Genomic DNA, 52,996 nt, shown 5'->3' on the forward strand with positions numbered 1-52,996 from the left:
GTGCGGGGATCGCCCGGGATTATTTAGCCTCTCCGGCGTTTGAGGAGCGGGGTCCGAGGCGGAGCCCCGGTGGGGGGGCTAGGGGGCGGAGCCCCATAGTTTCGGGGAGGGGCGGGGTGGGGGATCCCGCCGGAGGCGCCCCCCACGGTCCGCCCGTGGCATCTAGCCCCGCCCCGTGGCACAAGCCCCCGCAGAGCCGCCCCCACGCGCCCTCAGATGTTGTGGAGGGCCCCGCCATCCACCGGAAGCATCAGCCCGGTCAGATACGACGCCGCAGGCGAGAGCAGGAACGCCGCGGCCTTGCCGAATTCCTCGGGCGTCCCGTACCGCCGCAGCGGAATCGCCGCCGCGTTCCGTTCCCGCGCGGCCTCCGCGTCGCCGGAGAGGGAGTCGAGCTCGCGGACGCGGTCCGTATCGATGCGGGCCGGGAGGAGGCCGACGACGCGGATGCCGCGGGGCCCGACCTCGACGGAGAGGGACTTGGCGAAGCCCGCCAGGCCGGGGCGCAGGCCGTTGGAGACGGTGAGGCCGGGGATCGGCTCGCGGACGGAGCCGGAGAGGACGAAGCCGATCACACCCCCGGCGGGGAGTTCCCCGGCGGCGGTGCGGGCGAAGCGGACGGCGCCGAGGAAGACCGAGTCGAAGGCGGCCTGCCACTGGGCGTCGGTGATGTCGGCCGTCAGCCCGGCCGGCGGGCCGCCGACGCTGATGAGGACGCCGTCGAAGCCGCCGAAGCGCTCCCGGGCGGTGGCGATGAGGCGGGCCGCCGCCTCGGGGTCGGCGTTGTCCGCGGCGACCCCGACCGCGTTCGGCCCGAGCTCGGCGGCGACGGCGGCAGCCGTATCGGCGTCGCGGCCGGTGATGACGGCCTTCGCACCGTCGGCGATCAGCTCACGCGCGGCCGCGCGCCCCAGCCCGCGGGTGGCCCCGGTGACGACGTACACCCGGTCTTTGAGTCCAAGATCCATGGGGTCAGTCTGCCCTGGGCCGCTCAGCGAGGGTGAGGGCGGTCCCCACGAGCCCGATGTGGCTGAACGCCTGCGGGAAGTTGCCGAGCTGTCGGCCGGTCGCCGGGTCGTACTCCTCGGCGAGCAGCCCGACGTCGTTGCGGAGTTCGAGAAGGCGCTCGAAGAGGGCCCGGGCGTCCTTGTGGCGACCGGCCAGCCCGAGGGCGTCGGCGAGCCAGAAGGAGCAGGCGAGGAAGGTGGCCTCGGAGCCGGGAAGGCCGTCGACACCGCCGTCCAGGCCGCCATCCCCACCGCGGTCCCCACCGGGGTCCCCGCCGCGGTCCCCGCCGCCGTCCCCACCGCGGTCCCCGCCGCCGTCCCCGCCATCGGCGGTATAGCGGCGGATCAGCCCGTCCTCGCTGAGCTCGCGCCGCACCGCGTCGATGGTGCCGAGGACACGGGGGTCGGTGGCGGGGAGAAAGCCCACGCGCGGTATGAGCAGGGTCGCGGCGTCCAGCTCGGCCGAGCCGTAGGACTGGGTGAAGGTGGAGCGCTCGGGGTCGTAACCCTTCTCGCAGACCTCGCGGTGTACGGCGTCACGCATCGCGCGCCAGCGGTTCGCGTCCCCGCTCAGCCGCGGTTCCGCCTCCATCGCGCGGACCGCGCGGTCCGCGGCCACCCAGGCCATGACCTTGGAGTGGACGAAGTGACGGCGGGGCCCGCGGACCTCCCACAGCCCCTCGTCGGGGTCGCGCCAGGCCGACTCCAGGAAGTCCATCAGCGCGGTCTGGATCTTCCAGGTGTGCGGTTCGGCGGGCAGCCCGGAGGCGCTGGCGAAGTGGAGGGTGTCGAGCACCTCGCCGTAGACGTCGAGCTGGCGCTGGTCGACCGCGTCGTTGCCGACCCGGACCGGGGTCGAGCGCTCGTACCCCTCCAGCCAGGTCAGCTCCTGCTCATGGACCCGGCGCTCGCCCGCCAGGCCGTACATGATCTGCAGCTCGGCCGGGTCGCCCGCGATCGCCCGCAGCAGCCAGTCGCGCCAGGCGACGGCCTCCTCGTGGTACCCGGCGCGCAGCAGGGCGTTGAGCGTGAGGGTGGAGTCGCGCAGCCAGCAGTAGCGGTAGTCCCAGTTGCGTACCCCGCCCAGCCGCTCGGGCAGCGAGGTGGTGGGGGCGGCGACGATCCCGCCGCTCGGGGCGTAGGTGAGCGCCTTGAGGGTGATCAGGGAGCGCATGACGGCGTCCCGGTACGGGCCCTCGTAGCGGCACCGGGCGGCCCAGTCCCGCCAGTCCTCCAGGCTGGTACGGAGGGAGTGGTACGGGTCGATGAGCCGGGGGCGGGGCTCGTGGGAGGGGTGCCAGGTGAGCACGAAGGCCACCCGGTCCCCGGCCGAGACGGTGAACTCGGAGCGGGTGCTGAAGTCCTCGCCGTAGGTGCGGACCTCGGGCTCCGAGCGCAGCCATACGGAGTCCGGCCCGGCGATCGCGATCCGGTGGCCGTCGGTGCGGCGCACCCAGGGGACGACCCGCCCGTAGTCGAAGCGGAGCCGCAGGACGCCGAGCATCTCGACGCTCCCGGAGACGCCTTCGACGATGCGCACCAGGTCGGGGGCGCGGTCGCGCTGCGGCATGAAGTCGATGACCTTGACCGTGCCGGTCCCGGTCTCCCAGACCGACTCCAGGACGAGCGAGTCGTCGAGGTAGCGGCGGCGGGTGCAGGCGCCCGCGCCCTTGGGTGCGAGCCGCCAGTGGCCGTTGTCGCGGTCTCCGAGGAGCGCGGCGAAGCAGGCGGGGGAGTCGAAGCGGGGCAGGCACAGCCAGTCGATCGAGCCATGGCGGCTGATCAGTGCCGCCGTCTGGTGGTCACCGATGAGGGCGTAGTCGTCGATGCGCTGGGCCATGTCCGGGCGTCTTCCCGGGGAAGCGCACCCTAGGCCCAGCGCCCGGGCCCTCCGACCGAGATCCGGGGATCCTGGTGCTGGTGCTGGTGCTGGTGCTGGTGCTGGTGCTGGTGCTGGTGCCCGGACCTCGGCCTCGGCCCGGGCCAAGATCCGCTGGATGATGGCCTGCGGGGTGCTTGCCGGGTGGCAGGGGCTTCGCCTCCGGACCCCGGCGTCCAGAGGCGGACCCGCGCCGTCGCGAACGCCCGCACGGGCGCGTCGTCGAGGCGGATGACCGGGCGGGCGCCCGTACCCCGGCGCCTGGCACGGGGCCTGGGGCGGAGCCCCAGTTTCGGGAAGGGGCGGGGCGGGGAGCAGCCCGCCGCGGGCGTCACCACCCGCTCCCGCCGCAGGCGTCACGACACACCTGGACGAGGACCTAGTCCACGGACGCCGCCGCGGGCACCTTCTCCGGCGTGGCCGCCGCCTTCGCGGCCTCGGCGGCGCGGTCCCGGCGCTCCCGGCGGGCCAGTATGAACCAGCCGATGGGCACACCGGCGGAGAACAGCCACCACTGGACGGCGTACGCCATGTGCGGGCCGATGTCGCTGTGGTTGGGCGCGGCGACCGGCTGGGGCTGCTTGCCGCCCTTGGGGGTGGACGAGGTGAGCTCGATATAGCCGCCGAGGACGGGCCGGGACAGCGCCTTCGCCCGCTGCTCGCTGTTGATCAGCGAGACCTGGCGGGGCGGCAGCCCCCGCTTGTCCTTGATGCCGCTGTTGCCGGTGGTCTCGTCGGCCTTCAGCCGGCCGGTGACGGTGACCTTGCCGGAGGGGGCGGCGGGGACCTCGGGGAACTTGGTGAGGTCCGTACCCGCCGGGATCCAGCCCCGGTTGACCAGCACCGCGCGGTCGTCCGGCAGCAGCAGGGGGGTGAGCACGAAGTAGCCGATGGACTGCTCGTCGGAGCCGGTGCGCTGGCGGACGACGACCTCATGGGCGGTGTCATAGGTGCCGGTGGCGGTCACCGTGCGCCAGGTGTCGTCGCGGGGGACCGTACGGCCGGGGGCGGTGTACTTCTCGACGGCCGCGGCCGGGGCGTCGAGGTTGTCCCCGATCAGCTGGTTCTGCGCGACCCGGTGCTCATGGCGGTGCAGCTGCCAGAAACCCAGCCTGATCATCGTCGGGATCAGGGCCAGGGCCACGAGTGTGAGGATCACCCACTGCCGGGTCAACAGGAAGCGGTACACATCGTTGACCCTACTCGGCGTGGATTGTCCCTCGGCCGCTGGGGGCGTCCCAGGACAATCCACGCAGGTGGCCCGGTTCACACATGGTCGACGATGCCCACCTTCCCTTCCGCCCGCGCACAGTGCGCACAGCAGTAGAACTGGCCGTCGGCCTCTACGCCCTGCCCGATGATCTGGGCCCGGCAGTGCTCGCAAATGGGCGCCATGCGGTGGATGGCGCACTGGAAGCAGTCGAAGACGTGCACCTTGCCCTGTGCGTGTACTTCGAATGTCATCCGGTAGTCGTTTCCGCAGACCTCACAACGTGCCATGCGCCTCAGCGTGCGGGCCCGCGCGGTGGCGGGCGAGCGGCGGACGGGCGCGTCGCGCCGACTTCACCTGTTTGTCGGCGGCGCTGGGGTGACGTCCTGGAGGAGCTGCATAAAGGCCGCCTCGTCGATGACGGGCGTGCCGAAGGAGCGGGCCTTGGTGGTCTTGGAGGTGGGCGACTCGGGGTCGTTGGTGACCAGCACGCTGGTGAGCCGGGAGACGCTGGTGGCCACGTGCAGCCCGGCCTCGACGGCCCGGTCCTCCAGCAGCTCGCGGTCCACGGAGGTGTCCCCGGAGAACGCCACCCGCATGCCCTGGACCAGCTGCCCGCCCGGCTCGTAGCGCCCGGGGTTGGGGTACGGGCAGGCGGGGCGCTTGCGGCTGGGGCGCCAGGTCTGGCGGTACGACCGCTGGCGGCCGATGGCCGGTCCTTCGGACCACTCGGTCAGCGGCTGGCAGGCCAGCAGCGGCAGCCGCAGCCCGGTCTCGGCGGCCCGGTGGAGGCTGGGCCGGAAGGTCTCGGCGAGCACCCGCGCGTCGTCCAGGGCGTGGTGGGCGCGGCGCTGGACGACCCCGTAGTGCGCGGCGAGGGTCTCCAGCTTGTGGTTGGGCAGCGGCAGGCCCAGCTCCTTGGAGAGGGCGATGGTGCACAGCCGCTGCCGAACGGGCGCGGCGCCGCGGGTGCGGGCGTACTCCCGGGCGAGCATCGACCAGTCGAAGGCGGCGTTGTGCGCCACCAGGACGCGGTCGGCCAGCCGCTCGGAGAGCTCCGCGGCGATCTCGGGGAAGCGCGGGGCGCCCGCGAGCATCTTCTCGGTCAGGCCGTGGATCCACACCGGGCCCGGATCGCGCTGCGGATTGACCAGCGTGTACCAGTGGTCCTGCACCGCGCCCCGGGCGTCGAGCTGGTAGACCGCCGCGGAGACGATCCGGTCATCGCGGGCGAGGCCCGTGGTCTCCACGTCGACGACCGCGTACCCCTGCGGATAGCTGGCCGGCCAGGCGGACGGCGGGGCGAGGTGCGGGGCGGCTGCCGTGGGGTCTTCGAGCATGGTCCATGAGGATACGGGCCGTCACCGACAACCCTGACCGGCGGGCCGGTCGGGGCGTCCGCCGCCCGGGGGTTGACGGGGCGTCGGGCCGACATGGCGATGCGGAGCTCGGGGGGCGGGTCAGAGCTTGGCCAGGGCCAGCTGCAGATCGATGTCGCTGACGAGGAGCCGCCCGGCGCGCTTGTCGCCCGGGCGGTCGGGCACCGTCACCTTCACCCCGGGCGAATCCCCGGTGAGAACCGTCACCTTGGCGCCGTCGTAGCGCGGGGCCCGCTGGCGGATGACGGACTTCAGGCGGTCGGCGGCCCGTTCGGCGGTCCGTTTGCCATCGGTGAGGGCACAGATGACCCCGGATGTCTGCTGCGCGGACTTCGCCAGCTGTCCGGTGGCCGAGAGGCGCACCGGGTCCCCGGGCTTCTTCTCCACGCCGAAGTCGACGCGGTAGACATCGCCCAGACAGTCGCCCAGCGCCCGGTAATCCGGGTCGTCCGCCAGGGACTTGCCCTTGGCCGGGCGCACCGACGACAGGTCCTTACCGGCGTAGCCGAAGGAGATCTTGTCCTTGGAGACCTGGAGGGTGATCCCGTCCTTCGTCCAGACCGTCTCGCCGCGCCAGGTGCGCCGGGCGAATTCACCCGCCTTGAGCTTGGCGGTGATGCGGTCCGCGTCGAAGGAACCCTGCCAGTGCCCGGCGTATCCATTGGTCACATCGACGTCGATCATGGCCGGATCGAGGCCATAGGCGCGGGCGTTGAAGCGGTAGCCCGTCAACAGCGGACTGCCCGCCCGACCGACGGTGCGGAACCGCTGGGAGTCGCCCTTCCCGCCCCGGGAGTCCCCCTTCTCGCCCTTCTCGTCGTTTTCCAGGGAACGCACCCGGGCGGCGTCGAGATAGGAGACCTGGGCCCCCTTCGCCTCCGCGGCCGAGATGTGCCCCACCGCGTCCAGCAGGGCTGAGGGGGAATAATCGCCGCCCGACCCGGAGGAGCACCCCGTGGTGAGCGCCGACAGCAGGCAGACGAGGGCCATGCCGCCGATCCGGAACCGTTCTCTGGCTCTGCGCACAGGCGGGGAGCTTAATCGGCCATGCCGTCCGAGGCGAGACCTGTTGTTGACGCCAGATCTAATTGTTGACGCCGCATCTACCATACTTGTTGGTAACTACCCCTAGCGGCGGCCTTACGGGCGGTTCTATGTTGCGGACATGCCGCACCTGCCCAATGCCGTGATGTGGTCGATACCGGCCTTTGTCCTGCTCGCCGTCGTGGAGATGGTGAGCTACCGCTTCCACCCCGACGAGGACACCGAGGGCTACGCGGCGAAGGACGCCGCGACCAGCGTCACCATGGGGCTCGGCAGCCTGGTCTTCGATCTGCTGTGGAAGATCCCGATCGTGGCGATCTACGCCGCCATCTACGAACTCACCCCGCTGCGGGTCCCGGTGGTGTGGTGGACGCTGCCGCTGATGCTGCTCGCCCAGGACTTCTTCTACTACTGGTCGCACCGCGGGCACCATGTCATCCGCGTCCTGTGGGCGTGCCACGTGGTGCACCACTCCAGCCGCAAGTTCAACCTCACCACGGCCCTGCGGCAGCCGTGGACCACCTGGACCGTCTGGCCGTTCTACGTGCCGATGATCGCGCTCGGGGTGCATCCGGCGGCGGTGGCGTTCTGCTCGTCGGTGAACCTCGTCTACCAGTTCTGGATCCACACCGAGCGGATCGGCACCCTGCCGCGCCCCGTCGAGTTCGTCTTCAACACCCCCTCCCACCACCGCGTTCACCACGCCTCCCAAGGCGGCTACCTGGACCGCAACTTCGGGGGCATCCTCATCGTCTGGGACCGGCTCTTCGGGTCCTTCGTCCCCGAGACCGAGCGGCCCGTCTACGGCCTGACGAAGAACATCGACACCTACAACCCGCTGCGCGTGGCCACGCACGAGTACGCGGCCATCGCCCGCGACGTCGCGGCGGCGCGGGATTGGCGCGAGCGGGCGGGCCGGGTCTTCCGGGGCCCGGGCTGGCAGCCCGCGACGCTCCCGGAGGCTGGACTCCCGGGGACCGCCGCTTCTCCGGAGGCCGGTTCCCCCGTGGCCGGTGCCCCCACAACCGGTCCGGAGCCCGGACCGGGGGCCGGGCGGGCGGAGCCGGTCGGCGAGAGCGCGCGGTGACGGCCGCCACCGCGCGCGCGGCGGCGGTCCTCCAGGCTCTCTTCGCGCTGTTGGCCGCCGTTCACCTGGGCGCGCTGCTCATGGACGCCACCACCGTCGTCCACCTCACCAAGCCCGCCCTGATGCCCGTGCTCGCCGTATGGGCCCTGGCGCGCGGCGGGCCGTGGCCGCTTCCGGCCGCGCTGCTGTGCGGCTGTGGGGGCGATGTGCTGCTGCAGATCGGCGGCGAGACCGCGTTCCTGGCCGGAATGGGCTGCTTCGCGGCCGGGCACCTCTGCTATGTGGCGCTGTTCGCCCGCGCCGGGCGGCGCCGTACGCGGCCCTGGGTGGCCGCCGGGTACGGGGTCGCGTGGCTGGGCACGGTGGCGCTGCTGTGGTCCGGCCTCGCATCGCAGCTGCGGCTTCCGGTCGCGGGCTACAGCCTGCTGCTGACGGTCATGGCGCTGGCCGCGCTCGGGGCGGGCCCGTGGACCGGAATCGGCGGGGCGCTGTTCATGCTCTCCGACACCCTGATCGCGGCGGGGCTCGCGGACTGGCCACGGCCGCCGGTGCCCCAGTTCTGGATCATGGCCACCTATATAGCCGCGCAGTGGCTGCTTGCGGCCGGGGCGACACGGACGGGCTCCCCGCGTCCCGCGCCGGAACGGGCGCTCGTCACCCCGTGACCCCCATAAGGCCGTGACGCATGCGGCGGCGCCCGTAAGGCCGTGACGCCCGTAAGGCCGTCGCGCCCCGCCCCCGTGACCCTCCTCAGTCCGTGACCGGCAGCCGCCTGAGCCTGACCACGCGCAGCGGGTCCGAGGGGCGGTCATGGCTCAGCTCCCAGCCCCGGGCCCGCGCCGCCTCGACCACATGGCCAGCGCCCACCCCGCGGTACGCACGCACGGGGATGTCGTGCGGGCCCGGCGGCGGGGCCTTCTCCGCCTTCTGGGCGGCCAGTTCCTTCGCGGTCCAGGAGTCGATGCGCTTGTCGACCCGCGCCCGGTAGAACGCCGCGTCGCCCTCGTGCCGCAGCTCCGGGAGCGTCACACACCAGGCGGGCCACGCCTTCACGCCGCCCCCGAACTTGTCGACCAGGCCGGCGAACCCCTTCTCGAACCCGGGGATCACCGTAAAGATCTCGGCCACGATGACGACGGGGATGAAGCAGAGGAAGAGCACCACGATCAGCGCCCACCACAGCGGCAGCAGCAGTACGGTCAGCACGAACCGGGTCAGGAGCGAGAAGGTCGACCGAGGGGGCAGCGGCCCCCAGGAGTCGTCGTGATGCACGGGAACGGGGTCCTCTGGCGGCTTCATGGGGAACTCGCGGCTTCCTGGGGGAACACATACGGGCCGCCGGGCGGACTGCCCGCCCCGGCGGCCCGTGCATTGTGTCAGCCGGTCACTTCTCGACGGCGTCCAGGGCGTCCGCGAGCCCGGCGCCGTAGAAGCCGTTGTACCGCTTGCCGCCCTCGCACACCGCGTCGACCGTGCCGTCGCCGTCGATGTCGTACGGCGTCGGGCAGGCCAGGTCATCGGCCTCGGCCTTGAGCAGCGCCTTCACCTGCCAGGGGGAGGCGTGCGGATGGGTGCTCTTGATGAGCGCCGCGACACCGGCCACATGCGGCGAGGCCATGGACGTGCCCGCCATGTAGCCGTACTGCCCGCCAGGGAGCGTGTTGTAGATCAGGCCGCTGGTGGCCGGGGGCTCGGGCTTCTGGTAGGTGGTGCTGTCGCCGCCGGGGGCCGCGATGTCGATGATCCCCAGGCCGTAGTTGGAGAACGAGGACTTGAGCCCCTTGGCGCCGGTGGAGGCGACCGTGACGACGCCCGGCAGCTGGGTCGGGATGTCCAGGCAGACGCTCGGGTCCACCTCCCGGTCACCGGGGGTGGTGTCGTTGGGGCTGGAGGGGTCGGTGATGGTGTCCGAGGTCAGGTCGTAGTTCTCGTTGCCGGCCGCGGCCACATTGACCACGCCCCGGCCCTCGGCGTACGACGAGGCCCGGCGCACCGCCTCCACCAGGGCCTTCTGGTCCGGGTCCGTGGTGCAGTTGAAGTACCACGGGTCGGTGTAATAGCTGTTGTTGGTGACGTCCACACCGTGCTCGGCGGCCCAGACGAAGCCGCAGACGACCGCCTCGGTGTAGAAGAACCCGTCCGTCGTGGACACCTTGATCCCGGAGACCTTGACGCCCGGGGCCACGCCGGTCACACCGACGCCGTTCTTGGCGGCGGCGATCTCGCCCGCCACATGGGTGCCGTGCGGGGACTCCTCGGCGCTCGGCCGCCACGCGCCGTCGGCGGTGTCCGGCTTGCCCGTCACACAGTTGACGGACGCCTTACGGTCGAAGTTCGGCGCCAGATCCGGGTGGGTGTCGTCCACACCGGTGTCGATGACCCCGACGGTGACCTTACGGCTGCCCAGGCTCTTCTCATGCGCCTTGTCCGCCTTGATCGCCGGCAGATCCCACTGCAGTGGCTCCAGCGGGTCCTGTCCGGCCTTCGCCTTCGCCGCCACCGCCTGCCGCTGCTTCTCGCTCAGCAGCTTCGGCGTGTCGATGTCGTCGGTGGACTGGGCGGGCAGCGGGGCGGTCCGGGTGTTCCCGGCGGAGGTGACGCCGCGCACCTTACGGACGGTCTTGGCGAAGTCCGGGTTGGCGGAGTGGACGACGATGACGCCGATCCGGTCGTAGGACACCACGACCGTGCCGCCGGCCTGGGCGATGGCCTTGCGGATGCGGGACGGGTCCTGCCCCGGGCGGGTGTTGACGACATAGCTCAGGGACGGACCGTCGGCCGTGGTGGCCGCGGCGGCGTGGCCGTCCCGTCCGAGCGCGGTGGCGGTGGTGGGCAGGAAGGCCAGCGCGGTGGTGAGCGCCATGGCGGCGGGTATCGCGGCGGTGCGCAGCGGCAGGGAGGTGCGGCGCGGCGTCATGGGTACTCCGGTTCTCTCGACGGTTCTCTCGAGGTCGATGAGCTCGAGGCGGTTGAGCTCGAAGTGGCTGAGCTCCGGGTGGCTGAGCCCGAGGTGGCTGAGCAGGCTCCGGGCGGGCGGACCGGGCTGGATGGTCAGCGTTCCGGACCGGGGGCGCGGACGCGCGCTCAGCGCGCCACTCGGGGGACGCGGAGCCCCCGGGCGCGGGCGGCGGACCGGCGGGCCGCGTCAGCGGCGGCGGACCGGGCGGTCGCGTCAACGGCGCCGCCCCGGCCGGGGTCATCCGCACAAGCGAATGCGCGCGCCCTCGTGGCGCGGATCCCGCGCGCCGCCTCGATGCCCCGGGACGCCGCGGAAACGGGGCAGGGGCGGCGGGGAGTGGTGAGGGGGTGGTGCGGAGCGTGGTGCGGGGCCGACGGGCCGTCAGAAGCCCGCCGTCCGGGTCTTGGAGGAGCCGATCTCAGATGAGCCATGGGGTCTCCACATCATCCGTACGGGCCGCCCGAACGCCGTGCGCGGCTGGGCGGGTACATGACGAAGGAAGCTATCGCTGATCAAGGTCGGACATCAATGCATTCCGGAAGAAAACCCGCCACAGTACCCGGCGCCGATCCGTCCCCCGAATTCTTATCCGTCTCTCAATCAACCGGACCCTGTCGTACAGGTCCGCGCCGTCCTACCATGCGTGATCTGGATCACTAGCCACTGTTACGCATTCCCTTAGGACCCACTCACCAGGAGAGACCGTGGATACCGCACCGGCCAACGATCGCCCCGACGATCCGCGGCAATTTGACCGTTCTGCCTACGCTGAGGTGCAAGCGAGCCCGGAGTTCGGCGAACTGCGCGGTGCCCACCGCTCGTTCGCCTTCCCGCTCACCATCGCGTTCGTCAGCTGGTACCTGCTCTACGTCCTGCTGTCCAACTACGCGGGCGGCTTCATGGGCACCAAGATCGTCGGCCATATCAATGTGGCCCTGGTGTTCGGGCTGGCGCAGTTCCTGACCACCTTTCTCATCGCCTGGTGGTACTCCCGGCACGCCGCCACCAAGCTGGACCCCCGCGCCCAGGCCATCAAGTCCCGTCTGGAGGAGCGCTCATGAGCCCCTACCTGCTCGCCGCCGAGAGCGCCTCGGACAACCGGCCGCTGATCGTCACGCTCTTCGCGGTCTTCGTCCTGGCGACCCTGGGCATCACCGTCTGGGCGGGCCGCCAGACCAAGGACGCCACCGACTTCTACGCGGGTGGCCGCCAGTTCAGCGGCTTCCAGAACGGCCTGGCGATCTCCGGCGACTACATGTCCGCCGCGTCCTTCCTCGGCATCGCCGGCGCCATCGCGCTCTCCGGTTACGACGGCTTCCTGTACTCGATCGGCTTCCTCGTCGCCTGGCTGGTGGCCCTGCTGCTGGTCGCCGAGCCGCTGCGGAACTCCGGCCGCTACACGATGGGCGACGTGCTCGCCTACCGGATGCGCCAGCGCCCGGTGCGCACCGCCGCGGGCGTCTCCACCATCGTCGTCTCGATCTTCTACCTGCTGGCGCAGATGGCGGGCGCGGGGGTGCTGGTCTCCCTGCTGCTGGGCATCACCAGCGAGGCCGGGAAGATCCTCATCGTCGTCCTCGTCGGCGTCGTGATGATCCTCTACGTCACCATCGGCGGCATGAAGGGCACCACCTGGGTGCAGATGGTCAAGGCCGTGCTGCTGATCGCGGGCACGCTGCTGATCACCTTCCTGGTGCTGCTGAAGTTCCACTTCAACATCTCCGACCTGCTGGGCGAGGCGGCCAAGAACAGCGGCATCGGAGAGTCGTTCCTGGAACCCGGGCTGAAGTACGGGCTCAACGCCACCACCAAGCTGGACTTCATCTCGCTCGGTATCGCCCTGGTCCTGGGCACCGCGGGCCTGCCGCACATCCTCATCCGGTTCTACACCGTGCCCACCGCCCGGGCCGCCCGTAACTCGGTCAACTGGGCCATCGGCATCATCGGCCTCTTCTACCTGATGACCATCGCGCTGGGCTTCGGCGCCGCCGCGCTGCTCAAGCACGACGACATCATCGCCTCCAACAAGTCGGGCAACACCGCGGCGCCACTGCTCGCCGAGGAGATCGGCGGCGGACCGGACTCCACGGGCGGCGCCATCCTGCTCGCGGTGATCTCCGCGGTGGCCTTCGCCACGATCCTCGCCGTGGTCGCCGGGCTCACCCTCGCCTCCTCGTCGTCCTTCGCCCACGACCTGTACGCCAATGTGATCCGCAAGGGCGAGGCGACCCAGAAGGAGGAGATCTCGGCGGCGCGCTGGGCCACCGTCGGCATCGGCACCGTCGCCGTCGTGCTCGGCGTCTTCGCACGAGATCTCAACGTGGCCGGACTCGTGGCACTGGCCTTCGCGGTCGCCGCCTCCGCCAATCTGCCGACCATCCTGTACAGCCTGTTCTGGAAGCGCTTCACCACCCAGGGCGCGCTGTGGTCCATCTACGGCGGACTGATCTCCTCGGTCCTCCTGGTGCTCTTCTCGCCCGTCGTCTCGGGCAAGGAGACCTCGATGTTCCCGGACGTGGACTTCCACTGGTTCCCGCTGGAGAACCCCGGGCTGATCTCCATCCCGCTGGGCTTCCTGCTCGGCTGGCTGGGCACCATCGTCTCCAAGGAGCAGCCCGACAAGGACAAGTACGCCGAGCTGGAGGTGCGCTCGCTCACCGGACACGGCGCCCACTGACCGGCGCCGCCCACCCGTGCGGCCCCTCCATGTCACACCCGTCGCGTACGCTGCGAGACAATTGAGCAGTGCACGCACGCCAACCGTGGAGGGGCCGCCACCATGTTGATCGACACCTATGGTCGCGTAGCCACCGACCTGCGTGTCTCCCTGACCGACCGCTGCAATCTGCGCTGCACCTACTGCATGCCGGAAGAGGGCCTGCAGTGGCTCGCAAAGCCGGATCTGCTCACCGACGACGAGATAGTCCGGCTGATCGGGATCGCCGTCACCGAGCTCGGGGTCACCGAGGTCCGCTTCACCGGCGGTGAGCCACTGTTGCGCCCCGGTCTGGTCGGCATCGTGGAGCGCTGCGCGGACCTCGGCCCGCGCCCCCGGATGTCGCTCACCACCAACGGCATCGGTCTGCAGCGCACCGCCCAGGCCCTGCATGACGCGGGCCTGGACCGGGTCAATGTCTCGCTCGACACCCTGCGTCCCGAGGTCTTCCAGGCCATCACCCGGCGCAAGCGCCATGACGATGTGCTGCGCGGCCTCGACGCGGCGCGCACCGCCGGGCTGACCCCGGTGAAGGTCAATGCCGTGCTGATGCCCGGGCTCAACGACGACGAGGCGCCAGAGCTGCTTGCCTGGGCCCTGGAAAGCGGCTATGAGCTGCGCTTCATCGAGCAGATGCCGCTCGATCCGCAACACGGCTGGAAGCGCGACGGCATGATCACCGCCGGGGACATCCTGGCCAGTCTGCGCACCCGTTTCACCCTCACCCCCGAGGAGGAGGACGAGCGTGGCTCCGCGCCCGCCGAGCGCTGGCTGGTCGACGGCGGCCCGGCCCGGGTCGGCGTCATCGCCTCGGTCACCCGCCCGTTCTGCCGCGCCTGCGACCGCACCCGGCTGACCGCCGACGGACAGGTGCGCACCTGCCTCTTCGCCCGAGAGGAGTCCGATCTGCGCGGGGCGCTGCGCTCCGGCGCCCCGGACGAGGAGATCGCGAGGCTGTGGCGGCTGGCGATGTGGGGCAAGAAGGCCGGATCCGGGCTCGATGACCCGTCGTTCCTCCAGCCGGACCGGCCGATGTCGGCGATCGGGGGCTGAGCGCGGGTTTTCGGCGGGCCTCGGGGGCCAATCACGGGTTTTCGACGGCCTCGGGGGCCTCGGCGGCCGGTCACTGGTTTTCGGCGGCCGACCATTCCTCCAGCGTCACCACGTCCTTGAGGAAGCCCCGCACTCCAAGGAACTCCGAGAGATATTCGCGGTGTTCCTCGCAGGCGAGCCAGGTCTTGCGCCGCTCCGGGGTATGGATCTTGGGGTTGTTCCAGGCCAGCACCCATACGGCGGGGGCGTGGCAGCCCTTGGCGGAGCAGATCACGGTGTCGGTCTCGGCGGCGGTCTCGCGGGTGTTCACACCGCAGACTCTACGAAAGCCACGCCGGACATGACGACGCCGGGCAGCCACGGGGGGAGCCGCCCGGCGTCGGTCCGTCGCTCCGACGGGGGATGCGGAGCGCGTACGCAGTATGTCACGAGGGATGGGGCCCGGTGCACCGGTACTGCACTATTGATCTGAGGTTTTCTTGAGCTTACGGAAACGTGCCAGGTCAGCCACGCTCACCGGGTCCAGGCTCGCTGATATGTCCGACGTCCTCCGGGACGGATTCCGCCCCATGGGGATCGCTCGGTCCCTCTCCGCGCCCGGCGAGCAGCATCGGACGGGGCGGAGTCGGGACGAAGGTGGTGGGCAGCGAAGTGGCGTTCTCCCGGCCCGCGTTGGCTATCACGACCGCGACGTAGGGCAGCACCGCGCCGAGTACCAGGGCCACGACGGCCACATGGCGCTCCACGTTCCACAACACCGCCGCCAGCACGACCGCGAGGGTACGGACCGACATCGAGATCACATAGCGACGCTGCCGACCGCGCACATCGTCGGCCAGCCCCTGCCGCGCTCCGGTGATCCGGAACACTTCCGCATCGCCGTGCTTCCGCATCACGTTCCACCACCTGATCACCGAGCGGGCTGCCCCCGCTCTGGGACGTACTCAACGTTACGCCGCGCCTGCTGTCGGTTCGAGACCGGGGCACCCTGATGGGTGCCCCCACCGGCCACGTCGGAGGGGGGTACCGGCTCTCCGGCGTGCGCCGTACGCGAAGTGGCCGAACACTGGAAGGGATCTGCATCCCCTCGCCGCGTGTCAGGGAGGCGACATGAACTGGCTATGGGCGATCGTTCTTGGCCTGATCCTCGGTGTGATCGCCAGGGCGATCCTGCCTGGTAAACAGGCCATTCCACTCTGGCTGACCTGCGTCTACGGCATCCTCGGCAGCATTCTGGGCAATGCCGTGGCCGGATGGATCGGGGTCAGGCATACCGGGGGCTTCGACTGGATCCGGCATCTGCTCCAGCTGGCGGGAGCCGTGCTGATCGTTGCCCTGGGCACTCCGCTATGGCACTCGATCCGCGGTGGCGGACGCAAACGCAGTACGACCTGAGGGCCGCGACGGCGTGTGATCCGGTGCGTAACGGACCCGGTGCGTAACGGGCCGGAGGCGTAACGGACCCGGTGCGCGACGGCGACGGCCGGTGCGCGTGGTGGACGCGCACCGGCCGCCGCTCGGGTTGGTCCCTCGCGGGCCGGGCGGACTACACCCCGCCCACCTGGGCGATCTTCCGCCCGGCCTTGAGGTAGACCGCGCCGGAGGCTCCCGTGAGCCCGGCGGACGCCAGCGTCTCCGCGACCACCTCGGCCAGCGGGCGCACCGCCTGGGCCTCGGGCAGCACCACCGACTCCTGGCCGCCCTCGGTCTCGATCACCAGCCGCAGACCGTTCTGCTTGGCGACCCTGCGGGCGGCCGAGGCGCTGGGCTGGAACTCCAACACCTTGCTCAGCACCGTCGCGATGGACTCGGCGCCGTGCTCACCGGCGTCGACCACCGGCGTCTCGACGTCGGTGAAGCTCTTCTTGGAGAACTGGGCGACGAAGCCCGCACGGGCCGCCATCGCCTTCTCCAGGCCGTACAGCGCCGCCACCACCTCGCCCGCCAGGACCTTCTTCAGATCCATCGGGTGCAGCGACCGCTCCTCGACCCGGGCGGTCGCGGCGGCGATCTCCGCGTCCGTCCACTCGGTCCACGCCTCCAGGTACGGCTTCATCAGCCGATCCGGAATCGACATGATCTTGCCGAAGACATCGTCGGCGGTCGCGGAGAGCGCCACGTAGTTGCCCTTGGACTTGGACATCTTGGCGCCGGTGCCGTCCGTGCCCTCGATCAGCGGCATCGTGACCACCAGCTGCGGCCGCTGCCCGCGCAGCTCCATCAGCTTGCGGCCCATCTGCAGATTGAGCAGCTGATCCGCGCCGCCAAGCTCCACATCGCACTCCAGGGCCACCGAGTCCAGGGCCTGGGCGATCGGGTAGAGCAGCTCGGACATGGTCAGCCCGGAGCCCGCCGCCAGCCGGTTGCGGAAGTCCTCGCGCTGCAGCAGTTGGGAGACCGGCACCTGGGAGAGCAGCCCCAACAGCTCCGGGAAGGTGTACGGCGCCAGCCACTCGCTGTTCTGCCGGAAGCTGACCTTCTCGAAGTCGAAGAACGGCCGGACCTGGTCCTGGTAGCCCGCGAGGTTCCGTGCGATGTCCTCGTCGGTCAGCGGCGGGCGCTCCGCCGTACGGCCCGACGGGTCGCCGATCTTGGCCGTGAAGTCGCCGATCAGCAGCGTGACGTCGTGTCCCATGCGCTGGAAGCGGTTGAGGATGATCATCGGCACCACATGGCCGAGGTGCACATCCGCGGCCGTCGGGTCGATGCCCAGCTTGATGGCCAGGCCCTGGCCCGCGCCGCGGCGCTCCTCGATCCGCTTGGCCAGCTCCGCCACGCCGGGCAGGATCTCGACCGTACGGGACGCGATCAGCTCGGCCTGCTCCAGCGGCGAGAGGTCCGTCAGATCGATATAGCGCCGCGAGCCCGTCTCCTCGAGCAGCCGCTCGACGGTCTTGTCGGAGGAGAGGTCCTGGCTGAGGAGCTCGCTGGCGCGGGCGACGGATTCGCCGAGGCGTGTCATGGCGTTCCTGGGGATAGACGAAACGGATACGGATGGATACGGACGGGCGTGGACCAGTCTATTCGGCTCCTCACACCCCCTTGCTGACCGAGCTCATATTGAAGTCCGGGATGCGCAGCGGCGGCATCGCGGTGCGGCTGAAGTCGTCGCTCCACTCCCGCGGCAGCGTCCGCTCGGTGCGGCCCGCCTCGGTGGCTCGGGAGAGCAGGTCCACCGGTGACTCGTTGAACCGGAAGTTGTTGACCTCGCCGACCACCTCGCCGTTCTCCACGAGATAGACGCCGTCCCTGGTCAGCCCGGTGAGCAGCAGGGTGGCCGGGTCGACCTCGCGGATGTACCACAGACAGGTCAGCAGCAGTCCCCGTTCGGTCGAGGCGACCATCTCCTCCAGCGAGCGGGTGCCGCCCGCGTCCACGATGAGGTTGTCGACGGCGGGGGCGAGCGGCAGCCCGGTGAGCGCGGCAGTGTGCCGGGTGGTGACCAGCTGCTGGAGCACCCCGTCACGGACCCAGTCGGTGGCGGACAGCGGCAGACCGTTGTCGAAGACCGACGCGTCGTCCCCGGACGAGTGGGCGATCACGAACGGCGCCGCCTCAAGACCCGGCGCGGCCGGGTCGCTGCGCAGCGTGAAGGGCAGCTCGGACAGCTTCTCGCCGACCCGGGTGCCACCGCCCGGCCTGCTGAAGACCGTACGGCCCTCGGCCGCGTCCCGGGCCGAGGACGACCACAGCTGGTCGAGCAGCAGATCGGCCACCGCGCTCGGCGGCAGCAGCGTCTCGTAACGGCCCGCCGGGAGCTCCACCTTCCGCTCGGCCCAGGCGAGCCGCCGGGCGAGCTCGGCGTCGATCGCGGCCGGGTCCACATCGGTGAAGTCGCGGGTGGCCCGCCCGGCCCAGGCCGAACGCGTACGGTCCGGTGACTTGGCGTTGACCTCGAGCGTGCCGGTGGGCTGGTCATGGCGCAGCCGCAGCCCGGTGGAGCTGCCCAGATAGCTGGAGACCAGCTCGTGGTGGGCGAATCCGTACAGCTCCCGGCCGCCCGCGCGGGCCCGGGCGAAGGACTCGCCGAGGGCGGGGGCGAAGGCGCCGAACACCTCCGAGGTGGTCACGGCGGGGGAGTCGGTGAAGCCGGAGGAGACCGCCGCGCCCGGATCCCGCTCCACCAGCGGCTGGGCGTCCTCGGCCGGCTCCGCCTCCCGGGCCGCCGCCTCGGCGGCCCGGACCAGCGGCTCCAGCTCCTCGGCGGTGACCGCGGACCGGGACACCACACCCGAGGCGGTGCCCTGCCCGCCGTCCACGGTGGCCACGACGGTCAGGGTGCGGCCGCGGGTGACGCCGTTGGTCGTCAGGGCATTGCCCGCCCAGCGCAGATTGGCTGTCGAGGTCTCGTTGGCGATCACCACACAGCCGTCCGCGCGGGACAGCTCCAGGGCGCGCTCGACGATCTCATGGGGCTGCGCGCTCATCGTCCGGCCTCCTGGGTGGTGTTGAGGATGTTGACGCCGCGGAAAAGCGCCGACGGGCAGCCGTGCGAGACCGCCGCGATCTGCCCCGGCTGGGCCTTGCCGCAGTTGAAGGCGCCGCCAAGGACATATGTCCCCGGGCCGCCCACGGCCGTCATCGAGCCCCAGAAGTCGGTGGTGGTGGCTTGGTAGGCGAAGTCGCGCACCTGCCCGGCGAGAGCGCCGTCTCTGATGCGATACGCCCTCTGCGCCGTGAACTGGAAGTTGTACCGCTGCATATCGATCGACCAGGAGCGGTCGCCGACCAGATACAGACCGTTCTCGACGTCCCCGATCAGCTCCTCCGTCGAGGGGCCGCCGGGGGCGGGCTGGAGCGATACGTTCGCCATCCGCTGCACCGGCACATGGCCCGGTGAATCGGCGAAGGCGCAGCCGTTGGACCGCTCGAAGCCGGTCAGCCGGGCGATCCGGCGGTCCAGCTGATAGCCGACGAGGGTGCCGCCCTTCACCAGGTCCCAGGACTGGGCGGCCACGCCCTCGTCGTCGTAGCCGATGGTGGCCAGCCCGTGCTCGGCGGTGCGGTCGCCGGTCACATTCATGACCTCGGAGCCGTACTTGAGCCTTCCCAGCTGGTCGAACGTGGCGAAGGAGGTACCCGCGTACGCCGCCTCGTAGCCGAGCGCGCGGTCCAGCTCGGTGGCGTGGCCGATCGACTCATGGATGGTCAGCCACAGATTGGACGGGTCCACCACCAGGTCGTACGAACCGGCCTCGACGGAAGGCGCGCGCATCTTCTCGGCCAGCAGCTCCGGGATCTCCGCCAGCTCGGCGTCCCAGTCCCAGCCGCCCGCGCCGGGTCCGCCGGGTCCGCCGGTCAGATACTCCCAGCCGCGCCCGACCGGCGGGGCCAGGGTGCGCATCGAGTCGAACTCCCCGCTCGCCGGATCCACGGCCACCGCCGTGAGCTGCGGATGCAGCCGCACCCGCTGCTGGGTGGTCACGGTGCCCGCCGTATCCGCGTAGAACTTGTTCTCCTGCACGGTCAGCAGCAACGCGTCCGCGTGCGCGACCCCATCGGCCCGCAACAGCCGCCCGCTCCACTCGGCGAGCAGCGAGGTCTTGTCGGAGTCGGCCACGTCGAAGGGGTTGACCTCGTACGACGAGACCCAGGTCCGGTCGGCGTGCACCGGCTCGTCCGCCAACTCCACGCGCTCGTCGGACCCCGCCGCCTCGATGACCTTGGCCGACAGCTTCGCCATCGCCACCGCCTGCGAGGCGACTCGCGCGGCGGCGTCCATGCTCAGGTCCACCCCCGAGGCGAAACCCCAGGCCCCGCCGTGCACGACCCGCACCGCATACCCCAGATCGGTGATGTCGGACGCCCCCGCGGGCTTGGCGTCCCGCAACCGCCACGCGGAGCTCCGCACCCGCTCCAACCGAAAGTCCGCATGCCCGGCCCCCAGCGCCCGCGCCCGCGCGAGCGCCGCGTCCGCGAGCGCCCTGAGCGGCAGCGCGAGGAAGGACGGATCAATCTCGTGCCCCACGGGCGGCTCCTCTTCGTCGTGGTCTGCGTTCAGCGTTCCGTCGGCAGTGAACCATGCCGGTGCGGGGTGGGGCGCGGTAATTGCCGCCGGGTCGAACAACGGCCACCCCGGTCGTCCAGGGCGGCCGAACGGGCGGTTACGCGCCGAACTCTTCAGCCGTGAGACGACCGATGAACGCGTCCCACTCGCGTATGGAGAAGGCGAGCTGTGCTCCGTGGTGGTTCTTGGAGTCCCGCACGTGGACGGTGTCGGCGGTGGCGGCCACCTCGACGCACATGCCGCCCTCACCGCTGCTGTAGCTGCTCTTAAACCACGACAGTTCGATGTCGTTGTTGTTCACGTTTCTCCCCGCGGTTTCTCGATGAAAGCCAGCGACTCCCGTGGCGTGAGAGCCTCGGCTCTGATGATCCCGTAGCGCTGTTCCGGCGTGCGGACCGCTTTGCGGTCCGTCAGCAACCTGCTGATGTCCTGGACCTCTGCGTAGGCCATCATCTGGCGCCCCTTGGGCTCCAGCAAGGCAAATGGGCCGCCCGCTCCGGCATGTTCATCCACCCTCGTCGGCATGACCTGAAGGTCTACGTTCCGCGTCTGGCCGAGGTGCAGCAGGTGTTCCAACTGCGCGCGCATCACCGATGTTCCGCCGCAGGGTCGGCGCAACACGGCCTCCTCGGTCACGAAGCTCATGATGGGCGGGGGTTGCCGAGTGATGAGTTCCTGCCGGGCCAACCGGGCGGTCACCCGCTGTTCGATGGTCTCCTCGCTCAGCATCGGGCGTTGCATCGTGAAGATGGCGCGGGCGTAATCGCCGGTCTGGAGCAACCCGTTGATCACCTGGTTCTCGTACGCGTGGAACTCGACTGCCTGCGCCTCCAGCCGTGCCGCGCCCCGGAAGAACGCCGGGAGCTGTGCGTTGGCGACTTCCTCCCTGGCCGCCCGCAGCACCCCGAATGCCTCCAGTGCCTCGTCCGCCGCGTCCAGGAAGTCCGGCTGTGGCACCCGGCGTCCCCGCTTGCCCTCGCCGTCACGGCAGTCCTCCGGTACGGGCACCGACCGTGCCCGTACCGCAACCCTGTGTACCCGCCGCTCGTCTGGTCAGGCTAGGCGCGCTTCGCCACGCTCGGTGACGTGAATGGCGAAAATCCCCCTAGCAGTACGTTCGAGATGTTCTTCACCTTTTCCCGGCGCGGTGCCCGGCTCGCCCGGCGCCTTGTCGTTCACAGACTGGAGGAGTGGGGCATTACCCGGGACAGCGACGCCTCGCAAGGCCTCGCGCTGATCGCGGGCGAACTCACGGCGAACGCCGTGAGCCACGGGCATGTGCCCGGTCGGCACTTTCATCTGCGGCTCAGTGTTCAGCCGCCGCCCGGTCCCGATGGCCGTCGGGCCGCCGCCTCGGCCCGTATCGAGGTGTCCGACGCCCGTGACGGGCGGTGCCCTGTGCTCCGTGACCAAGGAGACGAGGCCGAGGGCGGACGTGGGCTGCTGCTTGTGGACGCGCTGGCGTCGAAGTGGGGGGGCGGAGCGGAACGTCGGAAAGACGGTGTGGTGCGAATACGCTCTCGCGTCCGAGGAGTGCCGGTCGCAGCAGGTCACGGGAGACACTGGAGCCGACGATGCGCGATGATGGAGACACAGACGAGCAGGTCCACCGTGGTGAAGGAGCGTCGGCCGTGGAGTACGGGCGTCTACGGGAAATCGCGGAGCGGCTCGCCGAGCACGCGCCGGATCCGTTCCGGGGCTATGAGATCAGTGGTGACGAGATCGTCATGATGATGTCGCCCTCACGTCCGCACGAGTTCATCGCTCTGCGTATCCGCCAGCAGCTTGACCGGCAGATCCCGTCGTTTCTGGTCGCTCACACAGGCGGTGAGGTGGAAGATGCCTCTCTTGGGAAACTTCGGCGCCCTGATCTGATCGTAGTTCCGGACGCGGTGTTTGCAGAGAACACGATGGCGCCGTTCCATCCTCGCGATGTCGCTTTGGTCGCCGAGGTCGTTTCGCCGTCGAATCACTCCACCGACTATGTCGAGAAGATGCACGACTACCCGGCGATGGGCATCCCTCTCTATCTTCTCGTCGATCCACGGAAGGGCACCATCGCGGCCCTGTCCGATCCGGGTCCCGGGCTCGGCGGTGAGGGCCCCCGTTACCGCACCCGCAGCGATTACGCCTTTGGCGACGAGGTGACCATCGGTGACTGGACCCTTGCCACCACGGACCTGCGGACCTATCCCGAGGACCGCTGACCCGCTGACCGCTGTTGGCGGCAAGTGGTCCGGTCTTATCGGAGTCGGCCACACCGAGCGGGTTGACCACATTCGTGATGTCGGAGGCCCCGGGGGCTTGGCGTCCCGCAACCGTCACGTGGCACTCCTTACCCGCTCCAACCGAAAGTCCGCATGGCCGAAATGAGGGCACCATCAGTGCTGGTCTTTGGGTCCCGGCAAGCCATGGAGAGCGTAGATTGCCTGACGCTGCTCCTCCAGGGTGCCAACCTCTGAGCAGGGTGCTGGATCGAGAATGTAAACCTCTGTTTGGTTCACGGTGCGATTCCTGGGGTCGAACGTGTAGGCGTACAGCCCGTCCGACATCTGTGCTTGCATGCCGCTCAGCGTGATATCCAGCCGTGCGCCTTGGCAGCAGAGCAGAAGTCCTTCCTTCTCCAACTCTTCCCTGAAGAGTGCGAGGCACCGAAAGTAATTCCCTGCCTCGAATTCTGACCTGATGCCGCTCTCTCTCGTGCAGGCGATTCTGTGCGGGTGTGTCCCGAGTAGTTCTACCTGAACAGACTCCGTCGCGCCGGACCTGTTTTGTGCGACGAGCGTACTTACCGTTGTCACTCTGGTCCTTTGTAGTGAGGGTTTGGAATCCAGTTGTGAAACCTATCCCAAGCTCCAACGATATCAGAGGAGTGGATTTTCCTCGGGAAGGCGATCTCCTTTTCGTGGGCGCTGGGGTTTCCGGGTAGTGCTTTATTCACGTCGATGCCATCGTCGGCGGTGTCGACTATATAGACGTGGCCATCGCTGCTTGATCCAAAGCGACTGAATGCGTGAGATTTTGATAGGGAGGTGGCCACATACCCGGATTCTGCTGTATGTACCCCCGAGATTCCGTAAACGTGCTCCTCCAGGCTCATATTGTCCCCCTTCGGGGAGAAGCCGTTTTCGAATATCTCATCCACTCCTCTCGAATCTCTCCGGTACCGATGGTTCTTGTTTTCTTGCGGGCAATCCGGTGCGAGCCCCAACGGGTCAGTCTGTCCACCTGGATTGTGAACGTAAGTTCTCGGATTAGGGGCGGGCTGCAAGCCCAGGGGGTCGGGGGAGGCGTAGCGGGCTGTTTCGGGGTCGTAGTGGCGGAAAAAGTTGTAGTGGAGGCCGGTTTCCGGGTCGGCGTATTGGCCGGGGAAGCGGAGGGGGCAGTCGGCCGCGCCAGGTGGGGTGGGGAGCGCTGTGCCCCAGAGGGCGGTGCGGTGTTGCCAGGCCAATTCCCCGTCAGGCGTGACCAGTTCCGTGGGGGTGCCGACCAGGTCCGTGACGATCGCGTGGAAGCGGGTCCCGGATTCTTGGTGCTCGGTTTGGGTCAGGGGGCGGTGGGTGTCTGGGGCGTAGTCCCAGGTCAGCGTTGTGCCGTCGGTCGCCGTCTGTTCGGCCAGGCGGGTGCCGTCCCAGGTGAACTCGAGGCGGTCGGTGGCCGTGCCGTCCTTCGCGAGGCGTTGTTTTGCGGTGCGGCGGCCCAGCGGGTCGTAGGTGTAGTGCCAGCGGGCGCCGTCCGGGGTGGTCGCGTCGGTGAGGCGGTCTTCCGCGTTCCAGGTGTAGGTCCAGGTGCGGGTCTGGCCGTTCAGGAGGCGGCGGGTGCGGTGGGTCAGGCGGCCCTGGGCGTCGTGTTCGTACGTGGTGCGGCCCGCGTGGTGGATCACCGTGCCGGTGAACTCGCGGTCGCCGGGCGCCTCATGCCCCGGAGCCGTGGCATGGGTCAGGTTGCCCGCCGCGTCGTAGGCGTAGGTCTCGGTCCAGCCGTGGGCGTGGACCGCCGTCACCCGGCCGACCGGGTCGAGGTCGAAGCGGCGGGTGCCGGAGGTCAGTTCGCGGATCTCGGTGAGGTGGTCGTCCGGGCGGTAGGCGTACGCCCGGTGCTGGATGAGGGCGTTGGCCGGGCCGGTGACGGTCTGGCCCGTCATGCGGTCCAGGGCGTCCCACGCCTGGGTCAGGGTCACATCGTCGCCGAAGGTGCGTACCACCTCCCGGCCCGCAGCGTCATGGGTGAAGTTCAGCACGTTGTCCGCCGTGGTGAGCGTCGTCGGGCGGCCCGCCGCGTCGTACGTCCAGGTCGAGCGCAGGCCGCTCGGGGTGGTCCGCTCCGTGCGGTTGCCCGCCGCGTCGTACGCGTACGACGTCGTACGGCCGCCCACCGTCTCCGTCAGAATCCGGCCCCGCGCGTCATACGTGCGGCTCAGCTCCGTGTCCGGGTTCGCCGCCCGCGCCAGACGGCTCGCCGCGTCGTACGCGAACGCCGTCTCCGTGCCGTCCGCCGTACGCGTGGCGACCGTGCGGCCCAGCGCGTCACGCGCGTAGGCCAGCGCCTCGCCCGCGCCGTTCGTCCGGGATGTCAGGCGGCCCGCCGCATCGTGCTCGTACGACAGCGTACGGCCGTTGAAGTCGGTTTCTGAGGTGAGCCGCCCGGCCCCGTCGTAGGCATAGGTCCAGCTCAGGCCCTGCGGATTGGTCACCGCCGTCAGCCGCAGCTCGGTGTCGTAGGTGAAGGCGTACGTCGCCCCGTCCGGGTCCGTCCGGGTCGCCGGGAGGTCGAAGTGGGTGTGGGTGTGGCGGGTGGTGTGACCCGCGGGGTCGGTGTGTTCGGCGAGGTTGCCCTCGGCGTCCCAGGTCCAGGTCTCGCGGCTGCCGTCCGGCCGGATGCGCCAGGCGGGCTTGCCCTCGATGGTCCAGCCCTGGCGGGTGACCTGGCCCAGGGCGTCGGTGACCCGCGTGACGCGGCCATGGGTGCCCCGGCGGACCGTGGTCGTATTGCCCAGTGCGTCGGTGACCTCGACCGGCAGGCCCGCCGCGTCGCACACCACGTTCACCGCATGGCCCAGCGGATCGACGACCGAGGTCAGGTTCCCCGAACCGTCGTAGGCGTAGTGCGTCCGCGCGCCCGTCGGGTCCGTCGTCCGGACGCGGTTGCCCCGTTCGTCATAGGCGTGGCGCCACACGGCGCCGTCCGGCTCCCGGACCTCCAGCGGCAGGCCGTACGCGTCATACGCGGCCGTGGCCACCGTGCCGTCCGGGCGGGCGACACGTATCAGATTGCCGGAGTCGTCGTACGCGTAGCGCGTGGTGTGGCCCAGCGGATCCGTCACCGACAGCGGCAGGCGGCGCGCCCCCGGATCCCACTCGGTGCGGGTGGTGTGGCCCAGGGCGTCGGTGCGGGCCACCGTCCGGTACGCCTCGTCGAAGACATAGGTGACGCGGTGGCCGAGCGAGTCCGTGTAGACGGTGGTGCGGGCCGCCGCGTCGTAGTGGAAGCGGCCGGTCATCATGTCGTCGGAGCCGATGGTGCGCAGCACCCGGCCCCGGTGGTCGTAGACGTACCCGAAGCTGGTGCCGTTGCGGTCGGTCCACGAGGTGACGCGGTGCTGGTCGTCGTAGGTGAACCGCATTGGCTCGGCGGCGGAGTTGAAGACCTCGGTCAGGTCGCCCGCGCCGTTGTAGCCGAAGGAGACCAGCGTGGTGCCCCCGCCACCCTCGCCCTCCCCGCCACCTACGCCCAGCAGCCGCAGCCCCGTGACGCGCGCCAGCTCCGGATCGGCGTCGACCGCGATGCGGTACCCGCCGGAGTGCGCCACCTCGCGCGGGGTGCCGTCCTCGTCATAGGCGAAGGTGATGGTCCGGCCGTTGCGGTCCTCGATCGCCTCGAGAGGGAGCTCATTGCCGTTGCCGCCCAGCGGGGTGAAGCGCAGCGTGCGGGCCTGCTCCGGTATCTCGATCCGCATCGTGCCGCCCGCCGCGCCGTCCCACCGCAGCGGCCAGCGCGGGCCCCGCGCGGGATAGGTGTCCTCCCCCGGCGTCGGCACCCCGTAGCGCAGCACCATCCCGTCGGCCGTGACGAACACGATCCCGTCCGCGTCCAGCTCCAGCCGCTGGTCCAGCGTGGCCGCCCAGGTGCGGCCGAACCAGCCGCCGCAGGTGTGGCCGGAGACGAAGGTGCGCTCCAGGACCAGGGGGAGCGCCCCGGGCAGTGACACGTCCGTGGCCGGCAGGACCATCTCGCCGGTCGCGATGTCGACCGGGTCGCCCTCGCAGTTCCTGTCGCGCGCGTGCCGGTCGTGCGTGCCCTCGCTGTCCGCCCGTCCCGACGCCTCGCCGTCCCGGCCCAGGGCCCGTCTGCGGGCCGCCAGCCGCTGGGCGGCGGTGCCGCCCGTACGGAGCTCCTTGCGCAGCACGCTCGCACCGCCGGTGGCCAGGGCGAGCAGCAGCGACGGGGTGATCTCGCCCGCCGCGCGCAGCGGGTTCTTGGACCACATGTCCCAGTTCGTGACCGCCTTCGCGAACTCCTTGGGGTGCTGGGCCGCGTACGCCGCACCGTCCGTCATGCCCGCCAGCTGCATCGCGAAGCCCTGGGGGTCGCCCTCGATGAGCGAGGCGGGGAGCTCGGCCACGCCCAGGATGCCGTGGTGGACCTTCCACAGCCCGTCCTTGAGGCCGCTCCCGACCTTCTGCCAGTTGCTCGGCTTGTCCGGGGCCTTCTCCGCCGCCTTGTCGATCTTCTTCTTCGACGCGTCGACGACCAGCTGCAGCTCCTCGATCAGCTTGTCCAGCCGACCGATACACCCCTCCATCGCGGAGACGCCAGGATCGGTCTCCGAGGGCTTCTCCGGCAGCTGCTCGTCGCCGCGCGTCACCGCGTCGTTGTACGACTCGACCTTCTTGCCGTGCGCCTTGGACGCCGCACGCGCCGCGTCCGCCTCCTCGATGATCGGCTCACACCGCTTCTGCACCGACCGCAGCTTGGTGGCATAGGCCGCCAGCGCACTCGCCGCATGGGTGAACTGGTCATGGCCCGAGGTCAGTTCCTTCGGCAGCCGGTCGACCGATTTGCGGAACTCGCTCGCGCCCTCGCCCGACCAGTCCGTCAGCTCCAGCGGCCGCAGCTTGTCCTTGCCGTCCTGGAACGCGCCCGCGTACGCGCGCAGCTCCAGCACCAGATCGTCGATGTCATCCGGATTGCCGGGGATCAGATCCTCGGGCCCCGCGTCTTCCGGTATCCGTATCTGCGGGGGCCGCCCCGCGTCCGGATCGCCCATCAGGACTCGTCCCCGTACTCACGCTGCAACCCGCGCGCGAACTTCGACAGCGCCGTGTCCTCCGGGCGCTTCTCCATCTCCGGCGCGCCCACGTGCTCCCACGACCACGTGCCCGCCGCGCCCGAGGGGAGCTTGGCCATGTTCGCGTCCGAGGGCCAGAAGTCCTTGATCCGCATCAGATCCGCCAGCATGTACCCGGCTATCGCCTCGTACAGCCGCTCCACCACCGCGTCCGCGTGATCGGCCAGCTCGCCCATGCCGAAGCCCCATGCGCTGAGGAAGTTCTTGCCCGACTCCAGGAGTTCGGGCGCGCCGCAGTGCTGGAGATGGGCCGCCAGCTTCTCCTGGCCGTTCTTCACGGCACGGGCCCCGACGACCGACTCCTCCAGCGGGGCGATCAGGCCCTTCACCGACTCGATCTCGATCTTGTAGCCGTCGGCACCCTCGTTGCCGCCGTACTTGCCGTGCTCACCGCCCTCGCTGGGGGCGCGGTGCACATTCCGGGCGTCAGGATCCGCCACGCTCTGCCCCCTCCTCGCGGCCTTCCGCTTCCTGGCCGTCCGTGTCGCGCAGCGTCCGCGCGTCCAGCAGGAAGGGGCGCTCGCCCAGCGGATCCACCAGCGCCCTTACGCCCTCGGGCAACAGGCCCACCAGGTCCTCGACGGTCGTGGACGCCCAGCCGCACGCCCCCGCGAAGCGCGCGAGCCCTTCGAGCGAGGTGAAGACCGGTACGAGCGGGCCGCCTTCGGCGGTCTCCGAGACCAGGAAGCCCGGCTCCTCCGGACGCTGGAAGTACAGCCGCGCCTTCCGTAGCGCCGCCCACTTCTCCCGCTCCGGCATCCGCGCGGCGGTCTCCTGGCGAACGAGGTCCGCCAGTGTCGTTCTGCCCGCCTGACCAGGTGGTCTGCTGTCCCCTCCCCCAAACATGCGGGCCATCTTCGCACAGGTGACTGACACCAGTGGTGACCGCCGTGCGACGCGGCGTGATGGAAAGGCGGCCGCCCCGGTTGCCCGGAGCGGCCGCCTGTGCCGGGGGTTTTCAGGCTGGGGTCACCCCGCACCGCCGAGCCACTTCAGCCCGTCGAGCAGGAACCGGTTCTGCGTCTCGCTCGCGAAGGTGGACGACAGGGGGGTGTTGTGCTCGTAGTCCATCGCGTTGTGCCCGAAGTTCGCGTACAGCATCTTGTACTTGCTGTTCGTCCACAGGATCGGGTAGTAGCCGTCGTACCAGGTCTGGTCGGGGTCGGTGCCCAGCGGGAAGCTGCTCGGGTCGATGGAGGCCAGGATCTTGATGTCCGGGTTCTGCCGCAGGTCCTTCGACCAGCTGTACCACTCGCTGACCGACGAGGTGAAGGTGGCGGGCAGCGCCTTGGTGGACGGGTGGGTCCGGTCCTCGACCCGCAGGGTGGCCGTGGTCGGGCCCCAGGTGTTGGACGTGAAGTTGCCGCTGCCGAGGAACTCGTCGTGGTACCAGGGCCAGCTCTGCGCCTCGGTGGTGAACGCCGCCACGTGGAACCCCATCCAGGCGCCGCCCGCGCGCATATAGCGCTCGAATCCGGCCCGTTGGGCGGCGGACTGCGGCAGGTCGTCGAGGAACAGCACCACCTGGTAGTCGTCGGTCCCGATGTCGTTGAGCTGGTTCCAGTCGTTGCTCGCCGTATAGGTGAAGCCGTTCTGTTCGGCCTGCTTCGGGAACCAGTCGTTCGCCTCGTGGACGAAGTTGATGTGGGCGGCGTCCCACGTCCCGTTGTACAGGGCCAGCACCTTGAACGGCGCGGCCGTGCCGCGCGCCGTCGCGTGGACGGGCGCGACCGCCAGCCCCAACAGCGTGGCCAGCAGCACCAGTAGCCGTATGGCCACGGACGCTTTCGTCTTCTTGGACGTGATGTCTCTGCTCTCCGGGCTCTCCGGCATGTGCGCTCCTCGCTGTGCGGCTGATGCCGCTGTCGCGGGTGGGGGGTGAACTTCGCAGATGAGCGAGGTGAACTTAAAGGTCTGAACCAAACTCGTCAAGAGATCGCGAAGCATGCGTCTTGATGCGTATCGATGAGTCTCGATGGATCTCAATGGGTAAATGACGGGCATTTTCTGGTCATTCGTCCGGGGGGCCACGGGTCGGTGAGAGAGGTCCTGGCCGGGAAGTACAAGATCGGCGGGGTCTACCGGTTTTGTCCGCGGGTGGCCGACCCTGGAAGGGCGGTCCAGCGCAGGGCCGTATCCCTGGAAGGAGCGGTCATGGACGACTGGTACGTGGACCAGCGCTGTACCAATTGCGATGTCGCCCGGCAGTTGGCACCCGAGCTGATCAGTGAGGTCGGCGGGAAGTCGGAGATCGTGCGTCAGCCGCGCGATGAGGCGGAGACGCGGCGCCTGCACGCGGCCGTCTTCGCTTGCCCCACCCGCTCGATCCGACAGGCGTCCGGCCAGCCGGTCCGGGCGTTCGACCCGTTCCCCATGGCGCTGGATGATGGGGTGCTGATCTGCGGCCACAACTCCCAGCACACCGCCGGGGCCAACTCCTTTCTGCTGCCGCGGCCGTCCGGCACGGCGATGATGATCGACACGCCGCGCTGGAGCCGCGAGCTGGCCGGGCGTTACGCGGCGCCGGGCCCCGTCACCGATGTGCTGCTGACCCACCGCGACCACGCCGCACACGGCCGTCGCTACGCGGACCACTTCGGCGCCCGGCTGTGGATCCACGAGGGCGACCTGGACGCGGCGCCCGACGCGGACCGGGTGATCCGGGGGACGGAGCCCGTGGAGATCGGCGAGGGGGTCACGGCCCATCCACTGCCGGGCCACACCCGGGGCAGTGTGCTCTACCTCGCGGACGACCGGTACTGCTTCAGCGGTGACAGCATCTATTGGTCGCGCGCGATCGGCGATCTGGCCGTCGCGGAGAGCGTGACCTGGTACTCCATTGAGGAGCTGGCCGCCTCACTGACGAGGGTGGCCGGACGGCTGCGGTGCGAGTGGATCCTGCCGGGGCACGGGGACCGGTGCCGTCTGGACGCCGACGAGATGTCACGGCGACTGCGGGCGCTGGCGGAGCGCACGGCGCTGCTGCGGCCCCGGCCGATCGACTTCACGGCCGTCCGCTGGTGACGCGCGGCCGGGTGACGGAGAGGGCGCGATCGCGTCCGGCGGGGGCCCGGTGACCACTGGGCCCCCGCCGGAGTGAGCACCGGGCTTCTGTAGGAAGTCGACAGGGAGGGGCACGCGCCCCTGTGGGTGCCCGATTCCTCCTCGAGCGCTTTGGCCCGATAGTTTGCGGGGGTAGGGGTCGGCACGCGCCGTGACGTCCCGCAGGAACATCGACAGAGATCGACAAGAGAAGGTGGTCCCTTGAGCCGCTCGGTTCTCGTCACCGGAGGCAACCGCGGCATCGGCCTCGCCATCGCCCGTGCCTTCGCGGACGCTGGCGACAAGGTCGCCATCACCTACCGGTCCGGTGAGCCACCGGCCGGCTTCCTCGCGGTCAAGTGCGACATCACCGAGCCGGAGGAGGTCGAGCAGGCGTACAAGGAGATCGAGGAGAAGCACGGCACGGTCGAGGTCCTGGTGGCCAATGCCGGGGTCACCCGCGACCAGCTGTTGATGCGGATGACCGAGGAGGACTTCTCCGACGTACTCGAGACCAACCTCACCGGCACGTTCCGCGTGGTCAAGCGGGCCAACCGGGGGATGCTGCGGGCCCGTAAGGGACGGGTGGTGCTGATCTCGTCGGTCGTCGGGCTGATGGGTTCGGCCGGTCAGGCGAACTACGCCGCGTCCAAGGCGGGCCTGGTGGGCTTCGCCCGCTCCCTCGCCCGTGAGCTGGGCTCGCGCAACATCACCGTCAATGTGGTCGCGCCCGGATTCGTCGACACGGACATGACGCGCGCGCTCAACGACGACCAGCGCGAGAACATCGTGAAGCAGGTACCGCTCGCGCGTTACGCGCAGCCCGAGGAGATCGCCGCCTCGGTCCGCTTCCTGGCCTCCGACGAGGCCGCGTACATCACTGGAGCCGTCATCCCCGTCGACGGCGGATTGGGCATGGGTCACTGAACGTCATGAGTGGAATTCTCGCCGGTAAGCGCATCCTCGTCACGGGCGTCATCACCGAGGCGTCCATCGCCTTCCACGCCGCCAAGCTGGCCCAGGAGGAGGGCGCCGAGGTCATCCTCACCGGCTTCGGCCGGGTCTCCCTCGTCGAGCGGATCGCCAAGCGGCTGCCCAAGCCCGCCCCGGTCATCGAGCTCGACGTGCAGAACCAGGAGCAGCTGGACGGCCTGGCCGACAAGGTGCGCGAGCACCTGGGCGAGGGCGTGGGCCTCGACGGCGTGGTGCACTCCATCGCCTTCGGCCCGCAGGGCGCGTTCAACTTCCTCGAGGGCACCTGGGAGGACGTCGGCACGGCCGTGCACGTCTCGGCCTACTCCCTCAAGGCGCTCACCACTGCGTGCCTGCCGGTGATGCCGCGCGGCGGCTCGGTCGTCGGGCTGACCTTCGACGCCCAGTTCGCCTGGCCGAAGTACGACTGGATGGGCGTGGCCAAGGCGGCGCTGGAGTCCACCAGCCGCTACCTCGCCCGCGACCTCGGCGAGCAGAACGTCCGCTGCAACCTGGTCTCCGCCGGGCCCATCAAGTCCATGGCCGCGAAGTCCATCCCCGGCTTCGAGGAGCTCGCGGACGTGTGGAACCACCGGGCCCCGATCGGCTGGGACCTGACCGACCCGGAGCCCGCCGGCCGCGGTGTCGTGGCCCTGCTGTCCGACTGGTTCCCGCGCACCACGGGCGAGATCGTGCATGTCGACGGCGGTGTGCACATGATGGGTGCCTGAGCCCGCGGCGGCGCCCACGGCGTTTCCGTGCGACGGCCGCCGTCCCGCTCCCGCGCACCGCGGGTCCGGGGCGGCGGCCGTTCCGCGTCCGTGTTCACCCGTTCGGGGGAGCAGGGCGCGCGTACGGGTGGTGGGCACACGCACTCTGGAGTCATACGCCCCGTAACGCCCGATACGGCCGATTCCCCCGTACCCCCATACCCCGGTGCCCCCGGTACTCCCGATGCGTCCAGCGCCAGCGGCACGGCCGAGGAGGTCCCGCATGCGTACGACCCGCCGTGTCGCGGCCGCGGTGCTGCTCGTCGCCACGGTGGGTCTGGTCATCGCCGCCTCCAGCTCCGCCGCGCAGGACCGGCCCCGGCACCGCGAGGCCGCCTGCAGCACCACGGTGCGCGGCTCGCACGCCACGGCCAGCTGCTTCAACCCCAATCCCCGCGCCGACCGGGTGCAGCTGCATGTCGAATGCGCCCACTGGTGGGACCCGGACATGGACGCCCGCCCGGTGGAGGTCGGCCCGGCCCAGTATGTGCGGCTCGCCGAGCGCTGCTGGAAGGAGATACGGAAGGCCTGGGTGAGCCACCGCTGAGCGCGGGGGCCACCGCGTACGCATCCGTCCGTGGCCGGTCGCTCAGCGGCCCCGGAAACGGCAGCCGAAGGGGTGGGTGCTGGCCTCGGCCGCCGCCCGCTCCCCGTTCCCCTCTCGGATCGCCTCCACCAGCCGTCCGTGGTCCACGTAGGCGTCCGGGCCCATCCCGCTGTCGACGTCCGCGCGCAGGAAGTCCCGTACCACCGCGCCCAGGTCCGCGTACAGCTCGGCCAGCACATCGTTGTGCGCGGCGGCCACGACCGCCATGTGCAAGGTGGCGTCCGCCTCGACGAAGGCGTCCGGGTCGCCCGCCCCCCAGGCCCGCTCGCGCCGGTCCAGCTGGGCGTCCAGCTGCTTGAGGTCCTGCTCGGTACGGCGCTCCGCGGCCAGGTGGGCCGCCTTGGTCTCCAGCGCGCTGCGCAACTCGGCCACATGACGGGGGTCAGCGGCGGCGAAGCGGCGGTGCATCACCCCGGCCAGTTCGCTGGTCGCCAGCACATAGGTGCCCGAGCCCTGGCGGATGTCCAGCAGCCCGTTGTGCGCGAGGGCGCGCACGGCCTCCCGTACGGTGTTGCGCGCGACCCCGAGCTGCTCGACCAGCTCGGGCTCGGTGGGGATCCGCGAACCCACCGGCCACTCGCCCGAGGTGATCTGGGCGCGCAGCTGGGCGATCACCTGGTCGGCGAGGGCGGAGCGCCGGGGCGAGGTCAGCGGCATGACTCTCCTGTGCGTGCGTGTGAGCTGGTGTGGGTGCGGAGGCGGTCCGAGCTGGGCGGAGGGACGACTTCTCCATGATGCCGTCCGGCCGTTACCGGGGGGTTGCTATCCACTGGACGGGCATTCATCCCATCATTCTATGATGGTCGGCATGCATACGTCCCCGTCTGACGACCTCGCGCCGCCCGAGACCGCCGCCCCCGCGCCCCGCCCGGCGGACCCGGGAGGACCGCGCCGCGCGGCCTCGCCCTGGCGCGGCCGGGTCATGGCGGCAGGGCTCATACTCGCCGCGCTCAATCTCCGCCCCGCTGTCACCAGCCTCGGTCCGCTGCTAGAGGAGGTCCGCGATGACCTCGGGATGAGCGGCACCGTCGCCGGAGTGCTCACCTCCGTGCCCCCGGCCTGCTTCGCGCTCTTCGGGCTCACCGCCCCCCGGCTGGCCCGGCGCTGGGGGCCGGGGGCCGTCGTCTGCGCCGGGCTCGCCGCCATCGCCACCGGTCTGCTGCTGCGCCCCTTCGCCGGCGGGACACCGGTCTTCCTGGCCGCCAGTGCGCTCGCCCTGGCCGGGATCGCGGTGAGCAACGTCCTGATGCCGGTGATCGTCAAGCGTTGGTTCCCGGACCGGGTCGGCGCGATGACCGGGCTGTACTCGATGGGGCTTTCGCTGGGCACGGCCGCAGCGGCGGCGGCCACCGTCCCGATGAGCGACGCACTGGGCGGCTCCTGGCGGACCGGGCTCGGGGCGTGGGCGCTGCTCGCCGCGGTGGCGCTGGTGCCCTGGCTGTTCCTCGCCCGCGCGGGGGCGGGCGGCGCGGCGGCGATCGGCGCGGCGGCGGGAGGCCCAGGCGCAGGAGGTCCGGGCGCGAGTGGCCAGGGCGCGAGTGGCACAGCGGTGGGCGGTACGGGCGCGGACGCGTCCGCCGGGGCCCCGGCCGACGCCCCCGCGATGCCCATCACCCGTAGCCCCCTCGCCTGGGCCATGGCCGTCTTCTTCGGCTTCCAGGCCACCGCCGCGTACATCTCCATGGGCTGGATGCCGCAGATCTTCCGGGACGCGGGGGTCTCCGCCTCCACCTCAGGTCTGCTGCTGGCCGTGATGATGGCGATGGGCGTGCCGCTCGCCTTCGCCCTGCCGCGGATCGCCGCCCGGCTGCGGCACCAGGGCGTCCTGGTCGTCGTCCTCGGCGTCTTCGGGCTCACCGGTTACGCCGGGCTGTGGCTGGCCCCGGCCGGGGGCGCCTGGGCGTGGGCCCTGCTGCTCGGCGTCGCAAACTGCGCCTTCCCGCTCGCCCTCACCATGATCGGTATGCGGACGAGGACCCACGCGGGCGTCGTCCGGCTGTCGGCCTTCGCGCAGAGCGTCGGCTATCTGCTGTCCATCCCGGGCCCGCTGCTGGTCGGCGTGCTCTACCAGCACAGCGGCGGCTGGGGGCAGCCGATCGCGCTGATGGCCGGGCTCATGGTGCCGCAGATCGTCGCGGGCGTACTGGCCGGGCGCGACCGCCACATCGAGGACGAGGCCTGACCGGGACGAGGCCTGACCGGGACGAGGCCTGACCGGGACGAGGCCTGACGGGGAACGGGGCGTGACACGAGGACGCAGCCTGAAGAGGGCCGGGGCTGACCGGTCTCGCGTACCGGGGATGGGACACTGTTGCCATGCCAGTGCTCGATGAGAACCCCCAGAACGGCCAGAAGAAGCTCCTCGTCATCTTCGGTGTGATGCTGGGCATCACCGTGATCATCGGCGTGATCGCCACCATCGCCTCGCCCTGACCTGGTGTGGCGGCCGGATGGTGGGGCTGGCCCCACCATCCCCTAGGGGGCAGGGCTCAGGGGGAACTGGGTGGCTCACCGGATGGGAGACGCCCCGCCCGCTCCGTACCGTCGAACCATCGACACGTTCGGCGAACCCGGAGGCGATCCCATGTCCGCCCGCACCCGTACCCGGCACTCGCACCCGGTGGACAGCGGCATGGGCACCCGGCTGCCGTGGTGGGCGGTCGCCCTCCCGGCCGTGGCCTTCGCGGCGCTGCTGGTCCTGCTGACCGGACCCACCGACGCCCACGCCGACAGCGGTGGCTCGGGGCCGGTCTCGCAGGTCGTGGAGTTGGTGCGGCGGGCCTTAGGAGAGGTGGCACCGTGACCACCGTAGGCGGTGGAGATCAGTTGTGTCCGCCGTACAGCGGGTGTGCTCACGTTTGACGAGGTCGTTCCAACACCCTGCGCCTCGTGCACCGATCCATGCGAAGCTGGGACGCATGAGCGTCGATGTGCCCCGCAGGATTGTCCTCCTTCGACACGCCAAGGCCGACTGGCCCCAGGTGGCCGACCATGAGCGCCCGCTCGCGGAGCGCGGCCGCAATGACGCCCCGCTCGCCGGGCGCCGGATCGCGGAGGCCGGTCTCACCCCCGAACTCACCCTCTGCTCCACCGCGCTGCGCACCCGCGAGACCTGGAAGCTGGTGGTCCACGAGCTGCCGCGGCGCCCCAAGACCGTCTACGAGGAGCGGCTGTACGACGCCCCGGTCGGTCAGCTCATCGAGGTGATCAACGAGACGTCGGACGACATCACCGACCTGCTGGTCGTCGGCCACAACCCCGGGATGCACGGCCTCGCCGACGCGCTGGCGGGCGAGGCCGATGAGGACGCCAAGGAGCGCATGGACCGCGGCGCCTTCCCCACCTCCGCGTTCGCGGTCGTGACCGTCAGCGGTTCGTGGAAGTCGGTCGAGATCGGCTGCGGGCGGCTGACCAGCTTCTGGGCGCCCCACGAGTGAGCCCGCCGGGCCCTGTGCTCCCGGCTGATCCGCTGGGCCTGCCGCCCCGGGCGTGATGCCGCGCCGCAGCGCACCGGCCCCGCTGTCGCAACGTCCCCACGCACCGGCCCCCGCCCCGCCGTAGTCGTCGTACGGGGGAGCGGGGGCCGGTGCGCGTTCCGGGCGGGGCCCGTCAGTCCACGTGCGCGTCCGCCGCCTCGACCTCATCGCGGGTCACGCCCAGCAGATACAGCACGGTGTCGAGGAACGGCACGTTCACGGACGTGTGCGCGGCCTCCTGGACCACCGGCTTGGCGTTGAAGGCGACGCCGAGGCCCGCCGCGTTCAGCATGTCCAGGTCGTTCGCCCCGTCGCCGATCGCGACGGTCTGCACCAGCGGCACCCCCGCCTCGGCCGCGAAGCGCCGCAGCAGCCGGGCCTTGCCCGCCCGGTCCACCACCTCGCCGATCACCCGGCCGGTCAGCTTGCCGTCCACGACCTCCAGGGTGTTGGCGGAGGCGAAGTCCAGCCCAAGACGTTCCTTGAGGTCGTCGGTGACCTGCGTAAAGCCGCCGGAGACCACGCCCACCTGATAGCCGAGCCGCTTCAGTGTGCGGATCAGCGTACGGGCGCCGGGCGTGAGCCGGACCTCGGCGCGCACCTTCTCCACCACGGACTCGTCGATCCCCGCAAGCAGCGCGACCCGCGCGTGCAGCGACTGCTCGAAGTCCAGCTCACCACGCATCGCCCGGGCCGTGACCTCGGCGACCTCTGCCTCACAGCCCGCGTGCGCGGCGAAGAGCTCGATCACCTCGTCCTGGATCAGGGTGGAGTCCACATCCATGACCACCAGCCGCTGCGCACGGCGCTGCAGCCCCGACGCCACCACGGCCACATCGACGCCGATATCGGCGGCCTCGGTGGCCAGCGCGGTGCGCAGCGGTTCTGTCGCGGCGCCGGACACCTCGAACTCCACGGCCGTCACCGGATACTTCGCCAGCCGGAAGATCCGGTCGATATTGCCGCCGGTACCGGTGATACGGGAGGCGATGGCGGCCGTCGACTCGGCGGTCAGCGGATTCCCCAGCACGGTGACGTGCGACCGGCCCGTGCCACGCGGCCGGTTGTCGCCCCGGCCGGAGATGATCTCGGCCTGGAGCCGCATCGACTCCGCCCAGCTGTGCACGGTGGCCCGCAGATCGCCCTCCGACCCGTCGGCCTTGGGCGGGGTGACCAGGACGCACAGCACGATGCGGCCCCGGGTGACGACCTGCTCTATGTCGACTATGTCCACGCCATAGGCGGCGAGGGTGTCGCAGAGTCCGGCGGTGATACCGGGGCGGTCCTTGCCGAAGATCTTGACAAGGAGGGTGGGGACATCATCGTCCGGAACGGTGGTGACGGGGGGGATCCGCGATGCGCTCATGGTCTTCCCACCGTATCCGGCCCCGTCCGGGCCGTGCGCGGCAGCCCACACCGTGGACGGCCCTCCGAGGCGGAACGTTCATGTCCCGGTCGCCACGATGTCACCCACGCCTGATCGGCAACGCCCCATGCCAGGCCCGCCCCCATCCCCGGGGTCTGCGCGGCGTGATGCGCCCCGCCCGCCGCCCGGTCCCCGGGGCCTGCGCGGTGTCATACGCCGCGTCCGCCGCCCGTCCCCGGAGGCCGTCCGGGCCGTCAGCCCGCTCGTCCGGATCACACGAGCGGAAGCGCCACCGCCCGGCGTCCCGCCGCCCCCGTTGACCATGCCGCCAGCGCTCCGACCGCACCCGCCGCCGCGCCCCACAACGCGCCCAGGGCCAGTGCGAGCGGGGCGTTCCCGTACAGCTCGATGCCCGCCCCGAAGGCGTCGAAGCCGAGCACGGACAGGCTCGCCCCCGCCGAGACCTGGGTCAGCCCCACCAGCAGTGGCAGCGCGAGCGCGGTCACCACGCCCAGCCGCAGCGCGCACCACCCCGCGAAGGCGAGCGGCCGGGAGCCCGCCACGGGCGTACGGGCCGCGGTGAGCACTCCCGCGGCGAGCACCAGCAGCACGCTCGCGACCACCAGCAGCCAGACCCGGCCGTCGAGCTCGGCGAGCCGCCCCACCGTGATCCGGTCCCCGCCCGGCCCGGCGAGCAGATCGTCCACCGGGTCGGGCAGCACATGCCGCAGCGCGCCGCTCACCCGGCCGTACCAGGGGACGAACAGCCCGAGCGGTATGCCGATCCACACCCCGTTGGGCGCGCCGAGCAGCGCCGACCCGAGCACCAGCCCCGGATGGTCGTCGCCGACCGCCGCGTAGACCCCGGCCACCAGGCCCGCGCCGACCGCGAGCACCAGCACCCCGCACAGCGCGGAGACCGCCGGGCGGACCGTGCGGTGCAGCGCCTGCCCGCCGCGCGGCAGCGGGGTACGGCGCGAGGCGAGCAGCGCGAGCAGCAAGACGGCGACGACCCACACCAGGCCGCCCAGCAGCGAGCGGCCTGGGGCCACGGTGAAGCCGACGGACGCCTTCGCGCCGACGAGGTCGGACAGCCGGTCAGGCAGCAGCCCGCCGCCGATGTCCGCGATATCGCCCAGCTGCTCGGGGAGCTGGCTCAGCAGATCGTGCTCGGTGTCCTCGGGGTGCTCCGTACCGAGGCCACGGCGTACGAGCGTGGCACCGTCGATCGTGACCGTATCGTTGCCCACCCAGGTCAGCCCGGCGAGCAGCAGCAGGAAGAGCACGGTCACCAGGCCCGCCCGCGCCGCGAGTTCGGCCCGGCCGATCACCGCCCCCGCGCCCCGCAGCGACCGTACGAACAGCCAGCCCAACAGCAGCGCCCCGACCAGACTCACCCCCAGCGGCGCGAGGTCGATGGCCGCGCGGGCCTGGGCGCCCTCAAGGCCGAAGACGCCCACATCGCCGGACGGCGTGACGGAACCGCCGACCGCCAGCACCGTCGCCGCGGCGGCCATCGGCCCGAGCGCGCCCGCACCGTCCGCGCCGATCAGATGCAGACCGAGCGCGGCGATCCCCACCATGGCCAGGAACGCCCAGCTCACCGAGGCGAGCGCGGCGAGCAGCGCGGGTCCCCAGGGCACTCGTACGCCGTCGCTCGCACCCATACCGCCGCCCCCCCCGATCGTCGCGAGTTGCCCGGATAAACCATGATCCGCACTATCCGTCAGCGCTTACCACTTTCCGAGGGCCTTTCGGATGAGTCAACGACGCCCGAGATGCGGTCTTGTCAAAGCCCGACTTCCGGTGAAGGGACTGAGCCTGAAATAGTTCCTCAGGATGTTCGCCATCCCTAGACTCCCTGTGTCAGGGGGGTACCTCGGGGGACAACTAGTGGGGCATGGAGTGCCGGAACTCGTACTGGAATTGAACGGACAGACCTGGACACTTGATCCATCCAGGTCGTACAGCCTGGGGCGTGACCCGCAGGGCGACATGGTGCTGGACGACGCCAGGGTCTCCTGGCGCCATGCCACGGTGCGCTGGGGTGGGCGCAGTTGGATCATTGAGGACCAGGGTTCCACCAACGGCACCTATGTGCAGGGCCAGAGAATCCAACAGGTGGAAATCGGCCCTGGATCCGCCGTCCACCTCGGCAATGCCACCGATGGCCCCCGGCTCAGCGTCTCCGGCGGCGGTGCCCCCTCGATGGGCGCCGCGGGCGCGTACGGCCAGCAGGCGGCGATGGGCATGCCCCCGCAGGGTCAGCGGGCCCCCCACCAGGGTCAGCAGCCCCCCGCCCAGCCGCCGCAGCAGCCCGCGCCCGGCGGCTGGCCGCAGCAGGGTGGGCAGCCGCCCCAAGGGCAGCCCCACGCGCAACCCCATGGGCAGCCCCCGGCACAGCCCCAAGCCTGGCAGCAGCCCCAGGCCCCGCACCAGCAGCAGCCGTTCATCCCGCAGCAGCAGGCGCCCCATCAGCCGCCGCAGCAGCCCCCCGCCCAGCCGTACCAGCAGCCGCAGTCCCAGGCCCCGCAGGGCAATCTGGGCACCGCGACCGCCCAGGGTGACCGCAGCCCGACCACCTTCCACCAGCTGGCCGCCGGCCGGGTGATGCGCATCGGCCGTGCGCTGGAGAACGACCTGGTCGTCTCCGATCTGCAGGTCTCGCGCCACCACGCCGAGTTCCAGGCGCTGCCCGACGGCCGCTTCGAGATACGTGACCTCGGCAGCCACAACGGCACCTATGTCAACGGCCAGCCGGTCCGGCAGCAGACCATCGGCCCCACCGACACCGTCGGCGTCGGACACTCCACCTTCCGGCTGGTCGGCGACCGCCTCGAGGAGTTCGTCGACACCGGTGAGGTCTCCTTCTCGGCCCGCCATCTGACCGTGACGGTCGACGGCGGCAAGCAGATCCTCAAGGACGTCTCCTTCGGCGTCCCCGAGAAGTCCCTGGTCGCGGTCATCGGCCCGTCCGGCTCCGGCAAGTCCACGCTGCTGAAGGCGCTCACCGGCTACCGCCCGGCCAACCAGGGCGATGTCCTCTACGACAACCGGAACCTCTACAAGCAGTTCGCCGAGCTGCGCCAGCGCATCGGTCTGGTGCCCCAGGACGACATCCTCCACAAGGAGCTGACCGTCCAGAAGGCCCTGCGCTACGCCGCCAAGCTCCGCTTCCCCGGTGACACCGCCGAGGCCGAGCGCGAGGCCCGGATCGATGAGGTGCTGCGCGAGCTCAAGCTGGACATCCACCGGGACAAGAAGGTCACCGCCCTCTCCGGCGGTCAGCGCAAGCGGGTCTCGGTCGCGCTGGAGCTGCTCACCAAGCCGTCGCTGATCTTCCTGGACGAGCCGACCTCCGGTCTCGACCCGGGCATGGACCGCGATGTCATGCAGCTGCTGCGCGGTCTGGCCGATGACGGCCGTACGGTGCTCGTGGTCACCCACTCGGTGGCCGAGCTGGCGCTGTGCGACAAGCTCCTGGTGATGGCGCCGGGCGGCTCGGTGGCCTACTTCGGCCCACCGGACGAGGCGCTTAACTTCTTCGGCTACGACAGCTGGGCGGATGTCTTCTCCGCGTTCGAGAACTACCGCGACTACGACTGGGCGGGCCGCTGGCGCGGTTCGCAGCACTACCAGATGTACGCCGCGGACCTGGACTCCGTCGCCCCGCAGTCGGTCCATGTCCAGGCGCCTTCGACCCGGATGCAGAAGCCACAGAGCTGGGGTTCGCAGCTGTGGACGCTGATCCGCCGCTATCTGTCGGTGATCGGCTCCGACAAGGGCTTCATGGGGCTGATGGTGATCCTGCCCGCCGTGCTGGGGGCGGTGAGCGTCGTCATCCCGGCGAAGTTCGGCCTCCAGTTCGCGCCGAAGGGCTCGTTCAACCAGGCCGCCGGGACGATCCTGCTCATCCTGATGGTCGGCATGTGTTTCACCGGAGCGGCCAACTCCGTACGAGAACTGATCAAGGAACGGGTCATCTACGAACGGGAACGGGCGGTCGGCCTGTCCCGCTCCGCGTATCTGATGTCCAAGGTGATCGTGCTCGGTGTGATCACCGCCTGCCAGGGCGTCATCATCTCCGTCATCGGTCTCTCGACGCGCAAACTGCCCGAAGAGGGGCTGCTGATGCCCCCGGCCGCCGAACTCTGTGTGGCCGTCATCGCGATCGGCTTCACCTCGATGATGGTGGGCCTGGTCATCTCGTCCCTGGTGAAGACCGCCGAGAAGACCATGCCGCTGCTGGTCATGTTCGCGATCGTCCAGGTGGTCTTCACCGGTGTGCTGTTCAAGATCTTCGGATCGCCGGGCGTGGAGCAGTTCGCCTGGCTGATGCCGTCCCGCTGGGCGATCGGCGCCGCCGGTGCCACGCTGGACCTCGGCCCGGGCTCCGGTCACATGATGGCGCCGTGGGACAGCAAGAAGCCCCTGGACACCGACCCGCTGTGGGAGCACACCACGACCCAGTGGGGCATCGACATGGTCGTGCTGATCGTCCTGGGCATCGTGTGCGGTATTACGGTCGCGCGGCTGCTGCGCCGCCATGAGCCGGAGGTCATGCGCAAGTAGCCGCCGGGGCGGCCACGAAGTCGCCCGGCACGGAGACCCGGCCACGGAACAGACGGAAAAGGGCGACGGCACCCCTCGCACACAGGGGGCGCCGTCGCCCTTTCGGCGTCGCGTCGCAACGCCGGGTTCCTGACCGGCCGTTCAGGCTTAGTACGGGCCGTTCACGTTGTCCATGGAGCCGTACCGGTCGGCCGCGTAGTTGCAGGCGGCGGTGATGTTCGCGACGGGGTCGAAGGCGTCCCAGGAGGTGCCCTCGACGTGGTACGCCTGGAAGGTCGGGGCTATCACCTGGAGCAGGCCCTTGGAGGGCACGCCGTTCTGGGCGTTGATGTCCCAGTTGTTTATGGCGCGCGGGTTGCCGCCGGACTCCCGGATGATGTTGCGGTGGATTCCCTCGTAAGAGCCGGGGATGCCCTTCTCCTTCATGATGTCGAGGGATTCGCGGATCCAGCCGTCGAGGTTGTCGGGGTAGGTCTTCTTCTTCTCGGCGGCGACCGTCTCGATGCGCGTGGCGGAACGGCTCGCGGTCTGCTTGGCGGCGCGCTCCTTGGCGGCCTTGGCCTCGGCGGCCTTCTTCGCGGCGGCCTCTTCAGCGGCCTTCTTCTTCGCGGCCTGCGCCGCCGCCTTCTTCGCCGCCGCCTTCTTGGCGGCCTCTTCCTTGGCCTGCTGGGCGGCGAGGGCGGACTGCTTCTCCAGGACCTCGTGGTGGGCCTGGGCGTCGGCCTTCTGAGAGGTGAGGGCGACCGGCTTGTCCGGTAGGTCCTGGGCGGTGGTCTTGGCGCCGGCGTCACCGCTGGGGACGACCGCGAAGGCTATCGCGGCCGCACCGGCGGCCGCGATTCCGGCGGCGGAGTACTTGTGTGTCTTGGTGAGACGGTTGTAACCGGGGATGTTGGGCAGGGGCATGGCGGAGTAGACCTCTTCCAATCGCTTGAGTCGCAGGCCAAATCGGCGCGCAGAGCGCCGTTCCTGGATCTACGGCGCCGTGCGACTGGGTGAAATTCTTAGCTGCCGCAAAAAGCTGTCGCAAAGGCGTGACATACGATGCTGCTTAGTGGATAAGTAGGCCACTCATGCCCATGTGGACGGCCGTCATCCCCGCTCAGTCGCCTATGAAACGTCCACTAAGGACGTTCGTAAGTGATTTAGGTCGTGTGTCCGGGCTCACATCGCGGAGCTTCCCATATTGCGCGCTGTGCCCGCGCAAATGCTCAGGGTGTTTGTATTTTCCACCCCTGCGACAGCCCCTTCGGGGGTCTTGTGTGCGCCGTTCGACCTAGGGCTCAGGTCTTATCAGGTGGCCGCCGACCGGCCGATATGCCCACCGGATGGCGGTGGGTACGGTAATGCCCATGACGAAAGGACGGGGCGGCGGAGCCGAGGCCGGGCTGAGTCGGGTGAGCGCCGCGCTGCTCGCTATGAGCCGACATCTGGAAGTCCGTGATGTCCTAAAGACCATCGTTGTGTCCGCCCGTGAGCTGCTCGATGCGGAGTATGCCGCTCTGGGGGTCCCGGATGATCACGGAGGTTTCGCCCAGTTCGTAGTAGATGGGGTGAATGACGAGCAGTGGAAGGCCATCGGTCCGCTACCCCGGCAGCACGGCATTCTCGCCGCGATGCTCAAGGACGCCACTCGGCAGCGGCTCGCCGATGTGCGACTGGATGACCGTTTTGAGGGATGGCCAGCGGCTCATCCCGTTATGTCGGATTTCTTGGGACTTCCCATTGCCGACGGCGATGAAGTTCTCGGCGCGGTATTCCTCGCCAACAAGCGATGCCCCAAGCCCGAGGGCGGCTGCGGTTTCACCGCCGAGGACGAGGAACTGCTGTCCATCCTGGCCCAGCACGCCGCCATCGCCCTGACCAATGCCCGGCTCTACGAGCGCAGCCGCGAGCTCACCATCGCGGGGGAGCGGGCCAGACTCGCCCATGAGCTGCACGACGCGGTCTCCCAGAAGCTCTTCTCGCTGCGGCTGACCGCCCAGGCCGCCACGGCCCTGGTGGACCGCGACCCCGGCCGCGCCAAGGACGAGCTCCAGCAGATCGCGCTGCTCGCCGCCGAGGCCGCCGACGAGCTGCGCTCCGCCGTCGTGGAGCTGCGCCCCGCCGCCCTCGACGAGGACGGCCTCGTGGCCACCCTCAGGACCCAGGTACAGGTGCTCGACCGGGCCCACTCCGCCCGTGTCACCTTCTCCTGCCACGGCGTACGGGCGCTGCCCGCCGCCCAGGAGGAGGCCGTACTGCGGGTGGCCCAGGAGGCCCTGCACAACGCGCTGCGCCACGCCGACGCCCGGCAGGTGGACGTCACCCTCGCCCGGTCCGGCCAGGGCGCCAGGCTCCGCGTCGCCGACGACGGCAGGGGATTCGACCCCTCGGCCGTACGGCGCGCAGGGCGCCACCTCGGACTGGTGTCGATGCGTGACCGGGCCGGCGGCGTCGGCGGCGGTCTGACGGTGGAGTCGGCGCCCGGCGAGGGCACCGCGATCGAGATGGAGGTGCCCGGTGGCTGACCCGGGACGGATTCGGGTGGTGCTCGTCGACGACCACCAGGTGGTGCGGCGCGGCTTGCGGACCTTCCTCCAGGTCCAGGACGACATCGAGGTGGTCGGCGAGGCGTCGGACGGCGAGGAGGGCGTCGCCCGCGCCGAGGAGCTGCGCCCCGACGTCGTCCTCATGGACGTGAAGATGCCCGGCCTGGACGGGATCGAGGCGCTGCGCACCCTGCGCGACCTCGACAACCCCGCCCGGGTGCTGGTGGTGACGAGCTTCACCGAGAAGCGCACCGTGGTCCCCGCCCTGCGCGCGGGCGCCGCGGGCTATGTCTACAAGGACGTGGACCCCGAGGCGCTGGCCCGCGCCATCCGGTCCGTCCACTCCGGGCATGTGCTGCTCCAGCCCGAGGTGGCCCTCGCGCTGCTCTCCCAGGAGGAGGGCGGCGGCCAGGGGCGCGGCGGGTCGCTCACCGAGCGCGAACGCGAGGTGCTGGCGCTGATAGCGGACGGCCGGTCCAACCGGGAGATCGCCCGGACGCTGGTGCTATCCGAAAAGACCGTGAAAACCCATGTGTCCAATATTCTTATGAAATTGGACCTCGCCGATCGCACCCAGGCCGCCCTGTGGGCGGTACGGCACGGGATCGGGGCATGAACAGCGTTTCTCCGTGCAATCACACCAACGTGTGGCGATCACTCGAACAGCGCAACTCGCCATCGGCCGGGCCGTTCTTCACGGCGTACCGCGGCGTACCGCCGCGGTGACGCGCTGATGAATGAAGGGTCTTGAGAAGTGAAGAACATCAAGAGGTTCGCTGCCCTCACGATCGTGGCCGGCGGGATCGCCGTCGCCGGTGCCGGTGTCGCCTCCGCCCAGGGCCCCCAGGCCGACGGTGGGGCGCTGGCCTCCCCGGGTGTCGTTTCCGGCAACAACATTCAGGCGCCCATCCACGTGCCCGTGAACGTCTGCGGCAACACCATCTCGGTCATCGGGGCCCTGAACCCGGCGTTCGGCGTTCCCTGCGTCTGACCGCCCTCGGCGGGACATCCCGACGCACCACCGGCCGGCCCCGGAGGCACCCGCCTCCGGGGCCGGCCCATGTCGGCCTCCGGGAAGGCCGGTCCCCGCGAACGTCAGAGACCGCCCCGCTCCCGCTCCTCCACGTACGCGTTGTACGCCGCCACCTGGGCCCGCCGCGAGGTGCGCTCCACCGGCCGCAGCGCCTCGGCCCGCGCCGTGATCTCCGACGCGCTCACCGCCCCGCCGTGCTCCCGGCCGTCCCCGCCCGCCATATGCGCGATGTCCACCAGCGCACCCACCCGCTGCGCCAGCTCCAGCACCCGTATGGCCCGCGGCGGATAGCCCGGGGCCAGCACCTCGCGCCCCCGCTCGGCCCGTGCCCGATACGCCTCCAGGGCCGCCTCGGCCACCGGGCCCGACCCCGCCACGTTCAGCCGCGAGAGCACCTCCGTGGCCTCCCGCAGCGCCTCCGCCAGCTCCCGCTCGGCCTCGCCCAGCGACGGCACATCGGCCGGCGGCGCCTCCCGCACGGCCTGGCACCGCCACACCACCTCGATGTGCTGATCGCCCTCGGGCCCGGCCGCCGACACCTCGGGCACCAGGCCCAGCGCCGCCCCGGTGACGATCACCGCCTCGCCCGCGTCCAGCGCATGGGCGTTGAACTCCGGAGGACCGCTCAGCCCCAGCGGATGCCCCGCTATGGGCAGCGCCACCCGCAGCCCCTTGGCCCCGAGCGCCCGCAGCCGCCCCAGCGCCAATGTGAGCCCCACCTGCCCGGACTCCCCAGGAACCCCGGCCACCCGGTGCGACGCGTCCTCACCCGCGATGCGATGCGCCGCCTCATCGGGGGAGACAAGTCCGGCGAGAAGGGCATTTCCCCAAGCCGCGAGGCGCCCTGAACGTGGTTCATCGAGCATGGCACCAGCCTAGGGACTACCACCGACAACGTGTGGCGTAGGTTTTCCTCAGGGGGCTGCGCCCACAGGCGCACGCACGACTCGAGACTGCAATGGGAGACAACGCGCTCATGAGCGAGGTTCTGGAGCTGCTGGACGTATCGGTGGTCCGCGATGGGCGGGCTCTGGTGGACGAGGTCTCCTGGTCGATCAAAGAGGGAGAGCGCTGGGTCATCCTCGGACCCAACGGCGCCGGCAAGACCACCCTCCTCAACCTCGCCTCCAGCTATCTCTTCCCGAGTACCGGAACCGCCCGGATCCTCGGCGAGCACCTGGGCCGCGTCGACGTCTTCGAGCTGCGTCCCCGCATCGGCGTGGCGGGCATCGCCATGGCCGAGAAGCTCCCCCGCCGCCAGACCGTCCTGCAGACCGTCCTCACCGCCGCGTACGGCATGACGGCCCACTGGCAGGAGGACTACGACGCGGTCGACGAGACCCGCGCCCGCGCCTTCCTCGACCGCCTCGGCATGACCGACTACCTCGACCGGAAGTTCGGCACCCTCTCCGAGGGCGAGCGCAAGCGGACCCTCATCGCCCGCGCCATGATGACCGACCCCGAACTGCTGCTCCTCGACGAGCCCGCGGCCGGACTCGACCTCGGTGGCCGCGAGGACCTCGTCCGCCGCCTCGGACGGCTCGCCCGCGACCCGCTCGCCCCATCGATGATCATGGTGACACATCATGTCGAGGAAATCCCCCCCGGCTTCACCCATGTTCTGATGATCCGCCAGGGAAAGGTGCTCACCGCGGGCCCGGTCGAGACCGAACTGACCTCCCGCAACCTCTCCCGCTGCTTCGGCCTCCCGCTGGTCGTCGAGCGCCACGGCGACCGCTGGACCGCCCAGGGCCTGCCGCTGACCTGATGTCCGCCCCCTGCGCCCGACGTGCCACCGACAGGTGATCCGCCCACTGTCCTCGGCGACTTGGGACAACTACCATGACCATGTGGATCCGTGGGTGTGGTGGCTGATCGCCGCCGTAGGAATGGGCATCCCGCTCGTGCTGACCGCGATGCCCGAATTCGGGATGGTCGCGGTCGGTGCTGTGGCCGGTGCCATCACTGACGCGTTCGGCGGCGGCATCGTGCTTCAAGTCGTCGTCTTCTGCGCCGTCTCCGTGGCACTGATCGCCGTCGTACGCCCGATGGCGGTCCGCAGCCGCAGTCAGCAGCCCGAGCTGCGCAGCGGCATCGAGGCGCTGAAGGGCCGCCAGGCCGTCGTCCTCGAGCGCGTCGACGACGGCGGAGGCGGCCGGATCAAGCTCGCGGGCGAGGTGTGGTCCGCGCGCTCGCTCGACCCCGGCCAGGCCTATGAACCGGGACAGCAGGTCGACGTGGTGGAGATCGACGGTGCGACGGCCGTCGTCATGTAGACGTACCGGCGGTGTCCTACCAAGAGTTGAGGACGCCCCGGTTGAGCTGCGGAGTCGACCATGGATCTGACAGACTCCATCCTCGGGAACCGCCAGACTTGATCATCCCGACCATCCGAATCGCCGCATGAAGGGCACGGGGAGCCGCTGTGGAACCGATCATCATCGTCCTGATCATCCTCGTGGTGCTGGTCTTCATCGCACTGATCAAGACGATCCAGGTCATCCCGCAGGCCAGTGCCGCCATCGTGGAGCGCTTCGGACGCTACACACGCACCCTCAACGCGGGCCTGAACATCGTCGTCCCGTTCATCGACTCGATCCGCAACCGCGTCGACCTCCGTGAACAGGTCGTGCCCTTCCCCCCGCAGCCGGTGATCACCCAGGACAACCTGGTGGTGAACATCGACACCGTCATCTACTACCAGGTGACCGACGCCCGCGCCGCCACCTACGAAGTGGCCAGCTACATCCAGGCGATCGAGCAGCTGACCGTCACCACTCTGCGGAACATCATCGGCGGCATGGACCTCGAGCGCACCCTGACCTCCCGCGAGGAGATCAACGCGGCGCTGCGCGGCGTCCTCGACGAAGCCACCGGCAAGTGGGGCATCCGCGTCAACCGCGTCGAGCTCAAGGCCATCGAGCCGCCCACCTCCATCCAGGACTCGATGGAGAAGCAGATGCGCGCCGACCGTGACAAGCGCGCCGCGATCCTCCAGGCCGAAGGTGTCCGGCAGTCCGAGATCCTGCGGGCCGAGGGCGAGAAGCAGTCCTCGATCCTGCGGGCCGAGGGTGAGGCCAAGGCCGCCGCGCTGCGCGCCGAGGGCGAGGCTCAGGCCATCCGTACGGTCTTCGAGTCCATCCATGCCGGAGACCCGGACCAGAAGCTGCTCTCGTACCAGTACCTCCAGATGCTGCCGAAGATCGCCGAGGGCGACGCCAACAAGCTCTGGATCGTGCCCAGCGAGATCGGCGACGCCCTCAAGGGGCTCGGCGGCGCCATCGGCAACTTCGGCCCGATGACCGGCGGCGGAAACGGCGGTGGCACCTCCGGCGGCACCGGTAAGGAGCCCGCCCCGCGCCGTGAACAGCCCAGGATCGACTGAACGGACGGCGGCGGGGCGGCCTCCCGGACCCTCAGGAGGCCCCGGTAACCATCAGGAGAGCCCTAGGCGGGCAGCGGCAGCCACTCCGGCAGACCGTCCCGCTCCACCGCCCCCAGCGCCAGCAGCAGCGCATCCGAAGGCGTCGGCTCGAACGGCGCCCTGAGCAGCCGCATCCCCGCCTGCTCCGGAGTCCGGTCCGCCTTACGGTGGTTGTCCTCGGCGCACGAGGCCACCGTATTCAGCCAGGTGTCCCCGCCCCCGCGCGACCGCGGCACCACATGGTCCACGGTCGTCGCCCGGCGGCCGCAGTACGCGCACCGGTGCTGGTCCCTGACCAGCACCCCGCGCCGCGACCACGGGGCACGTCTTCGGAACGGCACCCGTACGTAACGGCACAGCCGGATCACCCGCGGCAGCGGAAGATCGACCTCCGCGGCCCGCACCCGCAGCCCGGGGTGGGCGTGTTCGACGACGGCCTTGTCCTGGAGGACCAGCACCACGGCACGCCGCAGCGTCACCGTCGCCAGCGGCTCAAAGCTCGCGTTCAGAACCAGCGTCTCGCGCATCCCGACCACCCCCGCCTCCCGGTGTCCCGGCCCCGCGCCGGAGATCGGCGGGACCGGGATCAACTCTGGCCGGGAGCCTGGCCGAGAACAACGCAATTTCGCCGCGTCAGCCCGCGGCCGGTACCTCGTACTCCCCGATCAACTGGGCCCGCCCCAGCGTGTGGAACCGCAGGTTGAAGCCGACCACCGCTGGCGAGGCGTCCGCGTCCGGGCCCAGCTTCTCGGCGTCCACCGCGTAGACGGTGAACACATAGCGGTGCGGACCGTCCCCGGGCGGCGGCGCGGCCCCGCCGAAGTCACGGGTCCCGTAGTCATTGCGCGCCTGTACGGCACCCTCGGGCAGGCCCGTGAGGCCACCGCTGCCCGCACCCGCCGGAAGCTCGGTGACCGTGGCCGGGATGTCGAACACCACCCAGTGCCAGAACCCGCTGCCCGTCGGCGCGTCCGGGTCGAAGCAGGTGACGGCGAAACTCTTCGTCCCCTCAGGGAAACCCTCCCAGCGCAGCTGCGGAGAGGTGTTCCCCGCCGACTGCACCTGGTCGGACTTGAGCGTGCCGCCCGGTGCCACATCGTCGCTCACCACCGTGAACGACGGCACCGGCGGATGGAAGTCGTGGGGGAGCGGGGCCCGGTTCTGCTCGGACACGTCGAGAACCTCCTCGAAGTCGCAGTGGATCATCTCCGCGGCCAGCCTAACGAGACCGCCACCCGGCGGGCTGGCACCATGGCGCCCATGACCGGCCCCACCCTCGCCCTCCACCTGCGCCTCGACGGCGTGACGGACAAGGACGGCTTCCTCGCCCGCTGCGCCCGGGACCTGCGCTTTCCCGACTGGTACGGGCGGAATTGGGATGCCCTCGCCGACTGCGTCACCGATCTGTCCTGGTGGGCCGAGGGCGGCGAGCCCAGCGGCTGCCTGCTGGACATCCAGGGCTGGTCGGCCTTCAGCGACGCGGACCCCGACGCCGCCGCGATCGCGGCGGACATCCTCGCCGACGCCGAGGCGTACTGGGCGGCGCGGGGACGGCCCCTGGTGGTGCGCTACGACGACGGCCCCTGAGGGACAGCACGCGGGGCGCGCACCGAGCTGCCCCGGTGCACGCCCCGCGCGGAAGTCCGGTCCGTAAAGGGCCCTCAGAGCCCAAAGGGACCTCAGAACCAGTTGCGCTTGCCGCCGACCTGGGCCAGCCACTGGTTCAGGTACGCCGCCCAGTCGGTGTCCTGGAAGGTGGCCAGGTCCATCGTGAACGACCGGTAGGTGTCACTGCCCTCGGAGAACAGCCCCGGCTTCTTGTCCATCTCCAGCACCACGTCCATCTCGCGGTCGTCCGCGACGAAGGACAACTCCACCTGGTTCAGGCCCCGGTACTGCTCCGGCGCGTAGAACTCGATCTCCTGGTAGAAGGGCAGTCGCTGGCGGGTGCCACGGATGTGCCCGCGCTCCAGGTCGGCGCTCTTGAAACGGAAGCCGAGGGCGCCGAAGGCGTCCAGGATCGCCTGCTGGGCGGGGAGCGGATGCACATTGACCGGGTCCAGGTCGCCCGAGTCCACCGCGCGCGCGATCGCCAGCTCGGTGGTCACCCCCACGTTCATGCCGGACAGATGGCGGCCCATGAACATGGTGACCGGGGTCTCCCACGGAATCTCCAGGCCGAACTGCACCGCGTGCACCGCGCCCGGCTGCACCTCGAACGCGCCCCCCAGCCGCTGCCGGGTGAACTCCACGTCCTGCTTGTACTCCTGGTCGTTGCCCTCCACCTCGACCCGCGCCTGCAGGCCGACCGAGAGCCCCTCGATCTGCTGCGCGACCGAGCCGCCCTGGATCCGGACCTCGCCCTGCACGATGCCGCCCGGGACGACGTTCTCCTCGGTCAGCACCGTCTCCACCGAAGCGCCACCGGCACCCATACTCGCGAGCAGCTTCTTGAAGCCCATGTTCTCCCCATTCAAGGACGCGACTGCGTCTTGACTCGATCGCACTCGATCACTGTTGCCACCTAGAAACGCGAAACAGTCCTGGACGGTTCCGCGGCTCATACCCTTCCAGCGGACCGGCGCCGCCTCCAACCACCGGTTCATATCCGTTCCACTACGCTCGGGCCGCGTGACAGCAGGACCTGACCGCACCCCCCTCGACCGTGCCTTCTTCGACCGGCCGGTCCTCGAGGTCGCGCCCGACCTCCTGGGCCGCGTCCTGGTCCGGCGTGCCCCGGACGGACCGATCGCATTGCGCCTGACCGAGGTCGAGGCGTACGCGGGCCCGGCGGACCCCGGTTCACACGCCTACCGCGGCCGCACCGAGCGCAACGCCGTGATGTTCGGCCCCCCGGGTCATGCGTATGTCTACTTCACCTATGGCATGTGGCACTGCCTCAACCTGGTCTGCGGACCAGAGGGCCATGCCAGCGGAGTGCTGCTGCGCGCGGGCGAGGTGCTTGACGGCCATGAGCGGGCCCATCAGCGCAGGCCGAAGGCGCGCAACGACCATGAGCTGGCCAAGGGCCCGGCCCGGCTGGCAACGGCCCTGGGCGTGGACCGCAGACTGGACGGCAGCGATGTGTGCGGCGGCCCCGATGCCCCGCTCTCCCTACTCACCGGCCACCCCGCCCGGCCCGAGCGGGTGCTCAGCGGCCCGCGCACCGGGGTGGGTGGCGAGGGCGCGACCCACCCCTGGCGCTTCTGGATCGACGGCGATCCCTCGGTGAGCCCCTACCGGGCCCACGCCCCGCGCCGCCGGAATTCGACGCGCCGTCAGGTCGGAACTTGACTCCGGCGGAGGGGACGCCTAACGTAGCCCGAGCCGCTTGAGACGGGCAGCGCTGTCGTCACGATCCTAGGATCGAGTCACCGCGGCCCCGGAGCGGCCAACCACTACGACGATTCCCGAAGAGGGTTCTGTTTCGTTGCGCGAAATCAGGACCCGGTGCTCCGATTAGGAGTCGGGAGGGAAATTCGCTAAAGTGGTGGACACGCCGGAAGGCGCGAAA

Annotated in this window: 52 protein-coding genes and 1 pseudogene; 25 read left to right on the forward strand and 28 right to left on the reverse strand. The window is 70.4% G+C overall.

Annotated features, from left to right (window positions below):
• Positions 1 to 212 precede the first annotated feature (212 nt).
• From VT50_RS02350 to VT50_RS02375, 6 genes are all read right to left on the reverse strand, one after another.
• Positions 213 to 968, reverse strand: coding sequence for an SDR family oxidoreductase (locus tag VT50_RS02350; protein WP_079343752.1), 756 nt, complete (start codon positions 966 to 968; stop codon positions 213 to 215).
• Between the two features lie 4 nt (positions 969 to 972).
• Positions 973 to 2,847, reverse strand: coding sequence for a glycoside hydrolase family 15 protein (locus VT50_RS02355; RefSeq protein ID WP_079343753.1), 1,875 nt, complete (start codon positions 2,845 to 2,847; stop codon positions 973 to 975).
• Positions 2,848 to 3,265: 418 nt separating this feature from the next.
• Positions 3,266 to 4,075 carry an SURF1 family cytochrome oxidase biogenesis protein gene (locus VT50_RS02360; RefSeq protein WP_079343754.1) on the reverse strand — a complete coding sequence of 270 codons (810 nt, stop codon included), beginning with the start codon at positions 4,073 to 4,075 and terminating at the stop codon, positions 3,266 to 3,268.
• A 77-nt stretch (positions 4,076 to 4,152) separates the two neighbouring features.
• Complete coding sequence (locus tag VT50_RS02365) at positions 4,153 to 4,386, reverse strand: hypothetical protein (protein ID WP_046088949.1); 234 nt, start codon at positions 4,384 to 4,386, stop codon at positions 4,153 to 4,155.
• 63 nt (positions 4,387 to 4,449) lie between these two features.
• Complete coding sequence (locus VT50_RS02370) at positions 4,450 to 5,436, reverse strand: DEDDh family exonuclease (RefSeq protein WP_046088950.1); 987 nt, start codon at positions 5,434 to 5,436, stop codon at positions 4,450 to 4,452.
• Between the two features lie 120 nt (positions 5,437 to 5,556).
• Positions 5,557 to 6,501, reverse strand: coding sequence for a hypothetical protein (locus VT50_RS02375; RefSeq protein ID WP_143645167.1), 945 nt, complete (start codon positions 6,499 to 6,501; stop codon positions 5,557 to 5,559).
• 139 nt (positions 6,502 to 6,640) lie between these two features.
• On the opposite strand from VT50_RS02375, the gene VT50_RS02380 reads away from it, so the two are divergent.
• Together VT50_RS02380 and VT50_RS02385 are read left to right on the forward strand one after the other, a co-directional pair.
• Positions 6,641 to 7,606, forward strand: coding sequence for a sterol desaturase family protein (locus tag VT50_RS02380; protein ID WP_046088951.1), 966 nt, complete (start codon positions 6,641 to 6,643; stop codon positions 7,604 to 7,606).
• Entirely contained in the window at positions 7,603 to 8,271 is a 669-nt protein-coding gene (locus VT50_RS02385) for a lysoplasmalogenase (RefSeq protein ID WP_046088952.1), read from the forward strand. Before VT50_RS02380 ends, VT50_RS02385 begins: the two co-directional genes overlap by 4 nt.
• Positions 8,272 to 8,356: 85 nt before the next feature.
• On the opposite strand, the gene VT50_RS02390 is transcribed toward VT50_RS02385, so the two are convergent.
• Positions 8,357 to 8,878: a hypothetical protein gene (locus VT50_RS02390; RefSeq protein WP_053048727.1), complete on the reverse strand. Its 522-nt coding sequence runs from the start codon at positions 8,876 to 8,878 to the stop codon at positions 8,357 to 8,359.
• Positions 8,879 to 8,990: 112 nt separating this feature from the next.
• The gene (locus VT50_RS02395) at positions 8,991 to 10,523 is read right to left on the reverse strand and encodes a S8 family peptidase (RefSeq protein WP_046088954.1); all 1,533 of its coding nucleotides are present in this window, start codon (positions 10,521 to 10,523) and stop codon (positions 8,991 to 8,993) included.
• 746 nt (positions 10,524 to 11,269) lie between these two features.
• On the opposite strand from VT50_RS02395, the gene VT50_RS02400 reads away from it, so the two are divergent.
• The 3 genes from VT50_RS02400 to moaA all read left to right on the forward strand — a co-directional run bounded on the left by VT50_RS02400 (position 11,270) and on the right by moaA (position 14,334).
• Positions 11,270 to 11,626, forward strand: coding sequence for a DUF485 domain-containing protein (locus VT50_RS02400; protein WP_046088955.1), 357 nt, complete (start codon positions 11,270 to 11,272; stop codon positions 11,624 to 11,626).
• Entirely contained in the window at positions 11,623 to 13,242 is a 1,620-nt protein-coding gene (locus tag VT50_RS02405) for a solute symporter family protein (protein ID WP_046088956.1), read from the forward strand. Before VT50_RS02400 ends, VT50_RS02405 begins: the two co-directional genes overlap by 4 nt.
• A gap of 102 nt (positions 13,243 to 13,344) precedes the next feature.
• A complete protein-coding gene (gene moaA / locus VT50_RS02410) occupies positions 13,345 to 14,334 on the forward strand; it encodes a GTP 3',8-cyclase MoaA (protein ID WP_046088957.1) in 990 nt (329 codons plus the stop codon).
• A gap of 70 nt (positions 14,335 to 14,404) precedes the next feature.
• On the opposite strand, the gene VT50_RS02415 is transcribed toward moaA, so the two are convergent.
• Positions 14,405 to 14,644, reverse strand: coding sequence for a hypothetical protein (locus tag VT50_RS02415; protein WP_046088958.1), 240 nt, complete (start codon positions 14,642 to 14,644; stop codon positions 14,405 to 14,407).
• Positions 14,645 to 14,837: 193 nt separating this feature from the next.
• The gene (locus tag VT50_RS02420) at positions 14,838 to 15,227 is read right to left on the reverse strand and encodes a DUF3099 domain-containing protein (protein ID WP_046088959.1); all 390 of its coding nucleotides are present in this window, start codon (positions 15,225 to 15,227) and stop codon (positions 14,838 to 14,840) included.
• Between the two features lie 217 nt (positions 15,228 to 15,444).
• Between VT50_RS02420 and VT50_RS02425 the strand changes: the two genes are divergently transcribed.
• Positions 15,445 to 15,729: a GlsB/YeaQ/YmgE family stress response membrane protein gene (locus VT50_RS02425; RefSeq protein WP_046088960.1), complete on the forward strand. Its 285-nt coding sequence runs from the start codon at positions 15,445 to 15,447 to the stop codon at positions 15,727 to 15,729.
• A gap of 151 nt (positions 15,730 to 15,880) precedes the next feature.
• Here the strand turns inward: VT50_RS02425 and tyrS are convergent, their stop codons facing one another.
• The 5 genes from tyrS to VT50_RS02450 form a co-directional block, all read right to left on the reverse strand.
• Complete coding sequence (gene tyrS, locus VT50_RS02430; protein ID WP_046088961.1) at positions 15,881 to 17,296, reverse strand: tyrosine--tRNA ligase; 1,416 nt, start codon at positions 17,294 to 17,296, stop codon at positions 15,881 to 15,883.
• 70 nt (positions 17,297 to 17,366) lie between these two features.
• On the reverse strand, positions 17,367 to 18,761 hold the full coding sequence (locus VT50_RS02435; protein WP_046088962.1) for a metallopeptidase TldD-related protein: 1,395 nt from the start codon (positions 18,759 to 18,761) through the stop codon (positions 17,367 to 17,369).
• The gene (locus VT50_RS02440) at positions 18,758 to 20,302 is read right to left on the reverse strand and encodes a TldD/PmbA family protein (protein WP_046088963.1); all 1,545 of its coding nucleotides are present in this window, start codon (positions 20,300 to 20,302) and stop codon (positions 18,758 to 18,760) included. The genes VT50_RS02435 and VT50_RS02440 overlap by 4 nt, the downstream gene beginning before the upstream one ends.
• A 136-nt stretch (positions 20,303 to 20,438) precedes the next feature.
• Positions 20,439 to 20,642, reverse strand: a complete 204-nt coding sequence (locus VT50_RS02445; RefSeq protein WP_046088964.1) for a DUF397 domain-containing protein — start codon at positions 20,640 to 20,642, stop codon at positions 20,439 to 20,441.
• Positions 20,639 to 21,298 carry a DUF5753 domain-containing protein gene (locus tag VT50_RS02450; RefSeq protein ID WP_075200482.1) on the reverse strand — a complete coding sequence of 220 codons (660 nt, stop codon included), beginning with the start codon at positions 21,296 to 21,298 and terminating at the stop codon, positions 20,639 to 20,641. Before VT50_RS02450 ends, VT50_RS02445 begins: the two co-directional genes overlap by 4 nt.
• A 165-nt stretch (positions 21,299 to 21,463) precedes the next feature.
• On the opposite strand from VT50_RS02450, the gene VT50_RS41140 reads away from it, so the two are divergent.
• Together VT50_RS41140 and VT50_RS02460 are read left to right on the forward strand one after the other, a co-directional pair.
• The gene (locus VT50_RS41140; RefSeq protein ID WP_338058303.1) at positions 21,464 to 22,072 is read left to right on the forward strand and encodes an ATP-binding protein; all 609 of its coding nucleotides are present in this window, start codon (positions 21,464 to 21,466) and stop codon (positions 22,070 to 22,072) included.
• Positions 21,973 to 22,548, forward strand: coding sequence for a Uma2 family endonuclease (locus tag VT50_RS02460; RefSeq protein WP_046088965.1), 576 nt, complete (start codon positions 21,973 to 21,975; stop codon positions 22,546 to 22,548). The genes VT50_RS41140 and VT50_RS02460 overlap by 100 nt, the downstream gene beginning before the upstream one ends.
• A gap of 174 nt (positions 22,549 to 22,722) precedes the next feature.
• Here VT50_RS02460 and VT50_RS38935 read toward each other — a convergent pair whose 3' ends face one another.
• The 5 genes and pseudogenes from VT50_RS38935 to VT50_RS02480 form a co-directional block, all read right to left on the reverse strand.
• Positions 22,723 to 22,968, reverse strand: a complete 246-nt coding sequence (locus VT50_RS38935; protein WP_143645168.1) for a hypothetical protein — start codon at positions 22,966 to 22,968, stop codon at positions 22,723 to 22,725.
• Between the two features lie 170 nt (positions 22,969 to 23,138).
• Complete coding sequence (locus VT50_RS02465; protein ID WP_107424713.1) at positions 23,139 to 27,608, reverse strand: putative T7SS-secreted protein; 4,470 nt, start codon at positions 27,606 to 27,608, stop codon at positions 23,139 to 23,141.
• Positions 27,608 to 28,129 (reverse strand): hypothetical protein, encoded by a 522-nt coding sequence (locus VT50_RS02470; RefSeq protein WP_053048726.1) that lies wholly within the window; start codon positions 28,127 to 28,129, stop codon positions 27,608 to 27,610. Before VT50_RS02470 ends, VT50_RS02465 begins: the two co-directional genes overlap by 1 nt.
• The gene (locus VT50_RS02475) at positions 28,116 to 28,448 is read right to left on the reverse strand and encodes an SseB family protein (protein WP_046088966.1); all 333 of its coding nucleotides are present in this window, start codon (positions 28,446 to 28,448) and stop codon (positions 28,116 to 28,118) included. The genes VT50_RS02470 and VT50_RS02475 overlap by 14 nt, the downstream gene beginning before the upstream one ends.
• A gap of 216 nt (positions 28,449 to 28,664) precedes the next feature.
• Positions 28,665 to 29,522 (reverse strand): annotated as a pseudogene (locus VT50_RS02480) (ThuA domain-containing protein); the annotation flags it as partial.
• Between the two features lie 321 nt (positions 29,523 to 29,843).
• On the opposite strand from VT50_RS02480, the gene VT50_RS02485 reads away from it, so the two are divergent.
• The 4 genes from VT50_RS02485 (at position 29,844) to VT50_RS02500 (ending at position 33,020) form a co-directional block, all read left to right on the forward strand.
• Positions 29,844 to 30,713 (forward strand): 4Fe-4S domain-containing protein, encoded by an 870-nt coding sequence (locus VT50_RS02485; protein ID WP_046088968.1) that lies wholly within the window; start codon positions 29,844 to 29,846, stop codon positions 30,711 to 30,713.
• A 240-nt stretch (positions 30,714 to 30,953) separates the two neighbouring features.
• Positions 30,954 to 31,658 (forward strand): 3-oxoacyl-[acyl-carrier-protein] reductase, encoded by a 705-nt coding sequence (gene fabG, locus VT50_RS02490; RefSeq protein WP_046088969.1) that lies wholly within the window; start codon positions 30,954 to 30,956, stop codon positions 31,656 to 31,658.
• A 5-nt stretch (positions 31,659 to 31,663) separates the two neighbouring features.
• On the forward strand, positions 31,664 to 32,434 hold the full coding sequence (gene fabI, locus VT50_RS02495; protein ID WP_046088970.1) for an enoyl-ACP reductase FabI: 771 nt from the start codon (positions 31,664 to 31,666) through the stop codon (positions 32,432 to 32,434).
• Positions 32,435 to 32,696: 262 nt separating this feature from the next.
• Complete coding sequence (locus tag VT50_RS02500) at positions 32,697 to 33,020, forward strand: hypothetical protein (protein WP_046088971.1); 324 nt, start codon at positions 32,697 to 32,699, stop codon at positions 33,018 to 33,020.
• A 42-nt stretch (positions 33,021 to 33,062) separates the two neighbouring features.
• Here VT50_RS02500 and VT50_RS02505 read toward each other — a convergent pair whose 3' ends face one another.
• Positions 33,063 to 33,737 (reverse strand): FadR/GntR family transcriptional regulator, encoded by a 675-nt coding sequence (locus tag VT50_RS02505; RefSeq protein ID WP_046088972.1) that lies wholly within the window; start codon positions 33,735 to 33,737, stop codon positions 33,063 to 33,065.
• Between the two features lie 139 nt (positions 33,738 to 33,876).
• Here VT50_RS02505 and VT50_RS02510 point away from each other — a divergent pair, with 139 nt between their 5' ends.
• The 4 genes from VT50_RS02510 (at position 33,877) to VT50_RS02520 (ending at position 36,517) form a co-directional block, all read left to right on the forward strand.
• A complete protein-coding gene (locus VT50_RS02510; protein WP_046088973.1) occupies positions 33,877 to 35,262 on the forward strand; it encodes a CynX/NimT family MFS transporter in 1,386 nt (461 codons plus the stop codon).
• Positions 35,263 to 35,396: 134 nt separating this feature from the next.
• Positions 35,397 to 35,513 (forward strand): SGM_5486 family transporter-associated protein, encoded by a 117-nt coding sequence (locus VT50_RS40905; protein WP_276207294.1) that lies wholly within the window; start codon positions 35,397 to 35,399, stop codon positions 35,511 to 35,513.
• A gap of 151 nt (positions 35,514 to 35,664) precedes the next feature.
• Positions 35,665 to 35,883 carry a hypothetical protein gene (locus VT50_RS02515; protein ID WP_046088974.1) on the forward strand — a complete coding sequence of 73 codons (219 nt, stop codon included), beginning with the start codon at positions 35,665 to 35,667 and terminating at the stop codon, positions 35,881 to 35,883.
• Between the two features lie 115 nt (positions 35,884 to 35,998).
• Positions 35,999 to 36,517, forward strand: a complete 519-nt coding sequence (locus VT50_RS02520) for a SixA phosphatase family protein (RefSeq protein WP_046088975.1) — start codon at positions 35,999 to 36,001, stop codon at positions 36,515 to 36,517.
• Between the two features lie 172 nt (positions 36,518 to 36,689).
• Here VT50_RS02520 and serB read toward each other — a convergent pair whose 3' ends face one another.
• Both serB and VT50_RS02530 read right to left on the reverse strand, forming a co-directional pair.
• Positions 36,690 to 37,922 carry a phosphoserine phosphatase SerB gene (gene serB / locus VT50_RS02525; RefSeq protein ID WP_046088976.1) on the reverse strand — a complete coding sequence of 411 codons (1,233 nt, stop codon included), beginning with the start codon at positions 37,920 to 37,922 and terminating at the stop codon, positions 36,690 to 36,692.
• 272 nt (positions 37,923 to 38,194) lie between these two features.
• Entirely contained in the window at positions 38,195 to 39,589 is a 1,395-nt protein-coding gene (locus VT50_RS02530) for a streptophobe family protein (RefSeq protein ID WP_046088977.1), read from the reverse strand.
• A gap of 226 nt (positions 39,590 to 39,815) precedes the next feature.
• Here VT50_RS02530 and VT50_RS02535 point away from each other — a divergent pair, with 226 nt between their 5' ends.
• Positions 39,816 to 42,494 carry an ABC transporter ATP-binding protein/permease gene (locus tag VT50_RS02535; RefSeq protein WP_046088978.1) on the forward strand — a complete coding sequence of 893 codons (2,679 nt, stop codon included), beginning with the start codon at positions 39,816 to 39,818 and terminating at the stop codon, positions 42,492 to 42,494.
• 147 nt (positions 42,495 to 42,641) lie between these two features.
• Here VT50_RS02535 and VT50_RS02540 read toward each other — a convergent pair whose 3' ends face one another.
• Positions 42,642 to 43,400 (reverse strand): transglycosylase SLT domain-containing protein, encoded by a 759-nt coding sequence (locus VT50_RS02540; RefSeq protein ID WP_046088979.1) that lies wholly within the window; start codon positions 43,398 to 43,400, stop codon positions 42,642 to 42,644.
• Positions 43,401 to 43,846: 446 nt separating this feature from the next.
• Here VT50_RS02540 and VT50_RS02545 point away from each other — a divergent pair, with 446 nt between their 5' ends.
• The 3 genes from VT50_RS02545 to VT50_RS02555 all read left to right on the forward strand — a co-directional run bounded on the left by VT50_RS02545 (position 43,847) and on the right by VT50_RS02555 (position 46,016).
• Entirely contained in the window at positions 43,847 to 45,004 is a 1,158-nt protein-coding gene (locus VT50_RS02545; RefSeq protein ID WP_046088980.1) for a GAF domain-containing sensor histidine kinase, read from the forward strand.
• A complete protein-coding gene (locus tag VT50_RS02550) occupies positions 44,997 to 45,641 on the forward strand; it encodes a response regulator (RefSeq protein WP_046088981.1) in 645 nt (214 codons plus the stop codon). Before VT50_RS02545 ends, VT50_RS02550 begins: the two co-directional genes overlap by 8 nt.
• Positions 45,642 to 45,779: 138 nt before the next feature.
• Entirely contained in the window at positions 45,780 to 46,016 is a 237-nt protein-coding gene (locus VT50_RS02555) for a chaplin (RefSeq protein ID WP_046088982.1), read from the forward strand.
• A gap of 104 nt (positions 46,017 to 46,120) precedes the next feature.
• Here the strand turns inward: VT50_RS02555 and VT50_RS02560 are convergent, their stop codons facing one another.
• Positions 46,121 to 46,924: a hypothetical protein gene (locus VT50_RS02560; protein WP_046088983.1), complete on the reverse strand. Its 804-nt coding sequence runs from the start codon at positions 46,922 to 46,924 to the stop codon at positions 46,121 to 46,123.
• A 110-nt stretch (positions 46,925 to 47,034) separates the two neighbouring features.
• Between VT50_RS02560 and VT50_RS02565 the strand changes: the two genes are divergently transcribed.
• From VT50_RS02565 to VT50_RS02575, 3 genes are all read left to right on the forward strand, one after another.
• Positions 47,035 to 47,826 carry an ABC transporter ATP-binding protein gene (locus VT50_RS02565; protein WP_046088992.1) on the forward strand — a complete coding sequence of 264 codons (792 nt, stop codon included), beginning with the start codon at positions 47,035 to 47,037 and terminating at the stop codon, positions 47,824 to 47,826.
• Between the two features lie 121 nt (positions 47,827 to 47,947).
• Positions 47,948 to 48,334 (forward strand): NfeD family protein, encoded by a 387-nt coding sequence (locus VT50_RS02570; protein WP_046088993.1) that lies wholly within the window; start codon positions 47,948 to 47,950, stop codon positions 48,332 to 48,334.
• Positions 48,335 to 48,483: 149 nt separating this feature from the next.
• On the forward strand, positions 48,484 to 49,443 hold the full coding sequence (locus VT50_RS02575) for an SPFH domain-containing protein (protein ID WP_046088984.1): 960 nt from the start codon (positions 48,484 to 48,486) through the stop codon (positions 49,441 to 49,443).
• 62 nt (positions 49,444 to 49,505) lie between these two features.
• Here the strand turns inward: VT50_RS02575 and VT50_RS02580 are convergent, their stop codons facing one another.
• Positions 49,506 to 50,009 carry an HNH endonuclease gene (locus VT50_RS02580; RefSeq protein ID WP_046088994.1) on the reverse strand — a complete coding sequence of 168 codons (504 nt, stop codon included), beginning with the start codon at positions 50,007 to 50,009 and terminating at the stop codon, positions 49,506 to 49,508.
• A gap of 106 nt (positions 50,010 to 50,115) precedes the next feature.
• On the reverse strand, positions 50,116 to 50,655 hold the full coding sequence (locus VT50_RS02585; protein ID WP_046088995.1) for a YbhB/YbcL family Raf kinase inhibitor-like protein: 540 nt from the start codon (positions 50,653 to 50,655) through the stop codon (positions 50,116 to 50,118).
• A gap of 87 nt (positions 50,656 to 50,742) precedes the next feature.
• Between VT50_RS02585 and VT50_RS02590 the strand changes: the two genes are divergently transcribed.
• Positions 50,743 to 51,069, forward strand: coding sequence for a barstar family protein (locus VT50_RS02590; protein ID WP_240529016.1), 327 nt, complete (start codon positions 50,743 to 50,745; stop codon positions 51,067 to 51,069).
• A 92-nt stretch (positions 51,070 to 51,161) separates the two neighbouring features.
• Here the strand turns inward: VT50_RS02590 and VT50_RS02595 are convergent, their stop codons facing one another.
• A complete protein-coding gene (locus VT50_RS02595; RefSeq protein ID WP_046088986.1) occupies positions 51,162 to 51,944 on the reverse strand; it encodes a sporulation protein in 783 nt (260 codons plus the stop codon).
• A gap of 169 nt (positions 51,945 to 52,113) precedes the next feature.
• Here VT50_RS02595 and VT50_RS02600 point away from each other — a divergent pair, with 169 nt between their 5' ends.
• Entirely contained in the window at positions 52,114 to 52,776 is a 663-nt protein-coding gene (locus VT50_RS02600; RefSeq protein ID WP_046088987.1) for a DNA-3-methyladenine glycosylase, read from the forward strand.
• The last annotated feature ends 220 nt before the right edge of the window (positions 52,777 to 52,996 follow it).

The organism is Streptomyces antioxidans (assembly GCF_000968685.2).
GTDB classification, from domain to species: Bacteria; Actinomycetota; Actinomycetes; order Streptomycetales; family Streptomycetaceae; genus Streptomyces; species Streptomyces antioxidans.

Excerpts from the sequence above, each read along its gene's own strand:
- VT50_RS02350 (WP_079343752.1), bottom strand. The coding sequence starts at position 968 with ATGGATCTTGGACTCAAAGACCGGGTGTACGTCGTCACCGGGGCCACC.
- VT50_RS02355 (WP_079343753.1), bottom strand. The coding sequence starts at position 2,847 with ATGGCCCAGCGCATCGACGACTACGCCCTCATCGGTGACCACCAGACG.
- VT50_RS02365 (WP_046088949.1), bottom strand. The coding sequence starts at position 4,386 with ATGGCACGTTGTGAGGTCTGCGGAAACGACTACCGGATGACATTCGAA.
- VT50_RS02370 (WP_046088950.1), bottom strand. The coding sequence starts at position 5,436 with ATGCTCGAAGACCCCACGGCAGCCGCCCCGCACCTCGCCCCGCCGTCC.
- VT50_RS02380 (WP_046088951.1), top strand. The coding sequence starts at position 6,641 with ATGCCGCACCTGCCCAATGCCGTGATGTGGTCGATACCGGCCTTTGTC.
- VT50_RS02395 (WP_046088954.1), bottom strand. The coding sequence starts at position 10,523 with ATGACGCCGCGCCGCACCTCCCTGCCGCTGCGCACCGCCGCGATACCC.
- VT50_RS02405 (WP_046088956.1), top strand. The coding sequence starts at position 11,623 with ATGAGCCCCTACCTGCTCGCCGCCGAGAGCGCCTCGGACAACCGGCCG.
- moaA (WP_046088957.1), top strand. The coding sequence starts at position 13,345 with ATGTTGATCGACACCTATGGTCGCGTAGCCACCGACCTGCGTGTCTCC.
- VT50_RS02420 (WP_046088959.1), bottom strand. The coding sequence starts at position 15,227 with ATGCGGAAGCACGGCGATGCGGAAGTGTTCCGGATCACCGGAGCGCGG.
- VT50_RS02425 (WP_046088960.1), top strand. The coding sequence starts at position 15,445 with ATGAACTGGCTATGGGCGATCGTTCTTGGCCTGATCCTCGGTGTGATC.
- tyrS (WP_046088961.1), bottom strand. The coding sequence starts at position 17,296 with ATGACACGCCTCGGCGAATCCGTCGCCCGCGCCAGCGAGCTCCTCAGC.
- VT50_RS02435 (WP_046088962.1), bottom strand. The coding sequence starts at position 18,761 with ATGAGCGCGCAGCCCCATGAGATCGTCGAGCGCGCCCTGGAGCTGTCC.
- VT50_RS41140 (WP_338058303.1), top strand. The coding sequence starts at position 21,464 with ATGTTCTTCACCTTTTCCCGGCGCGGTGCCCGGCTCGCCCGGCGCCTT.
- VT50_RS02465 (WP_107424713.1), bottom strand. The coding sequence starts at position 27,608 with ATGGGCGATCCGGACGCGGGGCGGCCCCCGCAGATACGGATACCGGAA.
- VT50_RS02475 (WP_046088966.1), bottom strand. The coding sequence starts at position 28,448 with ATGCCGGAGCGGGAGAAGTGGGCGGCGCTACGGAAGGCGCGGCTGTAC.
- VT50_RS02485 (WP_046088968.1), top strand. The coding sequence starts at position 29,844 with ATGGACGACTGGTACGTGGACCAGCGCTGTACCAATTGCGATGTCGCC.
- fabI (WP_046088970.1), top strand. The coding sequence starts at position 31,664 with ATGAGTGGAATTCTCGCCGGTAAGCGCATCCTCGTCACGGGCGTCATC.
- VT50_RS02500 (WP_046088971.1), top strand. The coding sequence starts at position 32,697 with ATGCGTACGACCCGCCGTGTCGCGGCCGCGGTGCTGCTCGTCGCCACG.
- VT50_RS02505 (WP_046088972.1), bottom strand. The coding sequence starts at position 33,737 with ATGCCGCTGACCTCGCCCCGGCGCTCCGCCCTCGCCGACCAGGTGATC.
- VT50_RS02510 (WP_046088973.1), top strand. The coding sequence starts at position 33,877 with ATGATGGTCGGCATGCATACGTCCCCGTCTGACGACCTCGCGCCGCCC.
- VT50_RS40905 (WP_276207294.1), top strand. The coding sequence starts at position 35,397 with ATGCCAGTGCTCGATGAGAACCCCCAGAACGGCCAGAAGAAGCTCCTC.
- VT50_RS02515 (WP_046088974.1), top strand. The coding sequence starts at position 35,665 with ATGTCCGCCCGCACCCGTACCCGGCACTCGCACCCGGTGGACAGCGGC.
- VT50_RS02520 (WP_046088975.1), top strand. The coding sequence starts at position 35,999 with ATGAGCGTCGATGTGCCCCGCAGGATTGTCCTCCTTCGACACGCCAAG.
- serB (WP_046088976.1), bottom strand. The coding sequence starts at position 37,922 with ATGAGCGCATCGCGGATCCCCCCCGTCACCACCGTTCCGGACGATGAT.
- VT50_RS02530 (WP_046088977.1), bottom strand. The coding sequence starts at position 39,589 with ATGGGTGCGAGCGACGGCGTACGAGTGCCCTGGGGACCCGCGCTGCTC.
- VT50_RS02540 (WP_046088979.1), bottom strand. The coding sequence starts at position 43,400 with ATGCCCCTGCCCAACATCCCCGGTTACAACCGTCTCACCAAGACACAC.
- VT50_RS02545 (WP_046088980.1), top strand. The coding sequence starts at position 43,847 with ATGACGAAAGGACGGGGCGGCGGAGCCGAGGCCGGGCTGAGTCGGGTG.
- VT50_RS02560 (WP_046088983.1), bottom strand. The coding sequence starts at position 46,924 with ATGCTCGATGAACCACGTTCAGGGCGCCTCGCGGCTTGGGGAAATGCC.
- VT50_RS02565 (WP_046088992.1), top strand. The coding sequence starts at position 47,035 with ATGAGCGAGGTTCTGGAGCTGCTGGACGTATCGGTGGTCCGCGATGGG.
- VT50_RS02570 (WP_046088993.1), top strand. The coding sequence starts at position 47,948 with ATGGGCATCCCGCTCGTGCTGACCGCGATGCCCGAATTCGGGATGGTC.
- VT50_RS02580 (WP_046088994.1), bottom strand. The coding sequence starts at position 50,009 with ATGCGCGAGACGCTGGTTCTGAACGCGAGCTTTGAGCCGCTGGCGACG.
- VT50_RS02590 (WP_240529016.1), top strand. The coding sequence starts at position 50,743 with ATGACCGGCCCCACCCTCGCCCTCCACCTGCGCCTCGACGGCGTGACG.
- VT50_RS02595 (WP_046088986.1), bottom strand. The coding sequence starts at position 51,944 with ATGGGCTTCAAGAAGCTGCTCGCGAGTATGGGTGCCGGTGGCGCTTCG.